50 protein-coding genes and 1 tRNA gene (2 of these 51 cut by a window edge) are annotated in these 56003 nt (G+C 71.8%); 23 read left to right on the top strand and 28 right to left on the bottom strand.

Annotated features, from left to right (window positions below; translation table 11 throughout):
- The 5 genes from N4G63_RS08385 to argC form a co-directional block, all read right to left on the bottom strand.
- Positions 1–263 carry the 5' end (the start) of an outer membrane lipoprotein-sorting protein gene (locus tag N4G63_RS08385; RefSeq protein ID WP_260787872.1) on the bottom strand. Its footprint begins 499 nt before the window's first position, so only the first 263 of its 762 coding nucleotides appear in the window; it begins with the start codon at positions 261–263; the stop codon falls past the left edge of the window.
- 12 nt (positions 264–275) lie between these two features.
- Positions 276–1484, bottom strand: a complete 1209-nt coding sequence (locus N4G63_RS08380) for an ABC transporter permease (RefSeq protein WP_260787871.1) — start codon at positions 1482–1484, stop codon at positions 276–278.
- The gene (locus tag N4G63_RS08375; RefSeq protein ID WP_260787870.1) at positions 1481–2242 is read right to left on the bottom strand and encodes an ABC transporter ATP-binding protein; all 762 of its coding nucleotides are present in this window, start codon (positions 2240–2242) and stop codon (positions 1481–1483) included. The genes N4G63_RS08380 and N4G63_RS08375 overlap by 4 nt, the downstream gene beginning before the upstream one ends.
- A 46-nt stretch (positions 2243–2288) precedes the next feature.
- A complete protein-coding gene (locus N4G63_RS08370; RefSeq protein ID WP_260787869.1) occupies positions 2289–3047 on the bottom strand; it encodes a hypothetical protein in 759 nt (252 codons plus the stop codon).
- Positions 3048–3256: 209 nt separating this feature from the next.
- The gene (argC, locus tag N4G63_RS08365) at positions 3257–4189 is read right to left on the bottom strand and encodes an N-acetyl-gamma-glutamyl-phosphate reductase (protein ID WP_260787868.1); all 933 of its coding nucleotides are present in this window, start codon (positions 4187–4189) and stop codon (positions 3257–3259) included.
- 107 nt (positions 4190–4296) lie between these two features.
- Between argC and N4G63_RS08360 the strand changes: the two genes are divergently transcribed.
- Both N4G63_RS08360 and N4G63_RS08355 read left to right on the top strand, forming a co-directional pair.
- Positions 4297–5220 (top strand): LysR family transcriptional regulator, encoded by a 924-nt coding sequence (locus N4G63_RS08360; protein WP_260787867.1) that lies wholly within the window; start codon positions 4297–4299, stop codon positions 5218–5220.
- A gap of 243 nt (positions 5221–5463) precedes the next feature.
- Entirely contained in the window at positions 5464–6450 is a 987-nt protein-coding gene (locus N4G63_RS08355) for a hypothetical protein (RefSeq protein WP_314599573.1), read from the top strand.
- Between the two features lie 39 nt (positions 6451–6489).
- Here N4G63_RS08355 and N4G63_RS08350 read toward each other — a convergent pair whose 3' ends face one another.
- Both N4G63_RS08350 and N4G63_RS08345 read right to left on the bottom strand, forming a co-directional pair.
- Entirely contained in the window at positions 6490–8157 is a 1668-nt protein-coding gene (locus N4G63_RS08350; RefSeq protein ID WP_314599572.1) for a helicase HerA-like domain-containing protein, read from the bottom strand.
- A gap of 52 nt (positions 8158–8209) precedes the next feature.
- Positions 8210–9181, bottom strand: a complete 972-nt coding sequence (locus tag N4G63_RS08345) for a hypothetical protein (protein ID WP_260787865.1) — start codon at positions 9179–9181, stop codon at positions 8210–8212.
- A gap of 218 nt (positions 9182–9399) precedes the next feature.
- On the opposite strand from N4G63_RS08345, the gene N4G63_RS08340 reads away from it, so the two are divergent.
- Both N4G63_RS08340 and N4G63_RS08335 read left to right on the top strand, forming a co-directional pair.
- Complete coding sequence (locus tag N4G63_RS08340) at positions 9400–10479, top strand: alpha/beta fold hydrolase (RefSeq protein WP_260787864.1); 1080 nt, start codon at positions 9400–9402, stop codon at positions 10477–10479.
- A gap of 9 nt (positions 10480–10488) precedes the next feature.
- Complete coding sequence (locus N4G63_RS08335) at positions 10489–11481, top strand: LysR family transcriptional regulator (RefSeq protein ID WP_260787863.1); 993 nt, start codon at positions 10489–10491, stop codon at positions 11479–11481.
- A 139-nt stretch (positions 11482–11620) separates the two neighbouring features.
- On the opposite strand, the gene N4G63_RS08330 is transcribed toward N4G63_RS08335, so the two are convergent.
- From N4G63_RS08330 to N4G63_RS08320, 3 genes are read right to left on the bottom strand one after another with little or no spacing between them, the layout of a single operon-like run.
- Complete coding sequence (locus tag N4G63_RS08330; protein WP_260787862.1) at positions 11621–13366, bottom strand: GMC family oxidoreductase; 1746 nt, start codon at positions 13364–13366, stop codon at positions 11621–11623.
- A 48-nt stretch (positions 13367–13414) separates the two neighbouring features.
- Positions 13415–14326: a glutathione S-transferase family protein gene (locus N4G63_RS08325; RefSeq protein ID WP_260787861.1), complete on the bottom strand. Its 912-nt coding sequence runs from the start codon at positions 14324–14326 to the stop codon at positions 13415–13417.
- A gap of 31 nt (positions 14327–14357) precedes the next feature.
- Positions 14358–16523: a hypothetical protein gene (locus N4G63_RS08320; RefSeq protein ID WP_260787860.1), complete on the bottom strand. Its 2166-nt coding sequence runs from the start codon at positions 16521–16523 to the stop codon at positions 14358–14360.
- 330 nt (positions 16524–16853) lie between these two features.
- Here N4G63_RS08320 and N4G63_RS08315 point away from each other — a divergent pair, with 330 nt between their 5' ends.
- The 8 genes from N4G63_RS08315 to rng are packed head-to-tail and all read left to right on the top strand — an operon-like array spanning position 16854 to position 23855.
- Positions 16854–17579 (top strand): YebC/PmpR family DNA-binding transcriptional regulator, encoded by a 726-nt coding sequence (locus N4G63_RS08315; protein ID WP_260787859.1) that lies wholly within the window; start codon positions 16854–16856, stop codon positions 17577–17579.
- 7 nt (positions 17580–17586) lie between these two features.
- On the top strand, positions 17587–18870 hold the full coding sequence (gene purD / locus N4G63_RS08310; protein WP_260787858.1) for a phosphoribosylamine--glycine ligase: 1284 nt from the start codon (positions 17587–17589) through the stop codon (positions 18868–18870).
- Between the two features lie 13 nt (positions 18871–18883).
- Positions 18884–19834: an oxygen-dependent coproporphyrinogen oxidase gene (gene hemF / locus N4G63_RS08305; protein WP_260788674.1), complete on the top strand. Its 951-nt coding sequence runs from the start codon at positions 18884–18886 to the stop codon at positions 19832–19834.
- Positions 19831–20457, top strand: a complete 627-nt coding sequence (gene nadD / locus N4G63_RS08300) for a nicotinate (nicotinamide) nucleotide adenylyltransferase (protein WP_260787857.1) — start codon at positions 19831–19833, stop codon at positions 20455–20457. Before hemF ends, nadD begins: the two co-directional genes overlap by 4 nt.
- 40 nt (positions 20458–20497) lie before the next feature.
- The gene (gene rsfS, locus N4G63_RS08295) at positions 20498–21178 is read left to right on the top strand and encodes a ribosome silencing factor (protein WP_260787856.1); all 681 of its coding nucleotides are present in this window, start codon (positions 20498–20500) and stop codon (positions 21176–21178) included.
- Positions 21179–21214: 36 nt separating this feature from the next.
- Positions 21215–21685 carry a 23S rRNA (pseudouridine(1915)-N(3))-methyltransferase RlmH gene (gene rlmH / locus N4G63_RS08290; protein WP_260787855.1) on the top strand — a complete coding sequence of 157 codons (471 nt, stop codon included), beginning with the start codon at positions 21215–21217 and terminating at the stop codon, positions 21683–21685.
- Positions 21686–21693: 8 nt separating this feature from the next.
- Complete coding sequence (locus N4G63_RS08285; RefSeq protein WP_260787854.1) at positions 21694–22311, top strand: Maf family protein; 618 nt, start codon at positions 21694–21696, stop codon at positions 22309–22311.
- 59 nt (positions 22312–22370) lie between these two features.
- Positions 22371–23855, top strand: coding sequence for a ribonuclease G (gene rng, locus N4G63_RS08280; protein WP_314599571.1), 1485 nt, complete (start codon positions 22371–22373; stop codon positions 23853–23855).
- A gap of 108 nt (positions 23856–23963) precedes the next feature.
- Here rng and N4G63_RS08275 read toward each other — a convergent pair.
- The 11 genes from N4G63_RS08275 to N4G63_RS08225 all read right to left on the bottom strand — a co-directional run bounded on the left by N4G63_RS08275 (position 23964) and on the right by N4G63_RS08225 (position 35311).
- A tRNA-Asn gene (locus tag N4G63_RS08275) sits at positions 23964–24039 on the bottom strand.
- A gap of 38 nt (positions 24040–24077) precedes the next feature.
- Positions 24078–26270, bottom strand: a complete 2193-nt coding sequence (locus N4G63_RS08270; RefSeq protein WP_260787853.1) for a TonB-dependent siderophore receptor — start codon at positions 26268–26270, stop codon at positions 24078–24080.
- 291 nt (positions 26271–26561) lie between these two features.
- Complete coding sequence (locus N4G63_RS08265; protein ID WP_260787852.1) at positions 26562–27626, bottom strand: NAD(P)/FAD-dependent oxidoreductase; 1065 nt, start codon at positions 27624–27626, stop codon at positions 26562–26564.
- Positions 27627–27675: 49 nt separating this feature from the next.
- The gene (gene fdxA / locus N4G63_RS08260; RefSeq protein WP_260787851.1) at positions 27676–27999 is read right to left on the bottom strand and encodes a ferredoxin FdxA; all 324 of its coding nucleotides are present in this window, start codon (positions 27997–27999) and stop codon (positions 27676–27678) included.
- A gap of 98 nt (positions 28000–28097) precedes the next feature.
- Positions 28098–28880 carry a uroporphyrinogen-III C-methyltransferase gene (gene cobA, locus N4G63_RS08255; RefSeq protein ID WP_260787850.1) on the bottom strand — a complete coding sequence of 261 codons (783 nt, stop codon included), beginning with the start codon at positions 28878–28880 and terminating at the stop codon, positions 28098–28100.
- Between the two features lie 35 nt (positions 28881–28915).
- Positions 28916–30259 (bottom strand): sulfate adenylyltransferase subunit 1, encoded by a 1344-nt coding sequence (locus tag N4G63_RS08250; protein WP_260787849.1) that lies wholly within the window; start codon positions 30257–30259, stop codon positions 28916–28918.
- A gap of 2 nt (positions 30260–30261) precedes the next feature.
- Entirely contained in the window at positions 30262–31233 is a 972-nt protein-coding gene (gene cysD, locus N4G63_RS08245; RefSeq protein ID WP_260787848.1) for a sulfate adenylyltransferase subunit CysD, read from the bottom strand.
- The gene (locus tag N4G63_RS08240; protein ID WP_260787847.1) at positions 31230–31988 is read right to left on the bottom strand and encodes a phosphoadenylyl-sulfate reductase; all 759 of its coding nucleotides are present in this window, start codon (positions 31986–31988) and stop codon (positions 31230–31232) included. Before N4G63_RS08240 ends, cysD begins: the two co-directional genes overlap by 4 nt.
- Positions 31989–32003: 15 nt before the next feature.
- The gene (locus N4G63_RS08235; RefSeq protein WP_260787846.1) at positions 32004–32549 is read right to left on the bottom strand and encodes a DUF934 domain-containing protein; all 546 of its coding nucleotides are present in this window, start codon (positions 32547–32549) and stop codon (positions 32004–32006) included.
- Positions 32550–32580: 31 nt separating this feature from the next.
- Positions 32581–34272, bottom strand: coding sequence for a nitrite/sulfite reductase (locus N4G63_RS08230; protein ID WP_260787845.1), 1692 nt, complete (start codon positions 34270–34272; stop codon positions 32581–32583).
- A gap of 61 nt (positions 34273–34333) precedes the next feature.
- Positions 34334–35311, bottom strand: a complete 978-nt coding sequence (locus N4G63_RS08225) for a sulfite exporter TauE/SafE family protein (protein ID WP_260787844.1) — start codon at positions 35309–35311, stop codon at positions 34334–34336.
- Between the two features lie 173 nt (positions 35312–35484).
- On the opposite strand from N4G63_RS08225, the gene N4G63_RS08220 reads away from it, so the two are divergent.
- Positions 35485–36393 carry a patatin-like phospholipase family protein gene (locus N4G63_RS08220; RefSeq protein ID WP_260787843.1) on the top strand — a complete coding sequence of 303 codons (909 nt, stop codon included), beginning with the start codon at positions 35485–35487 and terminating at the stop codon, positions 36391–36393.
- A 26-nt stretch (positions 36394–36419) separates the two neighbouring features.
- Positions 36420–37937 (top strand): FAD-binding oxidoreductase, encoded by a 1518-nt coding sequence (locus tag N4G63_RS08215; protein WP_260787842.1) that lies wholly within the window; start codon positions 36420–36422, stop codon positions 37935–37937.
- Between the two features lie 202 nt (positions 37938–38139).
- On the opposite strand, the gene phaP is transcribed toward N4G63_RS08215, so the two are convergent.
- The gene (phaP, locus tag N4G63_RS08210) at positions 38140–38700 is read right to left on the bottom strand and encodes a TIGR01841 family phasin (protein ID WP_260787841.1); all 561 of its coding nucleotides are present in this window, start codon (positions 38698–38700) and stop codon (positions 38140–38142) included.
- A gap of 154 nt (positions 38701–38854) precedes the next feature.
- On the opposite strand from phaP, the gene N4G63_RS08205 reads away from it, so the two are divergent.
- The 4 genes from N4G63_RS08205 (at position 38855) to N4G63_RS08190 (ending at position 42815) form a co-directional block, all read left to right on the top strand.
- The gene (locus N4G63_RS08205; RefSeq protein WP_260788673.1) at positions 38855–39853 is read left to right on the top strand and encodes a histone deacetylase family protein; all 999 of its coding nucleotides are present in this window, start codon (positions 38855–38857) and stop codon (positions 39851–39853) included.
- Between the two features lie 86 nt (positions 39854–39939).
- A complete protein-coding gene (locus tag N4G63_RS08200; RefSeq protein WP_260787840.1) occupies positions 39940–40386 on the top strand; it encodes an acyl-CoA thioesterase in 447 nt (148 codons plus the stop codon).
- Entirely contained in the window at positions 40383–41801 is a 1419-nt protein-coding gene (locus tag N4G63_RS08195) for a sodium:proton antiporter (RefSeq protein WP_260787839.1), read from the top strand. Before N4G63_RS08200 ends, N4G63_RS08195 begins: the two co-directional genes overlap by 4 nt.
- Before the next feature lie 6 nt (positions 41802–41807).
- The gene (locus N4G63_RS08190; protein ID WP_260787838.1) at positions 41808–42815 is read left to right on the top strand and encodes a 2-hydroxyacid dehydrogenase; all 1008 of its coding nucleotides are present in this window, start codon (positions 41808–41810) and stop codon (positions 42813–42815) included.
- A gap of 158 nt (positions 42816–42973) precedes the next feature.
- Here N4G63_RS08190 and N4G63_RS08185 read toward each other — a convergent pair whose 3' ends face one another.
- Positions 42974–43594 carry a carboxymuconolactone decarboxylase family protein gene (locus N4G63_RS08185; protein ID WP_260787837.1) on the bottom strand — a complete coding sequence of 207 codons (621 nt, stop codon included), beginning with the start codon at positions 43592–43594 and terminating at the stop codon, positions 42974–42976.
- On the bottom strand, positions 43575–45005 hold the full coding sequence (locus N4G63_RS08180; protein WP_260787836.1) for a YbfB/YjiJ family MFS transporter: 1431 nt from the start codon (positions 45003–45005) through the stop codon (positions 43575–43577). The genes N4G63_RS08185 and N4G63_RS08180 overlap by 20 nt, the downstream gene beginning before the upstream one ends.
- A gap of 80 nt (positions 45006–45085) precedes the next feature.
- Between N4G63_RS08180 and N4G63_RS08175 the strand changes: the two genes are divergently transcribed.
- From N4G63_RS08175 to N4G63_RS08155, 5 genes are all read left to right on the top strand, one after another.
- The gene (locus tag N4G63_RS08175) at positions 45086–46006 is read left to right on the top strand and encodes a LysR family transcriptional regulator (protein ID WP_260787835.1); all 921 of its coding nucleotides are present in this window, start codon (positions 45086–45088) and stop codon (positions 46004–46006) included.
- A gap of 125 nt (positions 46007–46131) precedes the next feature.
- Complete coding sequence (locus N4G63_RS08170) at positions 46132–46602, top strand: (2Fe-2S)-binding protein (protein ID WP_260787834.1); 471 nt, start codon at positions 46132–46134, stop codon at positions 46600–46602.
- A gap of 27 nt (positions 46603–46629) precedes the next feature.
- Positions 46630–48789, top strand: coding sequence for a xanthine dehydrogenase family protein molybdopterin-binding subunit (locus N4G63_RS08165; protein ID WP_260787833.1), 2160 nt, complete (start codon positions 46630–46632; stop codon positions 48787–48789).
- Between the two features lie 143 nt (positions 48790–48932).
- Positions 48933–50423 (top strand): DNA recombination protein RmuC, encoded by a 1491-nt coding sequence (locus N4G63_RS08160; RefSeq protein ID WP_314599570.1) that lies wholly within the window; start codon positions 48933–48935, stop codon positions 50421–50423.
- Entirely contained in the window at positions 50420–51787 is a 1368-nt protein-coding gene (locus N4G63_RS08155; RefSeq protein ID WP_260787831.1) for an MFS transporter, read from the top strand. Before N4G63_RS08160 ends, N4G63_RS08155 begins: the two co-directional genes overlap by 4 nt.
- On the opposite strand, the gene N4G63_RS08150 is transcribed toward N4G63_RS08155, so the two are convergent.
- The 4 genes from N4G63_RS08150 to N4G63_RS08135 all read right to left on the bottom strand — a co-directional run.
- A complete protein-coding gene (locus tag N4G63_RS08150; protein WP_260787830.1) occupies positions 51784–52419 on the bottom strand; it encodes a glutaredoxin family protein in 636 nt (211 codons plus the stop codon). The genes N4G63_RS08155 and N4G63_RS08150 overlap by 4 nt on opposite strands.
- A gap of 14 nt (positions 52420–52433) precedes the next feature.
- Positions 52434–54542 carry a M3 family metallopeptidase gene (locus tag N4G63_RS08145; protein WP_260787829.1) on the bottom strand — a complete coding sequence of 703 codons (2109 nt, stop codon included), beginning with the start codon at positions 54540–54542 and terminating at the stop codon, positions 52434–52436.
- A gap of 167 nt (positions 54543–54709) precedes the next feature.
- Complete coding sequence (folD, locus tag N4G63_RS08140) at positions 54710–55573, bottom strand: bifunctional methylenetetrahydrofolate dehydrogenase/methenyltetrahydrofolate cyclohydrolase FolD (protein WP_260787828.1); 864 nt, start codon at positions 55571–55573, stop codon at positions 54710–54712.
- A 236-nt stretch (positions 55574–55809) separates the two neighbouring features.
- On the bottom strand, positions 55810–56003 hold the 3' end of the coding sequence (locus tag N4G63_RS08135) for a response regulator transcription factor (RefSeq protein WP_260787827.1). The gene runs 442 nt beyond the window's last position; the window shows 194 of its 636 coding nt (coding positions 443–636); the start codon falls outside the window, past its right edge — the gene reads right to left on this strand; the stop codon is at positions 55810–55812.

The raw sequence follows: 56003 nt of genomic DNA, 5'->3' as shown, positions 1-56003 counted from the left end.
AGCATCAGCACCTTCTGGCCGGCCTCGGCCGGCGAGCGCATCAGCACCAGGCTTTTGCGGCCGGGCTGCACGAACACGGTGTAGCGCCGTTCCTTGTCGGCCGTGCCGTCGCGCTGGAAGGTGTTGACCTGGGTCTCGACCTGCAGCGCGTCGCCGCCGCCGCGGTAGCGGTCGGCAGCCTTCAGCAGCGTGGCCACGTCGGGGCTGGCCAGGGCCGGGGCCATGGCCAGGGCGGCCAGGCTGAGTGAGAGGGTTTGCTTCATGGTGGGGCCCGATCAGGTGTGTGCCAGGGCGTCGACGATGGGCCTGGCCACGGTGCGGCGTGCCACCAGTGCCGAGGCCAGGGTGGCCAGCAGCAGCATGGCGGCCAGCGTCAGGGCGTAGAGCGGGCCGTCGAAGGCGATCTGCAGCGGGTAGCCGCTGCTGCGGCCGGGCGGTGGCGGCATCTGCACCGGAAACACCAGCAGCGCCACGGTGATGCCCAGCGAGACCAGCACGCCGGCCAGGGCGCCCATGCCGCCCAGCAGCAGGCCTTCCAGCGCAAAGCTGCGCACCAGCTGGCCGGGCAGGGTGCCCAGCGCCCGCAGGGTGCCGATCTCGCGCGTGCGCTCGATCACCGCCATGGCCATGGCATTGGTGACCACGAAGACCACGATCACGCCGATGATCAGACCCAGCGCACCGAAGATGCGGTTGTAGAGGTCTTTCACGCTGCGGTAGAAGGTGGCCTGGTCGACCCAGGTCTGCACCGCCAGCTGCGGCAGCCGGGCACGCAGCCGGGCCTGGGTGGCATCGGTGGCGTCCATCCGGTTGAGAAACACGCCCAGGCTCGACACGCGCTGGGTCACCAGCAGCTTCTGGGCGGTGGCCACATCGGTGTAGACCAGGCGCTTGTCCATCTCGGGGATGCCGGTGGACACCACGCCGGTGACGGTGACATCCAGCGCATTGAGCGCCCCCTCGGTGGTGCTGGCCAGCAGCGTGAGGCTGCTGCCCGGCGTGGCCTTGAGGCTGCGTGCCAGCGCCTCGCCCAGCATCACGTGCAGGCGCTGGTCGGAGCTGAGCACCTTGCCGGCCTTGACCTGGAGGAACGGCCCCTTAATCGCGAACTCGGCATCGGGGTCGATGCCGGTGGCCATCATCACCGTGCTCTTGTCGCCATTGCTGATCAGGCCCGAGAACTCGACGCGCGGCAAGACCTGGCGCACCGCGTCGTCGACCAGCAGCTGCTGCTTGAGCGCCTCGGCGCCGTCCAGGCCGTGCTGCAGCGGCGTGTCTTCATCGCGGCTGAACTGCTCGGCGCGGGCCACGATCAGGTGGCCGGTGGCGCGCGCCGACATCTCGGCCAGGCCGCGGTAGGTGAACAGCGCAAAGCCGCCGGCCAGCAAGATGGCCGCCGTGCCGAGTGCCGCGATGCTGACCGTCACGGCCGATCGCCGCGGGTTGCGCAGCGTGTTGTGCCACGCGAACTTCAACCATTTCATGCGGCTTCCCCTTCCAGGATGCGGCCATCCAGCAGGCGGATGCGGCGGTCGCAGCGCGCCAGCAGGCGCTCGTCGTGGGTGGCGATCAGAAACGCGGCCCGGTGGCGGTGGCCCTGCTCGCGCATCAGGTCGAGCACCTGGTCGGCAGTGCGTGAATCGAGGTTGGCGGTGGGCTCGTCGGCAATCACCAGCGCCGGGCGCTTGACCAGGGCACGGGCAATCGCCACCCGCTGGCGCTGGCCGCCCGAGAGCGCATCGGGCCGGTGGTGCCCATGCGCGTGCAGGCCCACGGCCTCGAGCATCTCGGCCACGCGCTGGCGGCGCTCGGGCGCCGGCAGGCCGGCGATGAACAGCGGGTAGTCGACGTTCTCGGCCACGGTCATCACCGGCACCAGGTTGAAGCTCTGGAAGACGAAGCCGATGGCGTCGCGGCGCAGCAGCGTGGCGGCGGTCTCGTCCAGCGATCCGGCGTCCACCGCACCCTGCGGGCCATGCAGGGTCACCGTGCCGGCATCGGCGCGGTCCACCAGCCCGGCCAGGTTCAGGATGGTGCTCTTGCCGCTGCCCGAGGGGCCGGTGAGCGCCAGCATCTCGCCCGGCGCCACGTCCAGATCCACGCCCTGCAGCGCCGGCACCACATGGGCGCCCAGGCGGTAGGTCTTGTGCACGCCGCGCAGGCACAGCACGGTGCCTGCCGGGCGAGCCTGCGCGCTTTGCGCTGCGGGATTGGCGCCTGGGGGTGGCGCGGCGCGGCTCATGCCTGCTCCCGGTGGCACGGGCGCGCGGCGTGTGGGGCCCGGCGCATCACAGCGCCTGCAGCCGGCTGCGTGCCACGGCGGCCTGCGGCGTGCTGCTGGCGGCGGCCTTCTCGTACCACTGGCGGGCCAGGGCGGGCTGCTGGTCGGTGGCGGCCTGCTGGCCGGCACGCAGCCACACGGTGGCCTTGAACGGCGCCGGCGAGGGTTCGAACAGCGGGCTCTTGAGCACATCGTCCAGCAGCTTGTGGCCGCGCTCGCCGCGGTTGAACATGCCCGGCATCGCCAGAAAGGTGTTGGCCGCGGTGAACTTGACCAGCAGCACCGCCGGCACGCCCAGGTGGCTGGGCGCATCGTGCGCCGGGCCGAGCTGGGCCAGCGCCTTGTCGACCAGCGCCAGGCCGTCCTCGGCATGGCCCATCTTCTTCCACGGCAGCAAGGTGGTGGTGGCGCGCATCGAGGTGCTGGCGCCGGCATAGGCGCGCAGCACCGGGTCGGTGGGGGCGGCCGCCAGCAGCTTGTTGAACTGCGCGGTGGCGGCCTCGATCGCCGCCTCGTCACCGGGCTTGGCGGCGCTGAAGCGGGCAAAGGCCGCGGCAAAGCCGCCGTCGCTGTCTGCGGGTGTGGGTGTGGTGGCCGCGGCGGTGGTCGCGCCTGTGGTGCCGGCCGTCTGCTGCGCCTGGACGCAGACCGTGGCGCTGATCAGTACCGCGCCCGAGGCCAGCGCCACCAGCGAGGTGGCGGCAAGGCTCAGCAAGGCGCGGCGCGGGCTTGAATCGGTGTTGCTGCTGCTGCGGTTGGTCGGCATGTTCGGCTCCCTGGGGTTGGATGACATGCCGGCATGGTGTCGGCCCCGGCAGGCCGGCGCAGCCGGGCTGCGACGAAAAGCCGCTGCGCGTCGCGAAGCGTTGCCGGGGGGCGGGGAGCGGTGCGGGGCGGGGCGGGGCAATCCGAGCCGAGGCGGCCGGGTGAGGCCGGATGCGGCCGGGTGCGGCCGGCCAGGCACCGGCGCGCGCCTCAGGCGCCGTGCAGCAGCAGATCGAGGTTCTGCACCGCCGCGCCGGCCGCGCCCTTGCCCAGGTTGTCGAACACCGCCGCCAGCAGCACCTGGCCGTGGGCCGGGTTGGCCAGCACGGCCAGGCGCAGGTCGTCGCTGCCGTTCAGCGCCGTGGGGTCGAGATGCGCCAGCGCCGCGGCTTCGGCCGGCGGCAGCACCTGCACCCGCGGCGTGGCCGCGTAGCGGGCCTGCAAGGCCGCGTGCAGCGCGGCCACCGTGGTGCCGGCGGGCAGCAGGCGCAGGTGCAGCGGCACGGTCAGCACGATGCCCTGGCGAAAGGCGCCATAGGCCGGCACGAAAAACGGCCGCTCGCGCAGGCCGGCATGCTGCTGGATCTCGGCCACATGCTTGTGCGCCAAGGCCAGGCCGTACAGCTGGAACGGCGGCGGCGCGGGCTCACCGGCCGCCGGCGCCTCATGCGCCTCGATGCCCGCCCGGCCGCGGCCCGAGTAGCCCGACACGGCATGGATGCTCACCGGGTGGTCGGCCGGCAGCAGCCCGGCATCCACCAGCGGCCGCAGCAGGGCCAGCGCGCCGGTGGGGTAGCAGCCGGGGTTGCTGATGCGCGGCGAGGCGGCAATGCGCGCGGCCTGGCCGGGGCACAGCTCGGGCAGGCCGTAGGTCCAGCCGGGGTCGGTGCGGTGCGCCGAGCTGGCGTCGATCAGGCGCACACCGGGCCGGCGCACCCAGGCGGCGGCCTCGCGCGCGGCGTCGTCGGGCAGGCACAGGATGGCGATGTCGCAGTCGTTCAGGGCCTGGGCGCGCCGTTCGGGCTGCTTGCGCTCGGCCTCGGGCAGGCTCAGCAGGCGCAGGTCACGCCTGCCGGCCAGGCGGGCGCGGATCTGCAGACCGGTGGTGCCCTGGTCACCGTCGATGAACACAAGAGGCGGCATGGGGTGGAGTGGCTTGAATGGCAGAAGCCGCCATGCTCGCGAGCCCGCTTGCATCAGACAAGTTGAATCTTGCAAACTCGAGATTCAGACTTCATGAATCAACAGCCATGCGCGAATTCAACCTCGACCGCCTGCGCACCCTGGTGACGGTGGCCGAACTGGGCAGCTTTGCCGCCGCCGCCCAGGCCCTGCACCTGGCGCCACCCACCGTCACGCTGCATGTGGCCGAGCTGGAGGGCCGCCTGGGCGCGCCGCTGCTGCGCCGCGGCCGGCCGTCGGTAACGCCCACCGGCGCCGGCGCGCTGCTGATCGAGCATGCCCGCCGCCTGCTGGACAGCGCCGATGCCGCGCTGGATGCCGTGCGCCGCCACATTGCCGGCCACGCCGGCCGCGTGCGCCTGGGCGCCAGCACCGGCGCCATCGCCCAGCTGCTGCCGCAGGCGCTGCAGGCCCTGGCCGCCACGCACCCGGGCATCGACGTGCAGGTGCAGGTGCTGACCTCGGCCGAAACCCTGGCACGCCTGGCCAGCGGCGGGCTGGACCTGGGCATCGTGGCGCTGCCGCAGCCGCCCGGCGCCGGCCTGCAGATCGAGCCCTGGCGGCAAGACCCGGTGCTGGCCGTGTTGCCCGCCGCCTGGGATGCGCCCGATCCGGTCACGCCCGGCTGGCTGGCCGCGCAGCCGCTGGTGCTCAATGACGGCAGCACCCACCTCTCGCGCCTGTGCACCGAATGGTTTGCGCAAGCCGGCCAGCGGCCGCAGCCGCGCATTGCGCTGAACTACAACGACGCCATCCGCAGCCTGGTGGCGGCGGGCTATGGCGCTTCGCTGCTGCCGGCCGATGGCGGCGCGCCGCCGGGCAATGCGCCGGCTGATCCGCGCCTGCAACTGCGTGCCCTGCAGCCAGCGCTGTGGCGCCCGCTGGGCCTGGCCTGGCGGGCCGACGACGATGGCGACGGCCTGGTGGCGCAGGTGCTCAGTGCGCTGCGTCAGTTGCCGACGGCGGCGGGGCTGCCTGACGCTGCGGCTTGACGGCGCAGCGGGATGGGTAGACGGGCTGGCGGACGGGCGGACGGGCGTTGCCTGGGGCCATGCAGCGCGTTCAACCGCCCCAGGTGCACGCACGCTGGCGTTTCCTCAGAGTCGACGATGCCAGGCAGGCAGCCGCTGCTTCATGCTGGCGCCTCCCGCGATGAAGCAGACAGGAGACGGCACATGCACAAGTTCGGGCGTTGTTCGATGGCATGGGGCCTGGCCGGCCTGGCGGCCACGGCCGTGGCGCAGACCGAACTCGAGGCCTGCAAGCGCGTGGTCGACGCTCAGGAGCGGCTGGGCTGCTACGACCGCGCCCTGGGCTTCGAGGCCGGCACGGTGGCGCAGCCCTTGCGCGATGCCGACATCCAGGCCGAGTTCCACAAACGCCGCAAGAGCGGCAGTGCGGCGGCTGAGCAGGTCCTGTTCGTCCGCTCAAGCACCACCATCTCGGCCGACAACGGCGATCCGGCCGAGGTCGCCCTGGGGCGTAGCGCAGGCCGCACCACCGGCACGGCCAAGGCGGCCATTCTCTGGGTGCCCTACGGCAAGCTGGGCGTGCTCGACACCGAAGAGGTCAAGGGCATGAAGCCCTACCTGGCGCTGGGCTTCGAGAGCGACTCCACCCAGATGGCGCGGGTCGACCAGGTGGCCACCCAGACGTTCCGGCTGGGTGGCCGATCGGTGCTCAAGGCAAGGCAGAAGCTGCAGACCGGCGGTGCCCTGGCCTATGAACTGGCCTTGCGGCTGCAGAACAACGATGTCACGGACACGCGCACCGCGTCCATCGAGGTGCCGGTCGACATGAACTACCACTGGCTTGTGGCCAACGAAGCCCTGCGCATCCGCCTGCGCGACCGGTGGGTGTTTGGCAGCCTCGCGCCCTATGTCGATCACAGCTCACGGCGGGCGCCCGGCCAGCCGGCGTCGGTGCACGGGCTGGATGTGCGTCTGGGCCTGGCGGCCTTGGTGCCCGAGCTGCCGGAATCGATGCAGGTGCTGAACCGCTTGCGCCCGCACCTGTTGCAGTGGCAGTCCGAGCATGTGAGGCAATTCAACGGTGCGCAGCCGCGCAGCACGAAGCACAGCCTGTCGACCTCATGGGTCATCCACCGCAGCCATAACGGGCAGCAGGGCATCAAGCTTGAGCGGGTGGTGGGCCGCAACTTCCGTGACGGCGAGGAAGCCGATGTGGCCAGAACCGCGGTCAAGCTGACCGCCAAATACTGACCCGGCGCGCGCGGGTGCCGCTGGCCGTCGAGTGCCGCCTCAGCGCCGCCGCCCGCCGCCCAGCAGCGAGCCCAGCACGCCGCGCACGATCTCGCGGCCCACGGCCGAGCCGATGCTGCGCATGGCCGAGCCGGCGGCGGCCTCGGCCAGGCCGGGGCGGCGGCCGCCGCGCGGGCCGGTGCTGCCAAAGAGCACATCCTTCAGCCCGTCCATCAGCCCGCCACCGGCGGCGCCGGCCGCCTCCTGCGCCGCGCCGCGGGCGGCGTCGGCCGCACCGCCGCGCATCGCGGCTGCGGCCTCATCGGCCATGCTGCGCCCGCCGGTGGCGGCAGCGGCGGTATCCGCGCTGCTCACTGCGCGGCCCTTGAGCTTCTCGTAGGCCGATTCGCGGTCCACCAGCTTCTCGTACACGCCGGCCACCAGCGAGCCCTGCAGCAGCGCCTGGCGCTGCGCTGGCGTGATCGGGCCGATCTGGCTGCCCGGCGGCAGCACATACACGCGCTCGGTCACGCTGGGCCGGCCCTTGGCGTCGAGCAGGCTCACCAGGGCCTCGCCCACGCCCAGCTCGGTGATCGCGGTGGCGATGTCCAGGCCAGGGTTGGCGCGCATGGTTTCGGCGGCGCTCTTCACCGCCTTCTGGTCGCGCGGGGTGAAGGCGCGCAGCGCATGCTGCACGCGGTTGCCCAGCTGGCCCAGCACGGTGTCGGGGATGTCCAGCGGGTTCTGGGTGACGAAGTACACCCCCACGCCCTTGCTGCGCACCAGGCGCACCACCAGCTCGATGCGTTCCACCAGCGCGGCCGGCGCGTCCTTGAACAGCAGGTGCGCTTCATCAAAGAAGAACACCAGCTTGGGCTTCTCGAGGTCGCCCACCTCGGGCAGGGTTTCGAACAGCTCGCTCAGCAGCCACAGCAAGAAGGTGGCGTACAGCCGCGGCGCGTTCATCAGCTTGTCGGCCGAGAGGATGTTGATGACGCCCTGGCCGGAGGTCGGTGCCGCCGGGCCGCCCCAAGGCGCCGACGCGCCCCCTTGGGGGGCAGGAGCCGCAGGCGACGTGGGGGCCGGTGTCACCGTTTGCATGAAGTCGGCGATGTCGAGCATGGGTTCGCCGAAGAACTTGTCGCCGCCCTGCTGCTCGATCTGCAGCAGGCCGCGCTGGATGGCGCCGATGCTGGCCGCCGAGACATTGCCGTACTCGGTGGTGAACTGGCTGGCGTTGTCGCCCACATGCTGCAGCATGGCGCGCAGATCCTTCAGGTCCAGCAGCAGCAGGCCCTGGTCGTCGGCGATCTTGAACACCATGTTCAACACGCCGGCCTGGGTGTCGTTGAGGTTGAGCATGCGCGCCAGCAGCAGCGGCCCGAAGTCGCTGATGGTGGCGCGCACCGGGTGGCCCTGCTCGCCGAACACGTCCCACAGCGTGGTGGGGCAGGCCAGCGGGGTGGGCGTGGCCAGGCCGCGCTCGGCGAGGATCTGCGCCAGTTTGGGGCTCACGCTGCCGGCCTGGCTGATGCCGGTGAGATCGCCCTTCACATCGGCCATGAACACCGGCACGCCGATCTTGCTGAAGTTCTCGGCCAGGGTTTGCAGCGTGATGGTCTTGCCGGTGCCGGTGGCGCCGGTGATCAGGCCGTGGCGGTTGGCCAGCGCGGGCAGCAGGTGGCACTCGGCAACGCCGTGCTGGGCGACGAGGATCGGCTCTGACATGGATGGCACTCCGGGCGAAAACAGGGGGGGTCGCCTGGCAGTTTAGGGGCATTCAATGCCAGCTCTGGCCCAGGGCACGGCCCGCCAGCACGGCGGTGAGCGCGAAGGCCGAACACCAGGCCAGCGCCGCGCCCGGGCCATGAAATGCCGGCAGGTGCAGCAGCGAGACCGCCGGCACCAGCAGGCCCAGCAGCAGCAGGCCCTGCAGGCCGTGGCGACGGGTGCGGCGGCGGCGCTCGTGCGCCAGCAGCGCCGCCGCGGCGCCCCAAGGCGCCAGCAGCACCGCATAGGGCAGGGCGGTGGTGGCGGGCAGCTTCCACGGCCAGCCGGCGGCCGCCAGGCCGGGTGCCGCGCCAAGCAGCAGCACCAGCGCCAGCGCCAGCGCGGCCAGCGCCAGCAGGCCGCGGTGTGGCCGCTCGGCCGGCGCCTGCAGCATGCGGTCGCGCCACAGCAGTGCGCCGGCATGGGCCACGATCAGCAGGCCGGCCGCCGGCAGCAGCCAGAGCCTGCCCGGCCCGGCCGCACTGGCTTTGGCCAGGCCGGCTGCGGCTGCGGTTGCGGCTGTGGCTGCGGTTGCGGTTGCGGCTGCGGTTGCGGTTGCGGGTGCGGGTGCGGGTGCGGGTGCGGGTGCGGGTGCCGCTGACGTTGCGGCCGACGTTGCGGCTGCGGCATCACCCGTTGCGGCCAGCGGCAGGGCCGCCAGCTGCGCGCACCAGACCGGCCAGCCGCCCAGCAGCACCAGCGCGGCGGCCGCCGACATCAGCAAGGGGATGCGCAGCGCCGCGCGGTCGTGCTCGGTGGCGGCGCGCAGCCAGGTGTAGGCCAGCGCCAGCTGCATGGCGCCCAGGCAGCGCGCGTGCAGCGGCGGCAGTGGCCAGGGCAGGGCCTGGGCCGCCAGCGCCGGCCAGCCCAGGGCCAGCAGGCCGCCGGCCAGCAGCAAGGCGCCCAGCAGCGCAAAGTGCAGGCGGTGGGGCCAGCCGGGGTCGGTGTCCAGGCGTCCGCCAGGCGGGGGCATCGGGTGCATGGCGCCACTGTGCCGGGCAGGGTGGCGGCCGTCGCGTGACGCGGGCCCCGGCCGGCAGGCCCGGGGGTGCCGCACCGGGTGGGCGCGCGGGACGCCGGTCCCGTCCGCCACAGCATCTTTGCACTGGATGCAAGACTGTATTGCTGGGATTTGTACGCGTGCTTTGGCTGTCAGAATTTGGGCCAACGCCGCTGCCACGGCACCCCAGGCGCGAACCGATGTCCGCTCTCAGCCAGAAGATCCGCTTCCTGCGCAGCCACGACGGCACGCGGCTGGCGTATGCCAGCAGCGGTCAGGGCCCCACGGTGATCAAGGCCGCCACCTGGCTGTCGCACCTCGAGCACGACTGGGACAGCCCGGTGTGGCGCCATGTGCTGCATGCACTGTCCGAGCGTTACCGCCTGCTGCGTTATGACGAGCGCGGCTGCGGCCTGTCGGACTGGCAGGTGGCCGATCTGGGCTTCGAGCACTGGGTCAGCGATCTGGAGGCGGTGGCCGACCAGTCGGGCGCCGAGCGTTTTGCGCTGCTGGGCATCTCGCAGGGGGCGTCGATCGCCATCGCCTACGCGGTGCGCCATCCCGAGCGGGTGACCCACCTGATCCTGCAGGGCGGCTACGCGCGCGGCCGGCTGGTGCGCAGCCACACGCGTGAGCAGGCTGAAGAGGCCGAGATGATGTGCCGCCTGGCCGAGCTGGGCTGGGGCCGTGCCGATCCGTCGTTCCGCCAGTTCTTCACCACCCAGTTCATCCCCGACGGCCTGCCCGAGCAGCATGCCTGGTTCAACGAGCTTGAGCGCCTGTCCACCTCGCCGGCCAATGCGGCGCGCTTCATGCGGGCCTTCAACACCATCGATGTCACGGCCCTGCTGCCGCGGGTGCGCTGCCCCACGCTGGTGCTGCACAGCCGCCACGACCTGCGCGTGCCCTTTGATGAAGGCCGGCTGCTGGCCACGCAGATTCCGGGCGCCTCGCTGCTCACCATCGACAGCCGCAACCACCTGCTGCTGGCCGACGAGCCGGGCTGGGCCCGCGCGCTGGAGGAGATCGACGCCTTCCTGCCCGGCCTGGGCCGCGCGCCGGTGGACGGCCCGATCGGCGCGCTCACGCCGCGCCTGCGCGAGCTGCTGGAGCTGCTGGCCCAGGGCCGCGACAACGCGCAGATCGCCGCCTCGCTGGGCCTGTCGGAGAAGACGGTTCGCAACCAGGTGTCGGTGCTGTTCGACCGGCTGCAGGTGGAGAATCGGGCGATGGCCATCGTCACCGCCCGCAACCACGGCTTCGGCCTGGCGCGCGCCTGAGGGCGCGCGATGCCCGGCCGCAGCAACCGGCGCCTGCCCGAGGCCGCCGCACCGCCGCGGCAGCGCGCGCCCGCCCTGCGCGCCGACGGCGCCACCGGCCGCACCCGGCCCGATCTGGCGACGCTGCAAACCCTGGTGGCGGTGATCGACAGCGGCGGCTTCACCGAGGCCGCGCGGCGTCTGGGCATCTCGGCCTCGATGGCCAGCCGGCGCGTGGCGGCGCTGGAGGCCGGGTTGCAGGTCACGCTGATGCACCGCAGCACCCGCGGCATGTCGCTGACCCTGGCTGGCGAGCGTTTTGTGCAGCGCTGCCGCGAGCTGCTGCAGGGCCTGGAGCTGGCCTGCGACGAGCTGCGCGGCCCCGATGACGAGGTCAGCGGCCAGGTGCGCATCACCGCGCCACAGTCGCTCGGCGCGGCCATCCTGGCGCCGGTGCTGGCCCGGCTGATGCGCGAGCACCCGGGGCTGGACGTGGACGTGCTGCTCGACGACCGCCGCATCGATCTGGTGGGCGGCGCGGTGGACCTGGCCTTGCGCGCCGGGCCGCTGCCCGAATCCCAGCACATCGCGCGCCGGCTCACCGTGGTGCGTGGCAGCCTGGTGGCCAGCCCGGCCTATCTGGCGCAGCACGGCACACCGCACCAGGTGGCCGATCTGGCCCGCCATGTGGCGCTCACCCACAGCGAGCTGGGCCCGCGCGGCCTGTGGGATCTGGGCCAGGACGTGGCACCGCGCCAGCGCGTGCGCGCCAACAGCTTTGACATGCTGTATGCGCTGGCCCTGGCGGGCAGCGGCATCGCGCCGCTGCCGCCGTTCCAGGGCCGCCAGGCGCTGGCCGATGGCCGGCTGGTGGCGGTGCTGCCGCAGATCACGCTGCCGGGCATCACGCTGTGGGCCGTGGCGCCGCCGGCCACGCGCTTGTCGGGCCGGGTGAAGTGCGTGATGGACGCGCTGGCCGACTATGCCGAGCGGCCGGCCGCGTGCTGGGGCGAGCCGGCTTGAAGCCGGGCATGAACCCGCTGTGCGGGCACATGGCGGCCCTGCGCAACTCGCCGTACGGGTGTACGGCTGCGTTGCTCGCACCGCCCTGAGCCCGCTCGCGACGGTTCAAGCATGGCGTGTGCGCTTTGGCTCGCACGGCTCAAGGCTGCGCCAGTTCGCCAAGCCGGTCCCGGCGGGTTGCGGCGGGCGCCTCGGCGTCGGGGAGGGCGGCGGCGGGCAAGGGCCGGCGGCCACGGATCAGGTCAGCCGCGCGCTCGGCCAGCATCACCGTGGGCGCGTTGGTGTTGCCGCCGGGAATGGCCGGCATCACCGAGGCATCCACCACCCGCAGGCCGTGCAGGCCGTGCACGCGCAGCGCGGCATCCACCACCGCCATCGGCTCTTGCGCCAGCGGGCCCATCGCGCAGCTGCCCACCGGGTGGTAGACGGTGTCGCTGCGTGCGCGCAGCAGTGCGCGGATGGCGGGGTCGCCCTCGGCCAGGGTGCTGGGCAGCGCGCGTGTCACCTCGCTGGCCAGCGCCGGCTGGGCCATCAGGCGCCGGGTGAGCTGCCAGCCGAGCACCATGTCGTCCAGGTCGCGCGGGTCGGTGTAGAAGCCCGCGTCGATCAGCGGCGCGTCCAGCGCGCTGGGCGATTGCAGCGCCACGCGGCCGCGGCTGCGCGGGCGCAGCAGCGACACATGGCACGAGAAGCCGTGGTGCAGGTTGAGCTTGCGCGCGTGGTCCTCGACGATGGCGGTGACGAACAGCAGCTGGAAATCCGGCGCCACCGATTGCGGGTGCTTGCGGATGAAGCCCGCGCCCTCGGCAAAGTTGCTGGTCAGCATGCCGCGGCGCTCGCGCCGGTAGCGGCCGATCTCGCGCAGCAGCCGGGCGCCGCCGGCGGGCGAGACGCCGGCCAGATCGGTGGTGGGCGCGCGGTAGCCGAAGATGTAGTCAACATGGTCCTGCAGGTTGCGGCCCACGCCCGGCAGCGCGTGCTGCAGCGTCACCCCCCAGGGCGCCAGCGCCTCGGGTGCGCCAATGCCCGAGCACAGCAGCAGCTGCGGCGACTGCAGCGCGCCGGCGCTGACGATGACCTCGGCCGTCGCCCGGCAGGCCAGCGCGCGGCCGCCGCGGCGCGGCCCCTGCTGCAGCAGCGCGCCGATGCAGCGCCGTCCGTCCAGCAGCAGCCGCGTGGCCTGCGTGCCGGTGAGCACCTGCAGGTTGGGGCGCTTCATCACCGGCTCGAGGTAGGCGCGGAAGCTGCTGCAGCGCTGGCCGTTGCGCTGCGTCACCTGCACCGTGCCGAAGCCTTCCTGCTCGGCGCCGTTGAAGTCGTGGTTCAGGCGATAACCCGCCTGGCGGGCGGCCAGCAGCCAGCGCGCCAGAAAGGGGTTGTCGGTGCGCAGGTCCGACACGCTGAGCGGCCCGTCCTGGCCATGCCAGGGCGCACCGTGGCGGGCATTGCCCTCGGCGCGCCGAAAGTAGGGCAGCACCTCGGCCCAGCCCCAGCCGGGGTTGCCGCGGGCGGCCCAGCCGTCGTAGTCGCTCGGGTGGCCGCGCATGTAGACCATGGCATTGATGGCCGAGCTGCCGCCCAGCGCGCGCCCGCGCGGCTGGTAGCCGCGGCGGCCGTCCAGCCCGGCCTGCGGCACGGTCTCGAAGCCCCAGTTGTTGATCTGCGTGGGCAGCATGGCCACCAGCGCGGCGGGGGTGTCGATCAGCAGACCGCGGCCGTCGCCGCCGGCCTCGACCAGCAGCACGCGGCACGATGGGTCTTCGCTCAGGCGCGCGGCCAGCACGCAGCCGGCCGAGCCGCCGCCCAGGATCACGTAGTCGGCCTCCAGCACGGTGTCGGGGCTGGTATCGGCCAGCGGGGCCTTGGGTTGGGTCAGGTGGGTCATGTCGGGATCACCTCGTGAGGTACAGGGCCGTGGTGGCGGCGGGGGGGCTCAGCGCGGCGTGGCGCTGGCGTCGCGGCCCACGGCGCGCAGGCGCTTGACGAAGGCCATCAGCGGCGGCCGCTCGCGCACCAGCGGGCCGCTGGTCACCGCGCGCAGCAGAAAGCTGAGCTGGCCGAACAGCGCAAAGTCGGCCAGGCGCGGCTGCTCGTCGATCAGCCAGGGGCCGGGCTGCAGCAGCGCGGCGGCATGGTCGAGCTGGCGCTGCAGTTCGCCCAGCAGGCGCTCAGGCGGCTTGCGGCCGGTGCCCTGGCCCCGCACCTGGGCGGCAATGCGCCGGCGGTAGATCTGGTAGCCCAGCCGGCCCAGCGGGCCGCGGCCGAACAGCTGCGGCACCAGGCCGGCGGTGGCCGGATCGAGCCACAGGAAGTGCAGGCCCAGAAAGTACAGCGCCTCGTCGGCCCACTCTTCCAGCGCATGGTTCAGCGCCGCCAGGCGCGCATCGGCGGGCACCAGCGCGGGCTCGGGGTACAGCGCCTCCAGGGCCAGCGCGATGTCGGTGGAATCGGTGACGAAGCGGGCATCGATCTGCAGCGCCGGCACCTTGCCCAGGCCGCGGCGCTGCAGCGTCCACCAGTGCGCCGGCGCCAGCGGATCGACCGCCTCGAACACCAGGCCCTTGTGGCGCAGCATGGCGCGCACCTTGACGCAGAAGGGCGAGCTGGGAAAGTCCCAGAAGCTCAGGCGCTCGCGCTGCTGTGCGGCGCGCCAGGCCACCGCCGGCGGGCTGTCGGCACGCAGGCCGAAGGCCAGCGGCGCCAGCTGCCGGCGCGCCGGGTCGCGGATGAAGCCGAACTCGGCGTCGATGGTCGAGCTGTGCTCGGCGGCGGCGGCGACGGCGGCGGGCCCGGCCGAGCTGGCCGAGCTGGACGGGCTGGACGGGTGCAGGGTCTGGGCGTTCACGGGCTTGTCTCCAGGGGATGGGTTGAGGGTGTCAGCCGCGGCGGCGCGAGGGCGCGCGCAGCAGGGCCAGCCAGGCCAGGCCGCCGCTCATCAGCAGCCAGTGCGCGGGCTCGGGCACCGCGCTGACCGACAGCACGCCCTGGCTGAATACCTCGCTGCGGTCCCAGCGCAGGCCGGCGGCCAATACCGGCAGGTGGTTCAGGTCCAGCGTGCCCTGCACCGCGCCGCCCCAGTCGAACAGGTCAAAGCGGTCGCCGGCCTGCACCTGCAGGCCCTCGGCCATGGCCAGCACCAGGCGCGTGCCGCCGCTGAAGCGCACCTCGCCGTCGAAGGCCAGCTGGTCGTGGCCCTGCGTGCTGAGCTTCAGCGTCAGCTCGCCGCCGGCAAAGCGGGCGTTGGCCAGGCGCGTGTGCAGCACCTGCTCGCCCAGGCCGAAGCCATTGCCGAACAGCAGCTGGCCCGGCCGGCTGCCCTGCACGATGCTGCCGCTGCCGTCGACCCGCGCGTTGAACTGCAGCGTCGAGTTGCCGTCGACGAAGAAGCCGCCGTCGTTGCGCACCGGGCCGTCGAACACCGCCAGGCCACCGTCGGTGACGTTCACCTGGCCGCCGGCCGCGTTGACGAAGCTGCCCTGCACCTGCAGCACCGACGCGCTGATGTCCACCTGGCCGGCATTGCGCTGCTGGTGGCCTTCCAGCAGCAGCTGCGCGCCCGGCCGGGTGCTGAGCTGGCCGCTGGCTTCGTTGTGCAGGCTGGCGGCCAGGCGCGACTGCGCCTGCACCGCCACCACCAGGCCGCGGTTGACCAGCGGGCCGCCCTGCACCTCGAGATCGCTCACCAGGAGGCTGCCGCCCGGCGTGCTGCCTGCGGTGCCGAACACCGTCACCGCGCCCACCAGGGTGCCGGTGCCGCTGATGCGGCCGCCATCGCGCACGCTGATGCCGTCCAGCGCCTGCAGGCGCACGCGGTGCGGCTCCAGCCCGCCGCTCGAGCGCAGGTCCAGCGTGGCCGAGCCGTCGCGGCTGGCGGTGTTGGCAAACATGCCCACGCGCAGCGACTTCACCACGCCGTCGCTGCCGACCTTGGCGCGCGTGGAGGCCGGCACGCCCGGGCCGGCGGTGACGATCACCGTGTCGAGCAGGCGGCTGGGCGCCAGGTCCAGCTCGCTGTCGTCGCGGGTGCCGGGGGCGTTGTCGATCCAGCCGCGCGGGTTGAAGAAGCCCTCGTCGGCGTTGACGAAATACAGCGTGCCCTTGGGCGTGAGCAGCGAGGCGCCGGTGGCGCGGTTGACCAGCACCTGGCCGTCGCGGTTGATGGCCACCGCGCGGCCTTCGCCCAGGCTGCGCATGCGGCCGCGCTCGCTCCAGACGAAGGCCCCATCGACGGGCTGGCCGGCCGGCGCGGCCAGCGGCCTGAAGCTGCCCACGGCCAGGCCGATGTCGTTCACCCCCAGCGCCTGCGCGCTCTGCAGGCCGAAACCGGCGCCGTCGCTCAGGTCGAGCAGGGCGCCGTCCTGGCGCCACATCACGGCCCGGCCCTGGCTGCTGCCGACGATGTCGCCGCGCTGGTTGATGGCCTGGGCGATGGACGGCTGCGCCGCGCCGCCCAGCCGCGGCAGGATGCGCAGGCCCTGGGCGTCGAACACGAAGGCATCGCCCTTGCCGGGCACCGCGCCCAGCTGGCCCACCACCTGGCGCGAGAAATTGGCATCGGCGACGGTGAAAAACTGATTGCCGCTGGCGGTGGCCAGCACCGTGCTGGCACCGCCTTCGGCCAGGCGCCGCAGCTGCTTGTCCTGCACGCCGGCGCCCACCGCGGCGCCATCGGCGCCCATGGCCACCGAGCTCACCTTCGCCGGGCCCAGCGCCACCGGCGCCGCGGCCTGGCCGTTGGCGCCGATCTGCCAGCGCACGGCCTGCTGGTTGGGCGAGATCGACGGCGAATTGCCGGTGCGGCCGAACACGTGGCCGAAGTCGTCGATGTCGACGGCCGTCATGGTGGCGCCGTTCAGCCGCGGCAGCACACGCAGCGTGCCGTCGATGAAGCTGAAGGCCTCACCCGAGGCCAGGCGGCCCACGACATCGCCGCGGGCATTGATGGCAGTGCCGATGGCCGGGCCCAGCGCATCCAGGCGCTGCTCGGTGAAGCTGATCTGGGCGCGGGCCGGCGTGGCGGCGGCGCCCAGGGCCAGGGCCATGACCAGGGCGGGACCTGCGGCCTGGCAGATGCCGCGCAGCCTGGGGCTGGGGCGGGAATGAACGCTGGAACGGGCGCTGCTCAGGCGCAGCGCTGGCGGGTGGCGGAGCGGTTTCATCGCGGAACACCGGGTGCTGTGGAGATGCGCTCAGTGTTCCGGCGCCGGGCGCCCGGGTGAGAGGGACATCGGTCCTGCCGCCCGGCGGCCGGGCGTGGCCGCACCCGCCTGCGGGGGACGGCCGTCCCGGGCTTTGGCCTGCCGACGACGCCCACCGCCTAAAATGCGCTGTTTTCTTCCGCGGCGCCGGCCGCAAACAGGAGCGAGTACCCCATGGCAGGCCATTCCAAATGGGCCAACATCCAGCACCGCAAAGGCCGCCAGGACGAAAAGCGCGGCAAGGTCTGGACCCGCATCATTCGCGAAATCACCGTGGCAGCCCGCCAGGGCGGCGCTGACGTGACCGCCAATCCGCGCCTGCGCCTGGCCATCGACAAGGCCAAGGCCGCCAACATGCCGGCCGATCGCATCAAGTACAACGTCGACAAGGCCTCGGGCAACCTCGAAGGCGTGAACTACGAAGAAATCCGCTACGAGGGCTACGGCATCGGCGGCGCGGCGATCATCGTCGACACCATGACCGACAACCGCGTGCGCACCGTGGCCGAGGTGCGCCATGCCTTCAGCAAGTACGGCGGCAACCTGGGCACCGAGGGCTCGGTGGCCTTCCAGTTCAAGCACTGCGGCCAGCTGGTGTTTGCGCCCGGCACCTCGGAAGACAAGGTGATGGAGGTGGCGCTCGAATCGGGCGCCGAGGATGTGGTCAGCGACGACGACGGTGCCATCGAGGTGATCACCTCGCCCACCGATTTCGAGGCGGTGAAAAACGCGCTCGAGGCCGCCGGCCTGGTGGCCGACATGGCCGAGGTGACCATGCGCGCCGAGAACACCATCGCCATCGCGGGTGAAGACGCGCTGCGCATGCAGAAGCTGCTGGACGTGATTGAAGACCTGGACGACGTGCAAAACGTCTACCACAACGCCGAACTGGCAGAGTGAGCGCGAGATGAAGGTGTTGGTGATCGGCGGCGGTGGCCGTGAACATGCGCTGGCCTGGAAGCTGGCGCAAAGCCCGCGGGTGCAGCAGGTGTACGTGGCGCCCGGCAATGGCGGCACGGCGCGCGACGCGCAGCTCAAGAACGTGGCCATCACCGACCCGCAGGCGCTGGCCGACTTTGCCGCGGCCGAGAAGATCGGCCTCACCGTGGTGGGCCCCGAGGCGCCCTTGTCGCAGGGCGTGGTCGACATCTTCCGCGCCCGCGGCCTGCGCATCTTCGGCCCCAGCAAGGCCGCGGCGCAGCTGGAGTCGAGCAAGGCCTTCGCCAAGGACTTCATGGCGCGGCACAAGATCCCCACCGCCCACTACGCCACCTTCACCGATGTGGCCGCGGCCCATGCCCATGTCGACCAGGTGGGCGCGCCCATCGTGGTCAAGGCCGACGGTCTGGCCGCCGGCAAGGGCGTGGTGGTGGCCATGACGCTGCAGGAGGCGCACGAGGCCATCGACTTCATGCTGCTGGACAACAGCCTGGGCGTGCAGCACAACGACGGTGGCGCACGCGTGGTGATCGAGGAGTTCCTCGAGGGCGAGGAAGCCAGCTTCATCGTGCTGGTGGACGGCAAGCATGTGCTGGCCCTGGCCAGCAGCCAGGACCACAAGCGCCTGGGCGACGGCGACACCGGCCCCAACACCGGCGGCATGGGCGCCTACAGCCCGGCACCGGTGGTCACGCCCAATGTGCACGCCAAGGCCATGCACGAGATCATCGGCCCCACGGTGGCCGGCATGGCGCGCGACGGCATCCCGTTCACCGGCTTCCTGTATGCCGGGCTGATGATCGACGCCAAGGGCAATCCCAAGACGCTGGAGTTCAACACCCGCATGGGCGACCCCGAGACCCAGCCGATCCTGATGCGCCTGAAGAGCGATCTGGTCGAGGTGCTGCTGCACGCCACCGACGGCACGCTCGACAAGGTGTCGCTCGAATGGGACCGCCGCATCGCGCTGGGTGTGGTGATGGCCGCCGCCGGCTACCCGCTGCAGCCGCGCAAGGGCGACGCCATCACCGGCCTGGGCGCCGACACGCCCGATGCGGTGGTGTTCCACGCCGGCACCGCACTCGACGACGACGGCACGGTGCGCGTCACCGGCGGCCGCGTGCTGTGCGTCACCGCGCTGGGCGAATCGGCCAAGCTGGCACAGCAGGCGGCCTATGACGCGATGGCCGGCATTGCCTTTGACGGCATGCAGTACCGCCGCGACATCGGCCACCGCGCCGTCAAGCGCTGACGCCGCCGTGAGCATGGACACCGCGGCCGTTCGCGCCTACCTGCTCGGCCTGCAGCAGCGCATCGTCAGCACGATGGCCGCGCTGGATGGCAAGGCCTTCATCACCGACGCCTGGACGCGCGAGCCCGGCGGCCGCCTGCAGGGCGACGGCAAGACCCAGCTGGTGGAAGAGGGCGGCCTGCTCGAGCGCGGCGGCTGCAACTTCAGTCATGTGCGGGGCGGCCAGCTGCCGCCATCGGCCACCGCGCACCGGCCCGAACTGGCCGGCGCGCCGTTCGAGGCCATGGGCGTGAGCCTGGTGTTCCATCCACGCAACCCGCATGTGCCCACGGTGCACATGAACGTGCGCATGTTTGCGGCCCTGCCCGAAGGCCGCGAGCCGGTGGTGTGGTTCGGCGGCGGCATGGACCTCACCCCCTACTACGGGCACGAGGACGACGCGGCGCACTTCCACCGCAGCTGCCGCGACGCGCTGGCGCCCTTTGGCGCCGAGCTGTACCCGCGCTTCAAGACCTGGTGCGACGAGTATTTCTTTCTGAAGCACCGCAACGAGCCGCGAGGCATCGGCGGCATCTTCTTCGACGATTTCAGCTTCACGGTGGAGCAGGGCGGTTTCGAGCGCAGCTTCGAGATGCTGCGCGCCGTGGGCGATGCCTTCCTGGGCGCCTATGTGCCCATCGTCGAACGCCGCCGCGACACGCCTTACAGCGAGGCGCAGCGCGACTTCCAGGCCTGGCGGCGCGGCCGCTATGTCGAGTTCAACCTGGTGTTCGACCGCGGCACGCTGTTCGGCCTGCAGTCGGGCGGCCGCACCGAGAGCATCCTGATGTCGATGCCGCCCGTGGTGCGCTGGCGCTACGACTGGCAGCCCGTGCCGGGCACGCCGGAGGCGCGGCTGTTCAGCGATTTCCTGCGCCCGCGCGACTGGGCCGGCCATGGCGCCAACGGGGTGCCCGCGGCTTGAGCCAGCCCCGCCGCATCGGCTTGCTGGGAGGCAGTTTCGACCCACCGCATCTGGCCCACCGCGCGCTGGGCCGGGCCGCGCGCGATCAGCTGGCGCTTGACGAGCTGCGCTGGCTGCCCGCCGGAGCGCCCTGGCAGAAGGCCGGCCAGGTGCTGGCCGCACCGGCCCACCGCGCTGCCATGCTGGCCGCGCTGCTGGCCGAAGACGGCGCCGATGACGGTTTCAACCGCATCGATGCGCGCGAGCTGCAGCGCGACGGCCCCACTTACACCATTGACACCGTGCGCGCCCTGCAGGCCGAAACCCCCGGCGCCGAGTGGTTCCTGATCCTGGGGCAAGACCAGTACGCCCGTTTCGACACCTGGCGCGACTGGCCCGAACTGCTGCAGCGCCTGACCCTGGCTGTGGCCGCCCGCAACGGCCAGGCCCCCCAGGCACCGGCCGCACTGGCCGCCGTGCCGCACCGCTGCACCCGCCTCGATCTGCCACCGCTGGCCATTTCGGCCAGCGTGGTGCGGGCCCGCCTGGCCGCCGGCTTGGCCGTGGCCGATCTGGTGGGCGCAAGCGTGGCAGGCTATATTGACCAACAACGGCCCTATCCTGGGCCGACAAACCAGGGCTGAAGCCGCTGACGCGGCCACAACAAGCCCAGACAGGCACTGAATGGACATTCGCAAGCTGCAACGCGCCATCTTCGACGGACTCGAAGACGTCAAGGCGCAGGACATCGTGGTGTTCAACACCGAACACCTGTCGCCCTTGTTCGAGCGCGTGATCATCGCCTCGGGCACCAGCAACCGGCAGACCAAGGCCCTGGCGGCCAGCGTGCGCGACGCGGTCAAGACCGGCGGCATGCCCATCGTCGCCACCGAGGGCGAGGACAACGGCGAGTGGATCATCGTTGACTGCGGTGCCGCCGTGGTGCACGTGATGCAGCCGGCCATTCGCGAGTACTACCGCCTCGAGGAGATCTGGGGCGGCAAGCCGGTGAAGATGAAGACCGGCGGCCCGGCCAAGGGCCTGGTGAAGGCCTCCGAGCCCGACGACGAGCCCGAGGAGGCGCCCGCCACCAAGCGCGCACCCGCCAAGAAATCCGCGGCCAAGAAGGCGGTTGCCGCCCGGCCGGCCGCTGCCCCGGCCAAGAAGGCGCCGGCCCGCAAGACCGCGGCCGGCAGCGCCACGCCGGCCAGCAAGAAGGCCGCCGCCCAGCGCGCCATCAACCGCACGCCGGCCGAGCAGACCGTGGTGGTCAAGCGCCCCGGCGCCAAGAAGGTGGCCGCCAAGACCACGGCCAGCCGCCCCGCCGCGCCGCCGGCACGCAAGGCTGCCAAGCCGCGCGGCTGATAGCGCCCCGGGGCCCCCGCAGAACGCCGCGCCGCCATGCGCCTGGTGCTGGCCGCCGTGGGCCACAAGCCCCCGGCCTGGGCCGAGACGGCCTACGAGGACTACGCCAAGCGCTTTCCGCCCGAGCTGCGGCTGGAGCTCAAGGCGGTGAAGGCCGAGCCGCGCACCAGCGGCAAGACCGCGCCGCAGATGATGGCCGCCGAAGCCCTGCGCCTGGAGGCGGCGATTCCCAAGGGCGCGCGCCGCGTCATCCTCGATGAACGCGGCGCACGCCTGACCACCGTTCAACTGGCCGAGCGCCTGCGCGCCTGGCTGGGCGAGGGGCGCGATGTGGCCCTGCTGGTGGGCGGGCCCGACGGGCTCGACCCGGCCCTCAAGGCCAGCGCCGACGAGACGCTGCGCATCTCCGATCTCACCCTGCCGCATGCCATGGTGCGCGTGCTGCTGGCCGAGGCGCTGTACCGCGCCTGGAGCGTCACCGCCGGCCACCCCTATCACCGCGAGTGAGCGCCACGATGCCCGCCCCCGATTTCATCTACCTGGCATCGCAAAGCCCGCGCCGCCGCCAGCTGCTTGATCAACTGGGCGTGCGGCACGAGCTGCTGCTGGCCGATGCCGACGAAGACGCCGAGGCGCTGGAAGCCGTGTCGCCCGGCGAGGCGCCGGCGGCCTATGTGCAGCGCGTCACCGCCTTGAAGCTGAAGGCGGCGCAGGCCCGCGCCCGGCGCCGCGGCCTGCCGCCGGCGCCCATCCTGTGCGCCGACACCACGGTGGCGCTGGGCCGCCGCATCCTGGGCAAGCCGGCCGATGCGGCCGAAGCCAGCGCCATGCTCACCGCGCTGTCGGGCCGGACGCACAAGGTGCACACCGCCGTGGCCGTGGCGCCGGCGCCCGGCGCGCGGCGGGTGCTGGCCGCGCTGTCATCCAGCAGCGTGCGTTTCGCACCCTTGCCGGCGGCCGCCATCGCGGCCTATGTGGCCAGCGGCGAGCCCTTCGGCAAGGCTGGCGCCTATGCCATCCAGAGCGCCTGGGCCGGGCGCATCGAGGCCATCGGCGGCAGCTACACCGGTATCATGGGTTTGCCGCTGTACGAGACGGCCGAGTTGCTGAGACAACTGCGCATCGCGTGCTGAGGGCCGGCTCGACCGGGACGCGCGCTGGTGCCTGACCCAGAACCAGAACACCGAGCGCCATGCACGACATCCTGATCAACTGGGCTCCGCAAGAGACCCGCGTCGCCGTCGTCGAGAACGGCGCAGTGCAAGAGCTGCACATCGAGCGCACGCTGGAGCGTGGCCTGGTCGGCAACATCTACCTTGGCAAGGTGGCGCGGGTGCTGCCCGGCATGCAGAGCGCCTTCATCGAAGTGGGGCTCGAGCGCGCGGCCTTTCTGCACGTGGCCGATCTGCACGGCGGCGGCCACCAGCATGGCCACCCGGCGCGCAGCGACGTGGCCGTGCCGGTGCCCATCGAGCGCCAGGTGTTCGAGGGCCAGACCCTGATGGTGCAGGTGATCAAGGACCCGATCGGCACCAAGGGAGCGCGCCTGTCCACGCAGATCAGCATTGCCGGGCGCATGCTGGTGTTTCTGCCGCAGGACACGCACATCGGCATCAGCCAGAAGATCGGCTCGCACGAGACGCGCGAGCAGCTGCGCACCCGCATGCAGCGCCTCACCGCCACCACCGATGGCACGGGCACCGGCGGTTTCATCCTGCGCACCAACGCCGAAGACGCCTCGGACGCCGAACTGGCCGACGACATCGCCTACCTGCGCAAGACCTGGAACGCGATCCGCGCGCTGGGCGTGTCCAAGCCCACCGGCACGCTGCTGCACGAAGACCTGAACCTGGCCGAACGCGTGCTGCGCGACCTGACCAACGAGGCCACGCAATCGGTGCGCATCGACAGCAAGCTGCAGTTTGATGCGCTCAAGGCCTTTGGCGAAACCTTCACGCCCGGCAGCACCGCCAAGCTGGATCTCTACAAGGGCGAGCGCCCGATCTTCGACCTGTTCGGCATCGAGGAGGAGATCGCCCGCGCGCTGGCCCGCCGCGTGGATCTCAAGAGTGGCGGCTACCTGATCATCGACCAGACCGAGGCCCTGACCACGGTGGACGTGAACACCGGCGGCTTTGTCGGCGCGCGCAACTTCGACGACACCATCTTCAAGACCAACCTCGAGGCGGCCGGTGCCATCGCGCGCCAGCTGCGGCTGCGCAACCTGGGCGGCATCATCATTGTCGACTTCATCGACATGGTGCGCGACGAGCACCAGCAGGCCGTGCTGGCCGAGTTTCGCAAGCAGCTGGGCAAGGACCGCACCAAGACCACGGTGAGTGGCTTCACCCAGCTGGGCCTGGTGGAGATGACGCGCAAGCGCACCCGCGAAAGCCTGGCCCACATGCTGTGCCAGCCCTGCCCAACCTGCGAAGGACGCGGCCAGGTCAAGACCGCGCGCAGCGTGTGCTACGACATCCTGCGCGAGATCTTGCGCGAGGCGCGGCAGTTCAACCCGAAGGAGTTTCGGGTGGTGGCCAGCGCGGCCGTGGTGGAGATGCTGCTCGACGAAGAAAGCCAGCACCTGGCCGGCCTGAGCGACTTCATCGGCAAGCCGGTGTCGCTGAGCACCGAACCCAGCTTCAGCCCGGAGCAGTACGACATCGTGTTGATGTAGGCCGGGCCTGCGGCGGCGGCGGCAGTGACGATGCCCCGCGGCGGCAAGGAACCAAGAAAAAAGGCTTGCAGTGTTGCCACTGCAAGCCTTTGATCGTCTTCGGTTTTTTGGCTCCCCGACCTGGGCTCGAACCAGGGACCTACGGATTAACAGTCCGGCGCTCTACCGACTGAGCTATCGGGGAACTGAGCCTCGCAGTATAGCCAGTTTTTTCAGGCTGTGTCAAAAATTCAGGTGGGCACTGGCATGAAAAGTTCGCGGGGCCAGGGGGTAGAGGTAGGCGTGGCCGTACTGGAAGGGGGCTTCCTTCCAGGCGCGTCGGTTGGCCAGGTTGTCGACGCCGGCGCGCCAGACCAGGCTGGTGCCCGCGCCCAGGCGCTGGCTGTAGCGGGCGCCGAGGTCGATGCGGGTCCAGCCCGGTGTGGCGATCTGCTCCTTGGGCAGCACCTGGCGCCGGCCTTCATGGGTGATGAAGCCGAGCAGGGCCAGGGCGGGCAGTGCGGGTACCTGCCAGGCGGCCTGGGCCTTCAGGCTGAGGGCCGGCACATTGGTCGGCTGCTTGCCGTTGGCCTGGCTGTCGGCCGAGCCTTCGCGCCGGGCGTGCAAGGCCATGGCGCTGCCACGCAGGGCCCAGGGGCCGCTGCGCCACTCGGCCTCGGCTTCCAGGCCCTGGTGGCGTGCCGCACCGTCGGCGGCGCGTCGGCAGGGCGCGCTGCTGCTGCAGCCGTCAACAGGCACGCCGGTGGCGGCCAGCAGGTCGCTCCACACCGGGCGGCGGATGTCGAAGGCCGCCACGCGCCAGTCGAGCGAGCGGCTGCTTGATTTGTAGCCGGCCTCGAGCTGCCGGCTCTTCAGTGCGGGCAGGGCCTGTCCGGCATTGGCGTAGCGGGCGCGGTTGGGCACCACCTCGCTTTCCATGCCCTGGCCCCAGCTGAGGTAGGCACTGCTGCCCGTGCCCAGCTGCCGGCTGAGGCCCAGCCAGGGCGTGCTGAGGCTTTGCGCGTAGGCGGTGGGCCGCGGGTCGTCGGGGTGGGTGTAGCGGCTTTCGCGGTGCAGGCGGCTGTGGCGCAGGCCGGCCCAGGCGGTCAGCGTATCGCTGAGGGTCAGGCTGTCCTGCAGGTGCAGTTCCACCGTGCGCTCGCGGCGGTTGGTGCTGTCGTCGGTCAGGCTGGGGTCGGGGTCCAGAGCCTCGTCTTGGTAGATGCTGCCCACGCCCACCCAGTTGTAGGCCTGGCGTCCCAGGCGGGTGGCGTAGCGTGTGAACAGCAGGCCCAGGTTGAACTGGTGCTGCAGGCTGCCGGTGGCGGCACGGCCCTGCAGCGAGAGGTCGAAGGCGTCGCTGGTGCGGCGTTCGTTCTCGCTGCGAAAGTCGTAGAGATCGAAGCTGCCGTCGGCGCAGTAGCGGCTGTAGTCTTCGGCCGCGCTGCAGCCAAAGGGGAACGCGATGCGGTCGTCGCTGTCCAGGCGCTGGCGCATGCCGTGGGCCACCAGCTGCACATCGGCGCTCAGCGGCTGGCTGATGCGGACCGAGCCGATGCGGCCGTCCATCACCACCGGCAGGCTCCAGGGCTGGCGGTTGAGGTTCAGGCGCGGGTCGATGCTGTCGGCGCTGGGCAGGCGGTCGCCCAGCAGGCTGAAGCCGGGCGTGCTGGGCTGGCTCTGGCGGCTGAGCTCGAGCTCGGCCTCGATCAGCGTGCCGCCGCTCAGGCGCAGATCACCTGCGGCGGCCCACAGCCAGCGGTGGCCCTGGGCGTTGTGGGTGCTGGGGTCGAGCCGGGAGGCACTGGCGTTGATGCGCCAGCCCAGCTCGCCCTGGGCGCCGGCCCGGTCGCCGATGTCGATGGCGGCGCCCAGCGTGCCGTCTTGCTGCCAGCCCAGCATGGCGCTGCGCTGTGCGACCTTGGGGCGTTTGACCGTCAGGTTGAGCAGGCCGCCCGGCGCGCTGGTGCCGGCCTGCAGGCCGCTGGCGCCCTTGAGCAGCTCCAGCGCCTGCTTGTTGTCCAGGCCGATCACCGTTTCGGCGTTGATCGGCAGGCCGTCGCGGCGGTAGTTGAAGCGGTTGTCCAGCGTGAAGCCGCGCACGGCCAGCTGGTTCCAGTAGCCGGGTGCGTTGTAGGCGTCGGTGGCGCCGGCGTCCAGCCGGGTGAGGTCACCCAGGCCGGTGATGGCGGCGTCGGCCAGCTGATCGGTGCGGATCACCGTGGCCGAGATCGGCAGGCGCCACAGCGGCACGTCGCCAAAGCCCGAGACGCCCACCGCCTGGGCAGCGCTCGCGCGGCCGCTGATGGTGATGCGGGCGGGTTCCTCCTGCGCATGGCCAGCGCCGCTGGCCAGCGCGCACAGCGTGGCGGCGGCCAGTGCAAGAGGATGAAGAGCACCACGTTTGCGGTGGTGCGGAGACTGGATGGATGCCATCGTGATGCCTTTGCAGCAATCACGGGACCACGAACACTGGCTGGCGCGCCCGACGCGAGAGACGACAGGAAGCAGGGCGCGCTGCGGCAGGTCGCTTCCCGTACGCGAGGATTACCTCGATCAGGTTCAAAGGGACTCTCTCAGTCGCCCTGTCCGTCCGGTGAAGAACGGGCAGGGCAACACCCCTAGCGAATGCGCTGGCGGCCGCGCGGGCCGGTCAGCGCCGTGGATTATGTCGCGGCCGTGAAGCGCGGCGCCGCTGACGGCCGGGTGCCGCCTGCGGCGTGGCCATCAGCGTGGCGGCGACGCCACGCCCAGCAGCTGGTGCAGGCGCGGGCTGGTGGTGGTGTACTGCAGGTGCACCGGCTGGCCCGGGCGCACATGGGCCGCCGCGGCAAAGGCCGCCAGCGTGGCCTCGTGAAAGCCGCACAGCAGCAGCTTGCGTTTGCCGGGGTAGGTGATGATGTCGCCCACCGCAAAGATGCCTGGCGCCTGGGTCTGGAAGCCGGCGGTTTCTACCACCAGCTGCTTGCGCTCGAGCTGCAGGCCCCAGTGGCTGATCGGGCCCAGGCGTGGGCTCAGGCCCATGCGGATCAGCAGGGCATCGAGCGGCAGCCGAACGCTGCCGCCCTCGGGCGTGGCCAGGTCCAGCGCCAGCAGGCGGCCTGCCGCGTCTTCCAGCAGCGCGCTGGGCTGGCCGGCCACGAAATGCAGCGCGCCCTGCGCGCGCAAGGCCTGAAAGCGGGCCACGGTGGCTTCATCGGCGCGAAAGGCATCGCGCCGGTGCACCAGGGTGACGCGGGCCGGGCCCTGGCTGGCCGCCTCGGCCAGCGCAATGGCCTGCTCGAGTGCGGCATCTTCGTCGCCCAGGATCACCACCTGGCGGCCGGCCACGCTGGCTGCGTCGTCCAGCTGATAGGCGGCCTGGCTGCCGAGGTGCCGGTCGAGCCCGTCGAGCGTGATGCTGCGCGGCACGAAGGCCCCGGCGCCCGCGGCGATGAACACCACGCGGGCCAGGAAGCTGGTGCCGTGGTCGGTGGTGGCACGCCAGCGGCCATCGGCCTCGCGCTGCAGCGTGGCCAGCAGCTGGCCCAGGTGCAGCCCGGGCGCAAACGGCGCGGCCTGACGCATCAGCTGATCCACCAGGGCGCGCCCGGTGGTCACCGGGATGCCCGGCACGTCGTAGATCGGCTTGTCGGCGTAAAGCTCGGTGCACTGGCCGCCCACCTGGGGCAGGGTGTCGACCAGCTGGGCGCGCAGCTCGAGCAGACCCAGCTCGAACACCGCGAACAGGCCCACCGGGCCGGCGCCGATGACCAGGGCATCGGTCTCGATCGGGGCGGTGGGCTGGGTCATGTCAACGCGCTCTTGAAGCCTGGGGCCGGCGCCCGGGGCGCCGCGGGGCTTACTTGATCAGCTCGCCCAGCTTGTTCTTGCGGTCTTTCCATTCATCGGCGTCGGGCAGCGAGGCCTTGCGCTTGGTGATGCTGGGCCAACCCTTGGCCAGATCGGCGTTCAGCGCGATGTACTGCTGCTGGTCGCCCGGCACGTCCTCTTCGGGCAGGATAGCGTTGACCGGGCACTCGGGAATGCACACGGCGCAGTCAATGCACTCGTCCGGGTCGATGACGAGGAAGTTCGGGCCTTCGCGGAAGCAGTCCACCGGGCAGACATCGACGCAGTCGGTGTACTTGCAACGGATGCATGCTTCGGTGACGACGTGGGTCATGGTGTGGAGTGCTCTGAAGGCTGAGGGGTGATGCTGGATGAGCCGGCGGTTGCGCGGCGGCCATCGCTGGCTGCCCGCCCGGAGGCGAAACGCGGATTTTAGGGGGCTGGGTCGGCTGCCGTGTCTTGAGGGGGCGCAAGGCCTGGCAAGTCGGCCGCTGGCGCTGCGGCCTCGGCCAGCACCGGTGCGGCGCCGGCGCCCACGGTCACCACCGCCGGACGCCCGGCGTGGGTGGCTGCGGCCTCGGCCAGCGTGGCCACGGTGTGCTGGGTGAGCAGGGCGTCGGGCCAGCCGGCGCGCGACATCACGCTGACCGGCTCGGCATCGGCCCAGCCGGCTTCGCGCAGCCGGGCCGACAGTTCGGCCAGCTGGCGCCCGGCCATGTAGAAAACCTCGGTGTCGGCGGTGCGTGTGGCCTGCAGCCGGCCCAGGTGGGTCATGGCGGTGGTGAGGCTCACGCTGCGGCCGCTGCCGCGGCGGGTGAGGGGCCGGCCGGCCTGCGCCGCCGCGGCCAGCGCCGAGGTCACGCCGGGCACCACCTCGCAGGCATGGCCGGCGGCCTGCAGCGCCTGCAGCTCTTCTTCAAGCCGGCCGAAGATGCTGGGGTCTCCGCCCTTGAGCCGCACCACGCCGCCGCCGGGCGCATGGCGCAGCAGCAGGGCATTGATGTTGGCCTGCAGCTCGGCGTAATCGAAGCCGCGCTTGCCCACGGCTATCCACTCGGCCGCGGGCGCCAGGTCGCGCAGCGCCGGGTCGGTCAGGGCATCGAACAGCACCACGCGCGCGGCGGCCAGGCGCTGCGCGCCGCGCACGGTGATCAGGTCGGCCGCGCCCGGGCCGGCACCGATGAACACCACGGCCGGAAGGGTGGAGGGGGTCATGCCAGGCAGTCCATGGGGCGGGTGCTGCCGCGGCCTCAGGCGTGCACCGCCGCCTTCACCAGCAGGGCACCGCTGGTGCGGTTGCTGGTGGGGTCGACGACGATCAGCGCGCCGCCCACGCGGTTGCTGGCGTAGCTTTCCACCGGCAGCGGCTGCTGCAGCTCGATGGTGACCTCGCCGATGTCGTTGACGTTGAGCTCGTGCGCGTCGGTGGGCGTCAGGCTGTGGATGTCGAAACGGTGGTCGATGTGGGCGATGCGTGCCTGGCACCAGCGGTTGCCGTGGCGCACCCAGTACTTGCGGCCGGGCACGGCGGGTTCGGTGTCCAGCCAGCACAGCGTGGCGCTGAAGCGCTGCGTGGCCTGGAAGCCGGCCGGGCTGCCGATCCAGTCGCCGCGCGAGATGTCGAGCTGGCGGTCCAGCACGATGCCGGCCGATTCGCCGGCCTGCGCGCTGGCCACCGAGCTGCCGGCGCGGCGCACTTCGGCCACCACGGCGCCCTGGCCGCTGGGAAACACCTGCACCGCATCACCGGCCTTGACGCTGCCATGGGCGATGCGGCCCCAGAACACGCGGCTCTGGTGGCCGGTGCCCTTGGCGGCATCGGCCTCTTCGGCGTCGTCGCGCGCCACGTACTGCACCGGCTGCAGCAGCGCGCCCTGCGGCGTCTCCTGCGTGGTGGGCAGGCTTTCCAGCAGCTGCAGCAGGCTGGGGCCGGCGTACCAGGGCGCGTCCAGCGGCAGCGTGACGTTGTCGCCGCGCAGCGCGCTCACCGGAATGATGCCGGCCACCGTGATGCCGGCCTCGGCCGCAAAGGCCTCGAGCGAGCCCTTCACCGCGGCAAAGGCCTCGGCGGCGTCGTCGCCCACGGCGTCGAGCTTGTTCACCGCGAACACGATGCTGGGCACGCGCAGCAGGTTGGCCAGCAGGGTGTGGCGACGGGTTTGCGGCAGCAGCGGCACCGGCGACGCACGCCAGTCGATCTTGGTGATGTCCACCAGCACCACGGCGGCATCGCTGCCGGCGGCGGCGGTGACCATGTTGCGGGTGTACTGCTCATGGCCGGGCGCGTCGGCAATGATGAACTTGCGCGTCTTGGTGGCGAAGTAGCGGTAGGCCACATCGATGGTGATGCCCTGCTCGCGCTCGGCCTCCAGGCCGTCGGTGAGCAGGCTCAGGTCGATGGGCTCGCCGGCGGCGCGCTTGGCCAGGGTGTCGAGCTGGTCGGCCAGGATGGCCTGGCTCTCGAACAGCAGGCGGCCGATCAGCGTGCTCTTGCCGTCATCCACGCTGCCGGCGGTGAGGAAGCGCAGGGCGCGGTGATCCGCGCCCTTCAGGGTCTCGCGGTGGTCGGTGTTATTCACAGCGGTGTCGCTCATGATCAGAAATAGCCCTCTTTCTTGCGGCGTTCCATGCTGGCATCGCTGGTGCGGTCGTCCATGCGCGTGGCGCCGCGCTCGCTCACCGTCACGGTGAGGGTTTCGGCCACGATGTCGGCGGCGGTTTGCGCGCCGCTTTCCACCGGGCAGGTGCAGGTCATGTCGCCCACGGTGCGAAAGCGCACGGTGGCGGTTTCCACCGTCTCGCCGGCCTCGGGCGGGGTCACGTCGGTCAGCGGCACCAGCAGGCCCTTGCGGCGGATCACCTGGCGCTGGTGGGCGTAGTACAGCTCGGGCAGCGGGATGTTCTCGCGGGCGATGTACAGCCACACGTCCAGCTCGGTCCAGTTGCTGATCGGGAAGCTGCGGAAGTGCTCGCCGGGGCGGTGGCGGGTGTTGAACAGCGTCCACAGCTCGGGCCGCTGCTCCTTGGGCTGCCATTGGCCGAAGCTGTCGCGGTGGCTGAAGATGCGCTCTTTCGCGCGTGCCTTTTCTTCATCGCGCCGGGCCCCGCCGATCATGCAGTCGAAGCGGTTCTCTTCGATGGTTTCGAGCAGGGTCACGGTCTGGTGGCCGTTGCGCGATTCCAGCGGATGCGCCAGGCGGATGGTGCCCTTCTTGATGCTGTCTTCGAGGTGGCCCACCACCAGGCGGTCACCCAGCTCGGCCACGCGGGCGTCGCGGAAGGCCGTGACTTCGGGGAAGTTGTGGCCGGTGTCCACATGCACCAGCGGAAAGGGCAGTTTGCCGGCAAAGCGCGGCCGCTCGCCCGGTGCGCTGATCTTGCGCTTGAAGGCCTTCTCGGCCAGGTGCAGCACCACGCAGCTGTCCTTGCCGCTGGAAAACAGCAGGCCCGGGCGCTCGAACGAGGCGGCCACCTCGCGCAGGATGAAGATCGCCTCTTCCTCCAGCCAATCGAGGTGGCGGTGGTCGAGTTCGGGCAGCAGGGTGTCGAGGTTCACGGCGGCATTCATGGGCGCGCTCCGATCAGGCTGGATACCGCGGGTGCGGCGTCATCGTGTTTCACATGCAGGCCGCATTCTTTGGCGCCGTCCTGCTCCCACCACCAGCGGCCGGAGCGGAAGTCTTCACCCACCGCGATGGCGCGGGTGCAGGGCGCACAGCCGATGCTGGGCATGAACTGGTCGTGCAGCGGGTTGTAGGGCACCTGGTGCAGCTTCACGTAGTGCCACACATCGGCCCAGGTCCAGTCGGCCAGCGGGTTGAGCTTGGTGCGGCCGGCATCGTCCGGCTCGCTGAAGGGCACCTCGCCCCGGGCGTTGCTCTGCTCGCGGCGCAGGCCGGTGATCCAGGCCGTGCGGCCGGCCAGCATGCGGCCCAGCGGCTCCATCTTGCGCACGCCGCAGCAGGCCTTGCGCAGATCCAGGCTCTGGTACATGGCGTCGGTGCCATGGTTCTTGACGAACTGGATCACCGCCTCGGCCTGCGGCGCAAACACCTGCACCGGCAGGCCGTAGTGGGTAGTGATGCGCCCGATCAGCGCCACGGTCTCGGCGTGCAGCGCGCCGGTTTCCAGCGTGGCCAGCGCAATGGGCAGCTGGTGGCGGGCGATCAGGTCGGTGACGACCATGTCCTCCACACCCAGGCTGGTGGACTGCACGATGCCGGCGCCATGCGTGGCGGCGGCCTCGGTCAGCACCTGCAGCGCGTGGGCGACGCGCTCGTCAAAACCCGCCGTGGCGCGGGCGTACAGGGCGATGGCACTCATGGTGGGGCCCTTTCCTCAGATGCCCTGGCCGGCACATTGCGCGGCCTGGTCGGCCTGGCGTTGCGCCAGTTCGGCCGCCACATCGCGTCCAAAGGCGGGTGCGGGCTGCTGCACATCGCCCTGGTAGTGGCCGGCAAAGAAGCCCAGCGCGCGTTCGGCCGCGTCGCGCGACTGGTCGGCGCGCATCTGCACCGCGTCAAACCCGGTGCGGGCCAGCAGCGGCAGCATGTCGACCAGCACGTCGCCGGTGGCGCGCACCTCGCCGGCAAAGCGGTAGCGGCTGCGCAGCAGGCGGGCCTGGGTGTAGGCACGGCCATCGACCCACTTCGGAAAGTGCAGCGCCACCAGGGCCAGGCGCGGCAGGTCGGGCACCAGGGTCTCGATGTCGACGGTGTTGACCAGGCTCACGCCGGTGGGCAGGCCGGCCGGCCAGGTGTCGCGCACGGCATGCCACTGCTCCAGTGTGAGCAGGCGGTGGGCGGCCGGGGCGGGGTGGGGCTGCGGGCCGTCTTCGCCGAGTGCGGCATGCCAGGCGTCGGTGGCGGGGGTGATGAACTTCATGGCGGGTTCTCCGGGGGCGCGCGGCCTGGGGTCAGGCCTGGACCGCGGTGGCCTGGCGCTGGGCGTCGGCCGCGGTCTTGAACGGGGGCAGGCCGATGCGGCGCACCGTCTCGACAAAGCGCTCGGCGCCCTGGCGCTGGGCCAGGTAGGTCTCGATCACGGCCTCGATCACATCGGGCACCTCGTCGGCCGCAAAGCTGGGGCCGATCACCTTGCCGGGCACGGATGTGCCGCTGATCGTGCTGCCGTCCGAGCCGCCCAGCGAGACCTGGTACCACTCCTTGCCGTCCTTGTCGACGCCGAGGATGCCGATGTGGCCGCTGTGGTGGTGGCCGCAGCTGTTGATGCAGCCGCTGATGTGCAGATCGATGTCGCCGATGTCGAACACGCGGTCGAGGTCGTCGAAGCGCTCGGTGATGGCCGCGGCCACCGGGATGCTGCGCGCATTGGCCAGCGCGCAGAAGTCACCGCCCGGGCAGTTGATCATGTCGGTCAGCAGGCCGATGTTGGGCGTGGCAAAGCCCAGCGCCTTGGCCTGCAGGTACAGCGCGGCCAGATCGGATTGCTTGACCCAGGGCAGCAGCAGGTTCTGGTCGTGCGTGACGCGCAGCTCGCCCAGGCTGAAGGCCTCGGCCAGCGCGGCGGCGGCGTCCATCTGGTCGGAGGTGGCATCGCCCGGCGGCAGACCGGCGCGCTTGAGCGACAGCGTCACCGCGCTCCAGCCCGGCACCTGGTGGGCGTGCACATTGCGCTGGTGCCAGCGCTGCACGGCCAGCGGCGCATCGGCGGCCAGCGCCACCGCGGGCAGCGGCTGCACGGCGGCGGGGCGTGCAAAGCCGGCCGCCACGCGCTCGAACTCGGCCTGCGGAATCAGGTGCAGGCTGCCGCCCACGTCTTCGGCCAGGATGCGCTCGAACTCGGCGTCCACCTGATCGAAGTACTTCTGGCCCTCGGCCTTGACCAGGATCTTGATGCGCGCCTTGTAGGCGTTGTCGCGGCGGCCGTAGCGGTTGTAGACGCGCACCACGGCCTCGAGGTAGCACAGGATCTGGTTCCAGGGCAGGAACTCGCGGATCACCGTGCCGGTGATCGGCGTGCGGCCCATGCCGCCGCCCACCAGCACCTGGAAGCCCACCTCGCCGGCGGCGTTTTTCTTCAGCTGCAGGCCCACGTCGTGCCACGCGATGGCCGCGCGGTCTTCGGCGGCGCCCGACACCGCGATCTTGAACTTGCGCGGCAGGAACGCGAACTCGGGGTGCAGCGTGCTCCACTGGCGCATCAGCTCGCAGTAGGGGCGCGGGTCAACCAGTTCGTCGGCGGCCACGCCGGCCAGCGCGTCGCTGGTGATGTTGCGGATGCAGTTGCCGCTGGTCTGGATGCCGTGCATGTCCACCGCGGCCAGCAGGTCCATCGCGTCGGCAGCCTGGGTCAGCGGAATCCAGTTGAACTGCAGGTTCTGGCGCGTGGTGAAGTGGCCGAAGCCGCGGTCGAGCTCGCGGCCGATCTTCGCCAGCTGGCGCAGCTGGGCGGCGCTCAGCTCGCCATAGGGCACGGCCACGCGCAGCATCGGCGCATGGCGCTGCACATACCAGCCGTTCTGCAGACGCAGGGCCTTGAAGTCGTCGTCGGGCAACTGGCCGGCCAGATGGCGGCTGAGCTGGTCGCGAAACTGCGCGGCGCGGGCGCGCACGAACTGGCGGTCGAATTCGGTGTACTGGTACATGGCGCGGTGGCGAATGGGGCTGGGGCGGGGCTGCGAAGGGGGCGCGCGGCGTGACGGAACTTTAGGCGAGAGCGCGGGCCAGGTTGTACAGGCTGATGCACGAAATCACCGTGCCCACCAGCAACAGCAGGGTACGGGTGTTCAGGCGCCGGGTGAGCAGGGCGGCCAGCGGCGCGGCAAACAGGCCACCCACCACCAGGCCGGCCACGGTGGGCCACGGCGCCTCGTCCACCAGCATGGCAAACACGCCGGCCGACACGAAGGTGAGAAAAAACTCGGCCAGGTTGACCGAACCGATGGTGGTGCGCGGATCGTGGCCGGTGCCCACCAGCGTGGTGGTGACCACCGGGCCCCAGCCGCCGCCGCCCACGGCATCGACAAAACCGCCCAGCAGGCCCAGCTTGGCCACGTGGCGCGGCGCCTCGTGGGTCTGGCGGATGCGCTTGAACACCTTGCTGATCACGTACAGGCCCATCAGCAGCAGGTAGGCCGAGACAAAGGGCTTGATCACCCGCGCATCCACGCTGGAGACCACCCAGGCGCCGCTGATGGCGCCCACCATGCCCGGCACCAGCAGGCGCAGAAACAGCTGGCGGTTCACATTGCCCAGCCGGATGTGCGAGACACCCGACACCCCGGTGGTGAACACCTCGGCAATGTGCACGCTGGCGCTGGCCACCGCCGGCGAGGCGCCAGTGGCCAGCAGAAAGCTGGTGCTGGTGATGCCGTAGGCCATGCCCAGCGCGCCATCGACCGTCTGCGCCAGCAGGCCCACGCCCACCGCCCACCAGAAGCTCGGGCTGTCCAGCGTCTGCATCACCATCTGCAGGCCGGTCTGGCCATTGGCATGCGGGCCGAACAGCTGCGTGGCCAGCGCCGCGATGCAGCCCATCAGCAGGAACACCACCGACCACATCGCCATGCGCAGCACCGGGTGCCGGGCCGATTCGGCCAGTTCGTGCTCCACCGGTGGCAGGCCCAGCGCCCGGTGCTCGGCGTTGACCTGGTTGTCGGTGTAGTCGATGTCGCGAATCTTCATGGGGCGGCGGCCACCGGGCCGCGGATGCTGCAGTGCGTCAAATCAGGTCTGGCGAAGGACGCGACTGTAGTCAGGCTTCATATATATCCAAACGACATTCTTGTTAGCTCCACATTCCGCATGAGCATATGCAGCCAGCAAGCAGGGCCGGCCGCTGCCTAGAATCAGCGCCCATGCACCGCCGACTTTTCATGCGCGCGGGCCTGGGCGTGGCCACGGCCGCCGGGCTTGCGGCCTGCCAGACCCCCGCCCCCATGCCGCCCAACGGCCCGTCCGGACCCGCCGCGTCGGCGCCGCGCGTGCCGCAGCCGCCCCGCATCGGCCTGGCGCTGGGCGGCGGCGCGGCGCGCGGCTTTGCCCACATCGGCGTGATCCAGGTGCTGGAGGAGGCGGGCATCAAGCCCGACCTGGTCACCGGCACCTCGGCCGGCAGCCTGGTGGCGGCGATGTACGCCTCGGGCAAGAGCGGCGCCGAACTGGCGCGACTGGCGCTGGCGATGGACGAATCGGCCATCACCGACTGGAGCTTTCCGGGCCGCGGCCTGATTCGCGGCGAGGCGCTGGCGCGCTATGTGCGCGAGCAATGCGGCAACCGGCTGATCGAGCAGCTGCCGCTGCCGCTGGGCATCGTGGCCACCGACCTCGACTCGGGCGACGCAGTGCTGTTTCGCCGCGGCGACACCGGCGCCGCGGTGCGCGCCTCGAGCGCGGTGCCGGCGGTGTTCCAGCCGGTGAAGATCGGCACGCGCGAGTACGTGGACGGCGGCCTGGTGTCGCCGGTGCCGGTGCGTTTTGCGCGCGAGATGGGCGCGCAGCTGGTGCTGGCGGTCGACATCTCCACCCCGCCCGACGGCGCCGCCACCGGCGACGCGTTCAAGCTGCTGCTGCAGACCTTTGCGATCATGGGCCGCAGCATCAACCAGTACGAGCTGCGCGAGGCCGACCTGGTGCTCAAGCCCGCGCTGGCCGGCGTGTCGAGCGCCGATTTCAGCGCCCGCAAGCGCGCCATCGACGCCGGCCGCACGGCCGCCCAGGCCCTGCTGCCAGCGCTGCGGCTGAAGATCGTGGCGCTGACCCGCTGACCGGCAGACTGGATCTGGCCACGCGCATGCCGGCGAACACTCCGCACCGCCGGGTGTCGGCCGTCAGCGCCGGCCCGGCCACGGCTGCCGCCGCTGCGCCGGCTGCAACGGCCGCGGCCAGGCCGCTGAACCGCCGCACGCTGCTGGCCCTGGCACTGGCCGAGGCTGGTGGCCTCACGCTGCTGCCGCCCACCTGCCTGGCGGCCGAGGCCCTGGTGCCGGTGGGCAATGTCACCGGCCTGTTCAGCGTGATGGTGGCCCGGGTGCAGGTGCCGCGCTCGGCCCACCAGGTGGCCCGGGCGCTGGCCGACTGGCCTGGTACCGTGGCCGTGGGCGGCGGCCGCTACAGCATGGGCGGGCAGGTGGCCGCGGCCGGCGGGCTGCACCTGGACATGCGGGCCATGAACGCCCTGGTGTGGCTGCGGCCTGACCAGCGCAGCGTGCGGGTGCAGGCCGGCATGCGCTGGCGCGAGCTGCAAGACCACCTCGACCCACTGGGCCTGGCGGTCAAGACCATGCAGAGCTTCAGCAACTTCACCGTGGGCGGCTCGGTGTCGGTCAATGTGCATGGCCGCTATGTGGGCCACGGGCCGATCGGCCACTCGGTGCGCGCGCTGCAGCTGGTGCTGGCCGATGGCCAGGTGGTCGAGGCCTCGCCGGGCGAGCGCGCCGAGCTGTTCCGTGCCGCCATCGGTGGCTACGGCGCGGTGGGCGTGATCACCGAGGTCGAGCTTGACCTGGCCGAGAACCGGCGCATCACGCGCGAGGTGCGCACGCTGGCGCTGGCCGACTACGCCGGGTTTTTTGCCCGCGAGGTGCTGGCCGATCCGGACGCCGTGCTGCACAACGCCGACCTGCTGCCGCCCGATTTCGAGCAACCGGTGGCCATCACGTGGCGGCGTGCGCCGGCCGACATGCCGCTGACCGAAGCCGCGCGCCTGGTGCCGGTGGGCCAGGCCTACGGGCTGGAGCGGCAGGTGGTCCGCGCCGTGACCGAGTGGCCGGGCGGCGCGACGCTGCACCGCCAGGTGCTGCACCCGCTGCTGACCCGTGGGCCTGCCGTGAAGTGGCTCAACCACGAGGCCAGCCGCGACGTGGCCCAGCTCGAGCCGGCCTCGCGCGAGCACAGCACCTATGTGCTGCAGGAGTACTTCGTGCCGCCGGCGCAGTGGCTGCCCTTTGTGCGGGCCATGGCCGGCGTGCTGCGCCGGCACCGCGTGCGGGCGCTCAACATCTCGATCCGCCATTCGCCGGCCGACCGGGTGTCGCTGCTGCCCTGGGCGCCGCAGGCGGTGTTCTCGCTGGTGCTGTACTACAAGCAGCGCACCGATGCCGCGGCCATCGAGGCCGTGGCGCGCTGGACCCGCGAGCTGGTGGACCAGGTGCTGGCCCACGGCGGGCGCTGGTATCTGCCCTACCAGTTGCACGCCACGCGCGCACAGTTCGAGCGGGCTTATCCCGAGGTGGCGGCGTTGCGGCGGGTCAAGCGCAGCGTCGACCCGGCCGGGCGCCTGGGCAACGAGCTGTGGCGCCGCTATCTGTGACCACGGGCCGGGCGTGCAGCCTGCAGCGCCCAGAAAAAAGCCCGATGGCGAACCATCGGGCTTGAAGGTACCCAGAAAACGGGTTTCGAAAGGTACCGAGGAGACAACCTTCCACGGATGCCCTGGCTTCGCAGCCCAGGCACCGGTGTGAGCCAGGACGCGGCAGGAAAGTTCCGCGCGTCCTGGCGCGATCTGCTGGCGATCAGGCGGCGCGCTTGGCGGTCTTGGCGGCGGCTTGCGAAGCCTTCACCGCGGTGCTGGTCACGGCGTTGAAGTTGGCTTCCACGATGTCGGCGGCCTGCTTGGCGGCCTTCTGGGCGCTTTCGTAGGCGTTGTTGGCGGCGGTCATGGCCGACTTCACCAGCGTGGCGGCGTTCTCGGTGCCGGCGGGGGCGTTCTTGATCGCGGCATCCACGGCGCCGGCAAAGCTCTTCTGCAGCTCGGCAAACTGGGCTTCGGCGGTCTTGCTCACTTCGGCGCTGGTGGCGGCGGCGATGTCGTACAGGTGGCGGCTGTAGGCGGCGGCCTTTTCGGCGCTGGGCTGCAGCAGGCTGGCTTGCAGGGCCAGCAGCTCTTGCGCGTCCTTGGCGCTCAGCGCGGCCTTGGCGGTTTCTTGCGTTTCGGCCAGCGTCGCCTTGGCCACTTGCAGATTCAGTTCAACCAGCTTTTCCACGCCTTCGAAGGCCTTGCTGGTCAGACCGAACAGGGTCTCGAGGTTGGCCTTGCTGGCGGCGGCAACTTGCTCGGGGGTCAGATAGGACATGGTGTGCTCCGGGGGTGGTTGAAGGAATCTGCAGGTTTGCTGCACTGCAACATGGACTGAAGTATATGCACCGCATCGGGGATTTCAAGGGGTTCATGTTGCGCTGCAGCAAAAAACCTAGGGGTTGATGCCTAGCGGCAGAATGCGCTCGACCATGCAGGTGTTCAGCAACCACCGTTTCGCGATCGGCCTGCCGCCGGGGCACCGCTTTCCGATGCCCAAGTACGAGCTGCTGCGCAACGCGGTGCAGGCGGTCTGCCCGGATCTGGCCATCACCGAGGCCGGGCCGGCCAGCGACGGCGAGCTGGCCCTGGTGCACACGCCGGCCTACATCGAGGCCGTCGTGCGGGGCACGCTGCCGGCCGCGGCGCAGCGCGAGATCGGCTTTCCGTGGAGCGAGCGCATGGTCGAGCGCAGCCGGCGCTCGGTGGGCGCCACGGTGGCCGCGGCACGTGCCGCGCTGGCCCAGCCTGGTGGTGGCGTGGCCTGCCATCTGGCCGGTGGCACCCACCATGCCTATGCCGACAAGGGCAGCGGCTACTGCGTGTTCAATGATGTGGCGGTGGCCGCGCGGCTGATGCAGGCCGAGGTCTTTCGCCGCAGCCGCCACCGCGACCGCACGCTGCGGGTGTGGGTGATCGACCTCGATGTGCACCAGGGCAATGGCACGGCGGCGATCTTTCGCGACGACCCCAGCGTGTTCACGCTGTCGCTGCATGGCGCCAGGAACTTTCCGTTCCGCAAGGAGCCGGGCGACCTGGATGTGGATCTGCCCGATGGCTGCGCCGACGCCGAGTACCTGGCCGCGCTGGACACCGCACTCGACCAGGCCTGGGCGCGGCTGGCCGCCGCCGGCACGCCCGGCCTGGCCTTCTACCTGGCCGGTGCCGACCCCCACGAGGGCGACCGCCTGGGCCGCCTCAAGCTCAGCGATGCCGGCCTGGCCGAGCGCGACCGCCGGGTGTTCGACTTTCTGCGCGCGCGCCGCGTGCCGGTGGCCGTGACCATGGCCGGCGGCTACGGCCGCGACATCGCCACCACGGTGGCGGTGCAGCTGCGCACCGTGCAGCTGGCGCAGGCGGCGTGGCAGGCCTGGCAGGCGTTGCAGCCATCGCAATCGGCGCCGTCCTTGCAAGGCGGGTCGCCGGGGTGAAAGCCCGGCGCGCGCGGGCACGCGACAATGCGGGCCGCTGCAATCGTCATACCAACTCACCCCCTGTGGATTCCAAGGCCCCGCCGATGAGCGCCAAACCCCAACCCGGCCTGCGCGAGCACTACCCGCACCTGTCGGCCATCACCACCCGGTGGATGGACAACGATGTGTACGGCCATGTCAACAACGTGCAGTACTACAGCTTCTTCGACACGGTGGTGAACCGCTACCTGATCGAGGCTGGCGCGCTGGACATCCACGCGGGCAGCACCATCGGCCTGGTGGTCGAGACCCATTGCAACTACTTCGCGCCGCTGGCCTTTCCGCAGGACGTGCAGGCCGGGCTGCGGGTGGCGCATGTCGGTTCGTCGAGCGTGCGCTACGAGGTGGGCCTGTTTGCGCCCGGCGAGCCGCTGGCCGCCGCGCAAGGGCATTTCGTGCATGTGTATGTCGACCGCGCAACGCGCCGGCCGGTCAAGCTGCCGCCGGCCCTGCTGCAGGCGCTGGCGCCGCTGCAGTGGAGCGCGGCTTGAAGCGCGCCGCACGATGCGCCGCGCTGGCGCTGGCGGCGCTGGCGCCCTGGGCCCAGGCCGCCGAGCTGGATGGTCGTGCGCTCAGCAGCGCCGGCGGCGCCTGGTGGGCGCTGCCGTTCGCCGGCATGCTGCTGTCGATTGCGCTGCTGCCGCTGCTGGCGCCGCACTTCTGGCACCGCCACTTCGGCAAGGTGGCGCTGGGCTGGGCGCTGGCCTTCGCGCTGCCCAGCGTGCTGGCCCACGGCGCGGCCGCCACCGGCGGCGTGCTGCTGCACATGCTGTGGGCCGAGTACATCCCGTTCATCGTGCTGCTGACCGCGCTGTTCACGGTGTCGGGCGGCATCTATGTGCGCGGCAACCTGCATGGCAGCCCGGCGCTCAACACCGGCCTGCTGGCGCTCGGCGCGGTGCTGGCCAGCATCATGGGCACCACCGGTGCGTCGATGCTGCTGATCCGCCCGCTGATCCGCGCCAACGACAACCGCCGGCACACGGTGCACATCTGGGTGTTCTTCATCTTCATCGTCAGCAACATCGGCGGCTCGCTCACGCCGCTGGGTGATCCGCCGCTGTTCCTGGGCTTTCTGCAGGGCGTGAGCTTCTTCTGGACGCTCAAGACCCTGCTGCCCGAGACCCTGTTCTGCGTGGCCGTGCTGCTGGCGCTGTTCTGGCTGATCGACCGCCACTGGTACGGCAAGGAAGGCGTGCTGCCGCGCGACCCCACGCCCGACGACCACCGCTTCGGCCTGGATGGCGGCATCAACCTGCTGCTGCTGGCCGGCGTGGTGGGCCTGGTGCTGCTGAGCGGCACCTGGAAGCCCGGCATCGTGCTGCAGCTGCCCGGCGCCGATGTGGCGTTGCAGAACCTGCTACGCGATGCGGCCCTGGTGGGCGTGACCCTGGCCTCGATCGCCCTCACGCCACGTGCCGCGCGCGAGGCCAACCAGTTCGGCTGGGGCCCGATGCAGGAGGTGGCCAAGCTGTTCATCGGCATCTTCGTCACCATGCTGCCGGTGCTGGCCATGCTGCGCGCCGGCCACGACGGCGCTTTTGCCGCGGTGCTGCGCGCGGTCACCGGGCCCGATGGCCAGCCGCTGCCCTGGGCCTACTTCTGGGCCTCGGGCCTGCTGTCGTCCTTTCTGGACAACGCGCCCACCTACCTGGTGTTCTTCAACCTGGCCGGCGGCGATGTGCAGCAGCTGATGGGGCCGCTGGCGGCCACGCTGGCGGCCATCTCGGCCGGCTCGGTGTTCATGGGTGCCAACAGCTACATCGGCAACGCGCCCAACTTCATGGTCAAGGCCATCGTCGAGGACCGCGGGCTGCGCATGCCCAGCTTCTTCGGCTACATGGGCTGGAGCTTCGGCATCCTGGTGCCGCTGTTCGTCGTGGTCACCTTCATCTGGATGCGCTGAAACTTCATGAGCCCCACCGCCAAGCCGCGACTGCTGGTTGCCATTCCGATGTTTGCCGAGGTGCTGGCCGCGCTGGCCGAGCACTTCGAGATCGATGCCGCCGGCGAGCACCCGATCGAAGACCCGGCCGAGCTGGCCCGCCGCGCCCATGGCTGCCAGGCGCTGCTGGTGGCCGGCATGCCGCGCATCGACGCCGCGCTGCTCGACGCCTGTCCGGGCCTGCGCGCCGTGTGCAGCATGGCCGTGGGCTACAACAACATCGACCTGCCGGCCTGCACCGCGCGCGGCGTGCTGGTGAGCAATGCGCCCGACGTGCTCACCGAGACCACCGCCGACTTCGGCTTTGCGCTGATGATGGCCACCGCGCGCCGCATCGCCGAGAGCGAGCACTACCTGCGTGCCGGGCAGTGGACGCAGTGGCGCTACGACCTGTTTGCCGGCAGCGATGTGCATGGCGCCACGCTGGGCATCCTGGGCATGGGTCGCATCGGCCAGGCCATCGCGCGGCGCGGCGCGCTGGGCTTTGGCATGCCGGTGATCTATCACAACCGCAGCCGGCTGGCCCCCGAGGCCGAGGCGCCGCTGGGCGCGCGCTGGGTCAGCAAGGACGACCTGCTGCGCCAGGCCGACCACCTGGTGCTGGTGCTGCCGTACAGCGCCATCAGCCACCACGCCATCGGCGCGGCCGAGCTGGCGCTGATGAGGCCCGGCGCCACCCTGACCAACATCGCCCGCGGCGGTGTGGTGGACGACGCCGCGCTGGCCCAGGCCCTGCGCGAGCGCCGCATCGCCGCGGCCGGGCTCGATGTGTTCGAGGGCGAGCCGGCGGTGCACCCCGATCTGCTGGGCGTGCCCAACGTGGTGCTCACCCCGCACATCGCCAGCGCCAGCCTGCCCACCCGCCGCGCGATGGCCGATCTGGCCCTGCGCAACCTGCGCGCGGTGTTCGGCATCGGCCACGAGGCCGGCCGGCCGCCCACCGCACTGAACCCCGAGCTGCTGGCGCAGCGCTGAGCGGGCGCACTGGTGGCGCAGCGCTGACCGGCGCGCTGGTGGCGCAGCGCTGAGCGGGCGCGCTGGTGGCGCAGCGCTGAGCGGGCGCGCTGGTGGCGCAGCGCTGAGCAGGCGCGCTGCTGGCGCAGCGCTGAGCAGGCGCGCTGGTGTCGGCCTGATCAGCCGGGCAGGCCCGGCAGCGCCGGCTCGTCCGACGGCCGTGCCGGCGTGCGTGCCAGGTTCATCACCCAGCAGGCCAGCGTGAAGTAGCCCACCAGCGTGGCCAGCTCCACCGTGCCGGCGCTGCCGAACTGCGCCACGGCACGGGCATAGGTGGCGTCGCTGGCGCCATGCTGGCGCATCAGCTCGTGGGCCAGGTCGAGGGCCGCGGCTTCGTCGGCGGCCAGGCCATCGCGGGCGGCATCGGGGCGGGCGCCATCGCGCAGCGCGTCGATCACGGCGGCGGCCACGCCGGCGCGGCGGGCCAGCGCGGCATGCAGCTGCCACTCGAACTGGTTGTGCGTGTGGCGGGCCACGGCGCAGATCAGCAGCTCGCGCACCCGGTCGGGCAGGCTGCCGCGAAAGCGCAGTACCTCGCCCAGCGCGCCCACCGGCTCGGCCAGCGCCGGCGCATGCAGCAATGGCACGAAGGGGCCGAACACGCCAGCGCGCGGGCCGTCGATCAGCGCCTGGGCGATGCGGCGTTGCTCGTCGCTCCAGGCGGCGGGCTCGGGCAGCGGCAGGCGCTCGGTGGCCTGCGGGCCGAAGCCCTGGGTCAAGTCAGCGGGCAGATGGGGCATGGCGGGTCTCGGTGGCGGAAGGTTCGGGCAGGCCGCGCCACAGCCAGCCGGCCGTGGCGGCCAGCAGCAGGGCGGCGGTGGCGCTGGTGATCTCGAGCGGGCCCCAGCCTTGCCACTGCACGCCGTCCAGCAGGCGCACCTGCACCGGGCCGAGGATCTGGCCCAGCGCAAAGGCCGAGGTCATGCGGCCCAGCAGCGGCGTGGGGTTGGCAGGCAGCCATTGGCGCGCCAGCTGCATGGCCGCCATGGTGGCCACCATGAAGCTGCCGCCCACCAGCAGCGCCGCCGCGGCAATGGCCGCGCCCGAGCGGCTGGCCAGCGGCAGCGCCACGCCCACGGCCATGGCCAGCTGGCACAGCGCCCACAGGCCCTGGCGCGGCCAGTGGCTGGCCAGGCGGGCCGAGGCCACGATCGACAGCGCAGCGGCCAGGCCGAACACCGGCCAGGCCAGGCCGAACCAGAACGGGTCGTCGACCAGTGCACGCGCCATCGCCGGCAAGAACGTGGCCGGCACGATGTAGCCGAAGCCGAAACTGCCGTAGCAGAACACCAGCGGGCCCCAGCCGCTGGGGCGTGGGGTGGGCGCCGCGGGTGGTGCGGACACGGCGGAGGCTGTGGACGTTGTGGACGTTGTGGACGCCGCGGACGCCGCGGACGCCGCGGACGCCGCGGGCGCCACGCCTGATGCAGGCGCTGTGGCCGGCTCGGCGGCCGCCGATGGCCCGGGCGGGGCGGCCGGCGCGCACGGCCGGCGCCGCAGCAGCCAGGCCATCACCGCCACCAGCAGCGCCGCCATGCCGGCCAGCACCAGCCACAGCGGCGCGGCCGGCCAGCGGCCCAGCGCCCAGATCAGCAGGCCGCTGGCGCTGATGCCGCCGCCCACGCCGGCAAACACCCAGCCGCCCATTGGCGCAGCGCCGCGCGCCGCCAGCGCGGTGAGCGCCCAGCCGGTGGTGGCCACCAGGGTCCAGGCGCTGGTGATGCCGGCCGCCAGGCGCAGCAGGTGCCACAGGCCGGCCGGCACCTGGGGCAGGGCCATCGCGGCACTGAGCAGCACCACGCCCAGCAGGCTCAGCAGCACCAGCGGCGGGGGCTGGCCACCGGCCGGCGCGGGTGCGGCCCAGCGCGGCTGGCGGGCCAGCCAGGCCTGCAGCGGCGCCGCGCTGAGCGCGCCCAGCAGGTAGCCCAGGTAGTTGGCCGCGGCCAGTTCGGCGGCCAGCGCGGCATCGGCCAGGCCATCGCGCATCATCAGCGGCAGCATCGGCGTGAAGGCGAAGCGGCCGATGCCCATGGCCACCGCCAGGGCCAGCAGGCCGACCCAGGCAATGGCCCGTGGCGACGGGGCGGGCGATGGGGCGGCCCAGGGCGTGGCCGGGCGGGGTGCCGGGGCCGGGGGGCGCGTGGGGCTCATGCACTGCTGTCCATGGGCCTGGATTCAACCGCAGACCGCCTTGTTGCACAAATGAATAATCAAGAACTACCATTCTCTCCATGAGAATTCTGGATCTGGAGACGCTGGAGATCTTTCGCAGCGTGGTGCGGCAGGGGGGTGTGGTGCGCGCGGCCCAGGCGCTCAACCGTGTGCCGTCCAACGTGACCACCCGGCTCAAGCAGCTGGAAGAGCGGCTGGGCGTGGCGCTGTTTCGCCGCCAGGGCCGCGGCCTGGTGCTCACCGCCGATGGCGAGCGCCTGCGCGGCCATGCCGAGCGCCTGCTGCAGCTGGCCGACGAGGCCGAGCAGGCCATGCGCGACGGCGCGGCGCAAGGCCCGCTGCGCCTGGGCTCGCTGGAGAGCGCGGCCGGCAGCCGCCTGCCGGCGCTGCTGTCGGCCTACCACCGCGCCCAGCCGCAGGTGCGGGTCGATCTGCAGACCGGCACCACCGGCGCGCTGCTGCAGCGCCTGGCGGCCTGGGAGGTCGAGGCGGCCTTCGTCTCCGAACCCTTCAGCGCCGCGGGCTGCCAGGCGCGGCCGTTTTTTGACGAGGAGCTGGTGCTGATCACCGCGCTGGGCCATGCGCCGGTGGCGCGGCCGGCCGATCTGGGCGACTTCACGCTGATCGCCTTTGCCCATGGCTGCTCGTACCGCCAGCGCCTGCAGGAATGGCTGGGCGCCGGCCAGGTGCTGCCGGCGCGCACGCTGGACATGAGCAGCTACCCGGCCATCATCGCCTGCGTGGCCGCGGGCACCGGCTGCGCGGTGGTGCCGGTGTCGGTGCTGCAGTCGCAGCGCGCCGGCGAGCTGGTGCAGCAGCATGCGCTGCCGGCGCGTTATCGCCGCAACCGCACGCACCTGGTCTGGCAGGGCACGCCGTCGCCGGCGCTGGCGGCGCTGATCGCGCTGCTGGATGACGCCAAGGTGACGCCCGCCCTCCGGCCCAACCCGCGCTTGACGGGGCCGGGTGTGCCGCGCTGAAACGTTGCCCGGCGGCTGCAGCGGGTATGTCCCGAATCGGTGGGCGGCGGCTGCGGGTGACCATCGATGCGAGCCCGGGCCTGCCACAGGCCTGGCGATCGACAGCACCCTGGAGGAGACCCCGCATGAGCACGCGTCTGAAGATCAATGGCCGGGCCGTCGAGGTGCAGGCCGAGTCCGACACCCCGCTGCTGTGGGTGATCCGCGACGAGATCGGCCTCACCGGCACCAAGTTCGGCTGCGGCGCCAAGCTGTGCGGCGCCTGCACCGTGCTCCTCGATGGCGAGCCGATCCGCTCGTGCTCGACGCCGCTGTCGCGCTGCGCCGACCGCTCGGTGGCCACGGTGGAGGGCCTGTCGCGCAACAACAGCCATCCGCTGCAGAAGGCCTGGATCCGCCACGACGTGCCGCAGTGCGGCTACTGCCAGAGCGGCCAGCTGATGAGCGCCGCGGCCCTGCTGGCGCGCAACAAGAACCCCAGCGATGGCGAGATCGACGAGGCCATGAAGGGCAACGTCTGCCGTTGCGGCACCTATGTGCGCGTGCGAGCGGCCATCAAGACCGCCGCGGCCGACATGCGCGGCCGCAAGGCCTGATCGCCACCTGCCACTCTGGAGCACAAGATGAGCGTACCAACCAAGGGTTTGGCCAAGGTCTCGCGCCGCGGCTTCGTGCAGGGCTCGGCGGCCATGAGCGGCGGCATGCTGGTGGGCTTCACACTGCCCGGCGCCATGCTGGGCGGCGCGGCGCAGGCCGCGGCCATGGTGCACACGCCCAATGCCTGGGTGCACATCGCCGATGACAACACCATCACGCTGATGTCGGCGCGCGCCGAGATGGGGCAGGGCGTCTACACCTCGATGCCGATGCTGATCGCCGAGGAGCTGAACGTCGATGTGCACCAGGTCAAGGTGGCCTTTGCGCCGCCCGGCAAGGTGTACGGCAATGCGCTGATCTTCGGCCTGCAGCTCACCGGCGGCAGCACCTCGGTGCGCGAAGGCTGGCAGAAGCTGCGCCTGGCCGGCGCCCAGGTGCGCGAGATGCTGGTGGCCGCCGCGGCGCAGAAGTGGGGCGTTGACGCGGCCACGCTGAAGGCCGAGAACGCCATGGTGCTCGGGCCCAAGGGCCGCAAGGCCAGCTACGGCCAGCTGGCCGAGGCGGCGTCGCGCCTGCCGGTGCCCGAGAACGTGGCCATCAAGGACGCCAGCCAGTTCCGCGTGGTCGGCAAAGCCCTCACCCGGCTCGACACGCCGGCCAAGGTCAGTGGCAGCGCCCGCTTCGGCATCGACGTCAAGCTGCCCGGCATGGTGTACGCCACGCTGGCCCAGTGCCCCGTGCAGGGCGGCAAGCTCAAGAGCTTTGATGCCAGCCAGGCCAGGCGCCTGCCCGGCGTGATCGACGTGGTGCAGATCCCTGATGGCGTGGCCGTGGTGGCCGACAGCTACTGGCGCGCCGTGAAGGCCCGCGAGACGCTGCAGCTGAGCTGGGACGACGGCCCGAACGCCCAGCTCGACACCGCGGCGATGGTGGCCGGCACCCGCGCCGCGCTGGACAGCGGCACACCGATCCCGCTGAAGAAGGTGGGCGACGCGGCCGGTGTGATCGCCGCGGCCGCCAAGGTGGTGCGCGCCGAGTACCTGACGCACAACGTTGCGCATGCGCCGATGGAGCCGATGAACTTCACCGCGCACTTCCAGGGCGACCGCATCCGCCTGATCGGGCCCACGCAATGGCCCGACAACGCCCAGGGCACGGTGGCCAAGGTGCTGGGCATCAAGCCCGAGAACGTGGCGGTGGAGAACACCTTCCTGGGCGGCGCCTTCGGCCGGCGCATCGACATCGACTACATCCTGCAGGCCGCGCTGATCAGCAAGGCGGTGAACCGGCCGGTCAAGCTGGTGTGGAGCCGTGAGGACGACATGCAGCACGACTACTACCGCCCGCTGGCCGTGCACCGCCTGGCGGCCGCGGTGGGCGCCGATGGCAAGCCCACCGCGCAGACCTGGCGCGTGGCCTCGCAGTCGATCACCGGCCGCGTGTTCGGCCTGCCCCCTGAGGCCCCGGACGCCCTGATGACTGAGGCCGCGGTGGCGCTGTACGAGGTGCCGGCGGTGCAGCACGATGTGGTCAAGCACGATGCCGGCCTGCGCGTGGGCTACTGGCGCGCGGTCAGCCACAACATGAACGCCTTCGCCAACGAGAGCTTCATCGACGAGCTGGCCGCCGCCGCCGGCCAGGACCCGGTGGCCTACCGGCTGGCCCTGCTCGAGGCCCATCCGCGCGCGGTGGCCGTGCTCAAGGCCGCGGCCGCCAAGGGCGGCTGGGGCCAGCCGGCGCCGGCCGGCCGTGCCCGTGGCGTGGCGGTGATGGAGGGCTACGACAGCCATGTGGCGCAGGTCGTCGAGATCTCGATGAAAGACGGCGCGCCGTGGGTGCACAAGGTCAGCGTGGTGGCCGACGTGGGCCAGATGGTCAACCCCGACACGGTGCTGGCGCAGATCCAGTCGAGCGTGGTGTTCGGCCTGTCGGCCGTGCTGTGGGGCGAGATCACGGTCGACAAGGGCCGCGTGCAGCAGTTCAACTTCGACAGCTTCCGCGTGATGCGCAACCACGAGGCGCCGCAGATCGACGTCACCCTGCTCAGCAGCCCGGCCAAGCCCGGCGGCATTGGCGAGCCGGTCACCGCGCTGCAGGCGCCATCGGTGGCCAATGCCATCGCGGCGCTCACCGGCAAGCGGGTGCGGCGCACGCCGTTTCTGCCGCAGTACCTGGCGCAGGCCTGAGAGGGTGTCCCCGAAATGAGAGGCTGAGGCCGACCGCGCAGCCGGCGGCAGGGGCGGGCGCTCGGCCGGGCCGCGTGCTTCAGCCTTGACCGGCGCCCCGCGGGGCGCCTTCTTCATGGGCCCTGCGCTGCCACAATCGCCGCATGCCCGAATGGACCGTGCCGGCGCTGCTGGCGCTCAACCTGCTGCTGCTGGTGCTGTTGCTGCTGCGCCGCCAGCCCCCCGATGCCGGCCTGCAGGCGCAGTTGCAGCGGCTGGACAGCTGGCAGAACCAGCAGCCCGCGCAGCAGCAGGCCCTGCGCACCGAGCTGGCCGACCACAGCCGCCAGCTGCGCCAGGAACTGGGCACCACGCTGGCCTTGCAGCAGCAGACCCTGCTGGCCCAAAGCGGCGATGTGGCGCGCACCCAGAACGAGCAGATCGACGCCTTCCGCGGCCAGCTGGCGGCCTTTGGCGCCACGCTGGCTGAGCAGCTGCGCGCACTCGGCGAGGCCAACGAGCGCCGGCTGAGCGAGGTGCGCCAGACCGTCGGCCTCAACCTGGCCGAGGTGCGCGGCACGGTCGACCAGCGCCTGGCCGCGCTGCACGAGGGCAACGAGCGCAAGCTCGAGCAGATGCGCGCCACGGTCGACGAGAAGCTGCACGCCACCCTCGAGCTGCGCCTGGGCCAGAGCTTCCAGCAGGTGAGCCAGCGGCTCGAGCAGGTGCACCAGGGCCTGGGCGAGATGCGCACGCTGGCGCGCGATGTGGGCTCGCTCAACCGCGTGCTGGGCAATGTGAAGACCCGCGGCATCGTCGGCGAGGTGCAGCTGGCCGGCCTGCTGGAGCAGGTGTTCACGCCCGAGCAGTACGCGGCCAATGTCGAGACCGTGCCGGGCAGCGGCGCACGCGTGGAGTTCGCCATCCGCCTGCCGGGCCGCGGTGGCGCCGACGGGCAGGGCAGCGCGCCGCTGTGGCTGCCTATCGATGCCAAGTTTCCGCGCGAGGACCACGAGCGCCTGCTCGACGCCCAGGACCGCGCCGACGCGCCGGCGGTGGAGGCCGCGGCGCGCGCCATCGAGGCGCGGCTCAAGCTCGAGGCGCGCAGCATCCGCGAAAAGTACGTGGCCGCACCGCACACCACCGACTTCGCCATCCTCTTCGTGCCCACCGAGGGCCTGTACGCCGAGGCCCTGCGCCGGCCGGGCCTGGTGCAGGCGCTGCAGAGCGAGCACCGCATCACGCTGGCCGGGCCGACCACGCTGCTGGCCATGCTCAACAGCCTGCAGATGGGCTTTCGCACGCTGGCGCTCGAGCGTCGCAGCGCCGAGGTGTGGGCGGTGCTGGGCGCGGTGAAGACCGAGTTCGGCAAGTTCGGCGAGGTGCTGGCCAAGACCCGCAAGAAGCTCGACGAGGCCAGCCAGACCATCGACGCCGCCGCCGTGCGCACCCGGGCCATGGCACGCAAGCTCGAGCGCGTGGAGGCCCTGCCCGAGCACGACGCCCAGCGCCTGTTGGCGACCGAAGCGACCGAAGCGGCCGAAGCGGCAGCCTCCCCGGCGCCTGACGCGCCACCGGCGGACGACCGCGCGGCCGACAGCGCCCTGGCCCAGGCCGGCGCGGCCCGACCCGCCGCGCGCGGGGAGCCGGCTTGAGCACCACGCCGCGAACACCGCCCACGCCGCCCACGCCGGCCACACCGGCCACACCGGCCACACCGGCCACACCGCCCACGCCGGCCACACCGCCCACGCCGCGTGCAACGGGCCAGCGGCCGGGTGAGCGCATGCCCTCGTTCTGGGTGCTGATCGGGGCCCTGATCGGCCTGCACGCCAGCATGGCCGCCGGCCGGGTGGCGGCCAGCCTGTACCTGCTCCAGCACGGTCATCCCGAGTGGATGGTGGGCGTGTTGCTGAGCCTGTACGCGGTGGCACCGATCGGCCTGAGCCTGTGGGCCGGCCGCCTGGCCGACCGCCATGGCCTGCACCGGCCGATGGGCGTGGCCGTGCTGATGGCCCTGCTGGGCGCCGGCGTGATGCTGGCCAGCCAGCACCTGGCGGCGCTGGCGCTCGGCGCGCTGCTCACCGGCGGCGCCCTCAGCGTGGGCGCGGTCGGCATCCAGCGCGAGGCCGGCCAGCTGGCCGACGCGCCGGCCCAGCTCAAGCGCGTGTTCGCCTGGGTGGCGCTGGGGCCGGCCTTGAGCAATGCCTTGTCGCCGGTGCTGGCCGGGTTGCTGATCGACCACGTGGGCTACCGCGCTGCGTTTGGTTTTGCGCTGGCCATGCCGGCGCTGGCCTGGGCCCTCACGCTGCGCCTGCCGCGGCGCAGCGCGGCCCATGCCGAGGCGGCGCGGCAGGCCGCCCGCGACCGGCGGCCCGATGCCTGGGGCCTGCTGCGCCTGCCGGCGCTGCGCAGCCTGCTGCTGCTCAACGTGGTGCTGGCCGCCTGCTGGGACGCGCACATGTTTGCGGTGCCGGTGGTGGGCCACGCACGCGGGCTCAGCGCCAGCGGCATCGGCTTGGTGCTGGGCGCCTTTGCCGCGGCGGCCACGGTGGTGCGGCTGGCCATCTCGGCCTTTGGCGCGCGGCTGGAAGAGCGCGCGATGCTGCGCGCGGCCATGGTGCTGGCCACCGCGGTGCTGGCGGCCTACGCCTGGCTGCCGGGTGCAGCGGGCATGGCCACCGGCTCGGCCCTGCTGGGCCTGGCGCTGGGCGCGGTGCAGCCCACCATCCTGGCCCTGCTGCACCAGGTGACGCCGCGTGAGCGCCATGGCGAGGCGCTGGGCGTGCGCATGCTGTGCACCAACGCGGCCACGCTGAGCATGCCGGCCGGTTTTGGCCTGCTGGCCGGCGCCACCGCGGCGGCAGCGCCGATGTGGCTGATGGCCGCCTTGCTGCTGCTGAGCTTTCCAACGCTGCAGCGCCTGTCGGCGGGCCTGCCCGCCGAGCACGGCTTGACGGATGCCGGCCCCGACCCCGACCCCGGCGATGGCAGCCCAGGCGCTGCCGGCAAACCCTAGAAGCGGATGTTGGGCGTCGGGCCGGGGTTCTCGGCCGGCGGAGGTGGCGGTGGCGTTGGCGCGGCGGCCGGTGCTGCCGGCTCGGCCCCCCGCGGTGCCAGCGGGCTGGCGGCGGCCCAGCGCCAGCTGGGCGGCAGCGCCGAGCTGGCCGGGTAGCCGGCCAGGTCGAGCGTGGACAGCCAGTCGCTCTCGAGCCAGCCGCGCAGCACCTGGCTGCCGATGCGCACGCTGGGCACGGTGAGCGCGCCGCTGAGCTGCTGCAGTGCCTGCTGGTCGGCGTCACTGACCACGCTGCGCTCGCTGTAGGGCACGCCGCGCCGCTGCAGCATCTGGCGCGCGCTGTCGCAGGGCGCGCAGTCGGCGGCGGTGATCAGCGTGACCGGAAAACGCGCCACCGGCTGGCGCAGCGCCTGCGGCAGGCTGGCCAGATTGGCCGGCGCGCCATCGGTCGCGCTGACCGCGCCGCTTTGGCGGATGCTCAGCACCCGGTTGCCCGCGGCGGTGGGCGGCCGGTCGGTGTAGGTCACGCGGCCATCGGGGCCGATCACCTTGTACTGGGCCAGGGCTGGCCAGGCCGCCGTGGCGGCCAGGGCCACAAGCAGGGCGGCGCGCAGCGCTGGGCGGTGCATCATCGCCGGCCCCGGCGTCACGCCATGCCCTGGTGGCGCAGCAGGGCGTCGATGCTCGGCTCGCGGCCGCGGAAGGCCTTGAAGCTGGCCATCGCCGGGCGGGCGCCGCCGGCCTCGAGCACCTCGCGGCGGAAGCGCCGGCCGACCTCGGGGTTGAACACGCCGGCCTCCTCGAAGGCGGCATAGGCGTCGGCCGACAGCACCTCGGCCCACTTGTAGCTGTAGTAGCCGGCCGAGTAGCCCCCGGCAAAGATGTGGCTGAAGCTGTGCTGGAAGCGGTTGAAGGGCGGCGGCGGCAGCACCGCCACCTCGGCGCGCACCTCGTCCATGATGGCCTGCACGCGGCCCGGTGCGTCGGCCTCGGTGTGGATGCGCATGTCGAACAGCGAGAACTCGATCTGGCGCAGCGTCTGCAGCCCACTCTGGAAGTTCTTGGCCGCCAGCATCTTGTCGAACAGCGCGCGCGGCAGCGGCTCGCCGGTGTCGGCATGGGCGGTCAGGCGCGAGATCACCTCCCACTCCCAGCAGAAGTTCTCCATGAACTGGCTGGGCAGCTCGACCGCATCCCACTCGACGCCGGAGATGCCGGCCACCGACAGCTCGTCCACCTGGGTGAGCAGGTGGTGCAGGCCGTGGCCGAACTCGTGGAACAGCGTGATCACGTCGTCGTGGCTCAGCGTGGCCGGCTTGTCGGCCATCGGCGCACCGAAGTTGCACACCAGGTGAGCGACCGGCGTCTGCACCGCGCCCGCGGCGCCGGCCCCTGCACCGGCGGGTGCAACGGCGGGTGCACTGGCGGCTGCACTGGCGGCTGCATCCGGGCGGGCCCAGCGGCTGCGCTCGCCGTCCATCCAGGCACCGGGGCGCTTGCCGGTGCGCGCGTACGGGTCGAGGTAGAAGCGGCCCACCAGCTGCGGCGCGCTGTCACCGGCGGCTGGGTTGCGGCGCTCGATGCGGTAGAAGCGCACGCCCTCGTGCCACACCGGCGCCGGCTCGGGCTGGATATGGACCTCGAACAGCGTCTCGATGATGTGGAACAGGCCCTCCATCACCTTGGGCTCGGTGAAGTACTGCTTCACCGCCTGCTCGCTGAAGGCGTAGCGCGCTTCCTTGAGCTTCTCGCTCACATAGCTCAGGTCCCAGGGCTGCAGATCGGCCAGTCCCAGTTGCTCGGCGGCAAAGCCGCGCAGCTCGGCCAGGTCGCGCTCGGCATGCGGGCGCGCACGGCGGGCCAGGTCTTGCAGAAACTGGCGCACCTGGGCCGGCGACTCGGCCATCTTGGGCACCAGCGACAGCGAGGCGTAGTCGGGCTGGCCCAGCAGCGCCGCTTCTTCCGCGCGCAGGCGCAGCAGCTCGTCCATCACCGGCCCGTTGTCGCGCTCGGCGGGGCCGAACTCGCTGGCGCGGGTGACATAGGCGCGGTACAGCGTCTCGCGCAGCGCGCGGTCGTCGGCGTACTGCATCACCGGCAGATACACCGGCATGTGCAGCGTGAGCTTGTGCTGGCCGGCGCCGGCTTCGCCTGCGGCCTCAGCGGTTTGCTGCTGCACGTCGGCCGGCACGCCGGCCAGGCGGGCCGTGGGCACCAGCAGGCTGAAACCGTCGGTGGCATCGAGCACATGCTCGGAGAAGGCCTGGCCCAGCTCGGCCAGCCGCTCCTGGATGGCGGCGAAGCGCGCCTTGGCCTCGCCCTGCAGCTCGGCGCCCGAGAGCACGAAGTCGCGCAGCGCATGGGCCAGGGCCTGGCGGCGCGCCGGGCTCAGGCTTGCGGCGCCGGGGCCGTTGGCAATGGCCTTGTAGCGGGCGTACAGGCGTTCATCAGCGCCCAGCCGGGTGTGGAACTCGGTCACACGCCCCAGGTTGGCGTTGTAGGCCTCGCGCAGCTCGGGCGTGTTGGCCACCGCGTTGAGGTGGCCCACCAGGCCCCAGGCGCGCGACAGGCGCTCGAGCGGCACATCGAGCAAGGCCGACAGGCGGTCGTAGTCGGTGGGGCCGTCGGCGGCCACGGCGCGCTCGAGCGCGGCCTCGGCGTCGCGCAGCAGCTCGTCGAGCGCCGGGCTCACATGCTCGGGTCGAAACTCGGTGTAGGCGGGCAGGTCGGCGGGGCTGAGCAGCGGATTGGTCATGGCAGCAGGTTCAGTGCAACAGCAAGATGATGGGGCCGGTGGCGTGCGGGTCAAGGGCCGAACAGGCGCCAAACAGGTGCCAAACGCGGCTTGAACCCGTGCCGATCATGGGGCGGATCGGCCCACCGTGCAGCAAGTTCCGGGCGCAGCCGGTGCTGGCGGCGGTGTCAGGCCTGCGCCGCGGCCACGCGCTCGGCCGATTCGAGCGTGTTGACCAGCAGCATGGTGATGGTCATCGGGCCCACGCCGCCGGGCACCGGCGTGATCCAGCCGGCCACCGGGCTGACGCCGGCAAAGTCGACATCGCCGCAGAGCTTGCCTTCGTCGTTGCGGTTCATGCCCACGTCGATGACGATGGCGCCGGGCTTCACCATCTCGGCGGTGAGCGTGTTGCGCCGGCCCACCGCGGCCACCACCACATCGGCCTGGCGGGTGTGCACGGCCAGGTCGGGCGTGGCGCTGTGGCAGACGGTCACCGTGGCGTTGGCCTGCAGCAGCAGCAGGGCCATCGGCTTGCCCACCGTGTTGCTGCGGCCGATGACCACCGCATGCTTGCCGCGCAGATCGACGCCGGTGCTTTCGATCAGCTTCATGCAGCCGTAGGGCGTGCAGGCGCGAAAGCCCGGCAGGCCGCTGGCCAGGCTGCCGGCGGAGTGGATCGAGAAGCCGTCGACATCCTTCTCGTCGGCGATGGTCTCGATCACGCGCTGCGGGTTGATGTGCCGGGGCAGCGGCATCTGCACCAGGATGCCGTGGATGGCGGGGTCGGCGTTCAGCGCCTCGATGCGCGCCAGCAGCTCGGCTTCGGGCAGGCTGGCGTCGTACTTCTCGAGCACCGAGTGCAGGCCGCTCTCGGCGCAGGCCTTGACCTTGTTGCGCACGTACACGGCCGAGGCCGGGTCTTCACCCACCAGGATCACGGCCAGGCCGGGCTTCACGCCACGGGCAGTGAGGGCGGTGGCGCGGGCGGCCACTTCGGCGCGGATTTGTTGCGACAGCGCGGTGCCGCTGATCAGTTGGGCGGTGGTCATGACAGCCCCTCGTCCGACGAGTACGTCGGCCAGCCCTGCAGGCCGCGCCGGGCCTCGTGGCCCAGCCCTTCGCCCGGCGCAGCCCCCGTGGGGATGGCGGGCCGGCCTGGGAGCGGCCCGGCGCTCGGCCCGCTCGCGTCTAAGTGCAGTGGATTCATCGCGAGGTCTCCAAAAAGCACCAAGGCCGCTGGGAGCAGCGGCCTTGTCGAAAAAAGGTGAGAACGGGCGTGCCGGGCTCAGGCCTTGGCGGCGGCCGCCGAGTTGGCGCCGAGCGCGATCTTCAGCAGATCGGCCACGGTGTTGGCGTTGAGCTTTTCCATGATGTTGGCGCGGTGCGCCTCCACCGTCTTGATGCTGATGCCCAGGTCGTCGGCGATCTGCTTGTTCAGGCGGCCGGCCACGATGCGCTCGAGCACCTGGGCCTCGCGCG

Source organism: Aquabacterium sp. OR-4, assembly GCF_025290835.2.
Lineage (GTDB): Bacteria > Pseudomonadota > Gammaproteobacteria > Burkholderiales > Burkholderiaceae_C > Pseudaquabacterium.
This window is presented reverse-complemented; position numbering and strand designations above follow the sequence as displayed.

What these genes read in the sequence shown, in the direction of transcription:
- N4G63_RS08370 (WP_260787869.1), bottom strand. Translation starts at nt 3,047, where the DNA reads ATGCCGACCAACCGCAGCAGCAGCAACACCGATTCAAGCCCGCGCCGC.
- N4G63_RS08165 (WP_260787833.1), top strand. Translation starts at nt 46,630, where the DNA reads ATGAGCGTACCAACCAAGGGTTTGGCCAAGGTCTCGCGCCGCGGCTTC.
- N4G63_RS08380 (WP_260787871.1), bottom strand. Translation starts at nt 1,484, where the DNA reads ATGAAATGGTTGAAGTTCGCGTGGCACAACACGCTGCGCAACCCGCGG.
- N4G63_RS08345 (WP_260787865.1), bottom strand. Translation starts at nt 9,181, where the DNA reads ATGCACCCGATGCCCCCGCCTGGCGGACGCCTGGACACCGACCCCGGC.
- N4G63_RS08330 (WP_260787862.1), bottom strand. Translation starts at nt 13,366, where the DNA reads ATGACCCACCTGACCCAACCCAAGGCCCCGCTGGCCGATACCAGCCCC.
- N4G63_RS08320 (WP_260787860.1), bottom strand. Translation starts at nt 16,523, where the DNA reads ATGGCCCTGGCCCTGGGCGCCGCCGCCACGCCGGCCCGCGCCCAGATC.
- N4G63_RS08180 (WP_260787836.1), bottom strand. Translation starts at nt 45,005, where the DNA reads ATGAGCCCCACGCGCCCCCCGGCCCCGGCACCCCGCCCGGCCACGCCC.
- N4G63_RS08285 (WP_260787854.1), top strand. Translation starts at nt 21,694, where the DNA reads ATGCCCGCCCCCGATTTCATCTACCTGGCATCGCAAAGCCCGCGCCGC.
- rlmH (WP_260787855.1), top strand. Translation starts at nt 21,215, where the DNA reads ATGCGCCTGGTGCTGGCCGCCGTGGGCCACAAGCCCCCGGCCTGGGCC.
- cobA (WP_260787850.1), bottom strand. Translation starts at nt 28,880, where the DNA reads ATGACCCCCTCCACCCTTCCGGCCGTGGTGTTCATCGGTGCCGGCCCG.
- N4G63_RS08360 (WP_260787867.1), top strand. Translation starts at nt 4,297, where the DNA reads ATGCGCGAATTCAACCTCGACCGCCTGCGCACCCTGGTGACGGTGGCC.
- N4G63_RS08145 (WP_260787829.1), bottom strand. Translation starts at nt 54,542, where the DNA reads ATGACCAATCCGCTGCTCAGCCCCGCCGACCTGCCCGCCTACACCGAG.
- N4G63_RS08375 (WP_260787870.1), bottom strand. Translation starts at nt 2,242, where the DNA reads ATGAGCCGCGCCGCGCCACCCCCAGGCGCCAATCCCGCAGCGCAAAGC.
- N4G63_RS08185 (WP_260787837.1), bottom strand. Translation starts at nt 43,594, where the DNA reads ATGCCCCATCTGCCCGCTGACTTGACCCAGGGCTTCGGCCCGCAGGCC.
- N4G63_RS08160 (WP_314599570.1), top strand. Translation starts at nt 48,933, where the DNA reads ATGCCCGAATGGACCGTGCCGGCGCTGCTGGCGCTCAACCTGCTGCTG.
- N4G63_RS08220 (WP_260787843.1), top strand. Translation starts at nt 35,485, where the DNA reads ATGCACCGCCGACTTTTCATGCGCGCGGGCCTGGGCGTGGCCACGGCC.
- purD (WP_260787858.1), top strand. Translation starts at nt 17,587, where the DNA reads ATGAAGGTGTTGGTGATCGGCGGCGGTGGCCGTGAACATGCGCTGGCC.
- N4G63_RS08225 (WP_260787844.1), bottom strand. Translation starts at nt 35,311, where the DNA reads ATGAAGATTCGCGACATCGACTACACCGACAACCAGGTCAACGCCGAG.
- N4G63_RS08270 (WP_260787853.1), bottom strand. Translation starts at nt 26,270, where the DNA reads ATGGCATCCATCCAGTCTCCGCACCACCGCAAACGTGGTGCTCTTCAT.
- N4G63_RS08350 (WP_314599572.1), bottom strand. Translation starts at nt 8,157, where the DNA reads ATGTCAGAGCCGATCCTCGTCGCCCAGCACGGCGTTGCCGAGTGCCAC.
- N4G63_RS08250 (WP_260787849.1), bottom strand. Translation starts at nt 30,259, where the DNA reads ATGAGCGACACCGCTGTGAATAACACCGACCACCGCGAGACCCTGAAG.
- folD (WP_260787828.1), bottom strand. Translation starts at nt 55,573, where the DNA reads ATGACCACCGCCCAACTGATCAGCGGCACCGCGCTGTCGCAACAAATC.
- fdxA (WP_260787851.1), bottom strand. Translation starts at nt 27,999, where the DNA reads ATGACCCACGTCGTCACCGAAGCATGCATCCGTTGCAAGTACACCGAC.
- hemF (WP_260788674.1), top strand. Translation starts at nt 18,884, where the DNA reads ATGGACACCGCGGCCGTTCGCGCCTACCTGCTCGGCCTGCAGCAGCGC.
- argC (WP_260787868.1), bottom strand. Translation starts at nt 4,189, where the DNA reads ATGCCGCCTCTTGTGTTCATCGACGGTGACCAGGGCACCACCGGTCTG.
- N4G63_RS08175 (WP_260787835.1), top strand. Translation starts at nt 45,086, where the DNA reads ATGAGAATTCTGGATCTGGAGACGCTGGAGATCTTTCGCAGCGTGGTG.
- N4G63_RS08340 (WP_260787864.1), top strand. Translation starts at nt 9,400, where the DNA reads ATGTCCGCTCTCAGCCAGAAGATCCGCTTCCTGCGCAGCCACGACGGC.
- N4G63_RS08235 (WP_260787846.1), bottom strand. Translation starts at nt 32,549, where the DNA reads ATGAAGTTCATCACCCCCGCCACCGACGCCTGGCATGCCGCACTCGGC.
- N4G63_RS08205 (WP_260788673.1), top strand. Translation starts at nt 38,855, where the DNA reads ATGCAGGTGTTCAGCAACCACCGTTTCGCGATCGGCCTGCCGCCGGGG.
- N4G63_RS08150 (WP_260787830.1), bottom strand. Translation starts at nt 52,419, where the DNA reads ATGATGCACCGCCCAGCGCTGCGCGCCGCCCTGCTTGTGGCCCTGGCC.
- rng (WP_314599571.1), top strand. Translation starts at nt 22,371, where the DNA reads ATGCACGACATCCTGATCAACTGGGCTCCGCAAGAGACCCGCGTCGCC.
- N4G63_RS08265 (WP_260787852.1), bottom strand. Translation starts at nt 27,626, where the DNA reads ATGACCCAGCCCACCGCCCCGATCGAGACCGATGCCCTGGTCATCGGC.
- cysD (WP_260787848.1), bottom strand. Translation starts at nt 31,233, where the DNA reads ATGAATGCCGCCGTGAACCTCGACACCCTGCTGCCCGAACTCGACCAC.
- N4G63_RS08230 (WP_260787845.1), bottom strand. Translation starts at nt 34,272, where the DNA reads ATGTACCAGTACACCGAATTCGACCGCCAGTTCGTGCGCGCCCGCGCC.
- N4G63_RS08170 (WP_260787834.1), top strand. Translation starts at nt 46,132, where the DNA reads ATGAGCACGCGTCTGAAGATCAATGGCCGGGCCGTCGAGGTGCAGGCC.
- rsfS (WP_260787856.1), top strand. Translation starts at nt 20,498, where the DNA reads ATGGACATTCGCAAGCTGCAACGCGCCATCTTCGACGGACTCGAAGAC.
- N4G63_RS08215 (WP_260787842.1), top strand. Translation starts at nt 36,420, where the DNA reads ATGCCGGCGAACACTCCGCACCGCCGGGTGTCGGCCGTCAGCGCCGGC.
- N4G63_RS08335 (WP_260787863.1), top strand. Translation starts at nt 10,489, where the DNA reads ATGCCCGGCCGCAGCAACCGGCGCCTGCCCGAGGCCGCCGCACCGCCG.
- N4G63_RS08190 (WP_260787838.1), top strand. Translation starts at nt 41,808, where the DNA reads ATGAGCCCCACCGCCAAGCCGCGACTGCTGGTTGCCATTCCGATGTTT.
- N4G63_RS08240 (WP_260787847.1), bottom strand. Translation starts at nt 31,988, where the DNA reads ATGAGTGCCATCGCCCTGTACGCCCGCGCCACGGCGGGTTTTGACGAG.
- N4G63_RS08200 (WP_260787840.1), top strand. Translation starts at nt 39,940, where the DNA reads ATGAGCGCCAAACCCCAACCCGGCCTGCGCGAGCACTACCCGCACCTG.
- phaP (WP_260787841.1), bottom strand. Translation starts at nt 38,700, where the DNA reads ATGTCCTATCTGACCCCCGAGCAAGTTGCCGCCGCCAGCAAGGCCAAC.
- N4G63_RS08315 (WP_260787859.1), top strand. Translation starts at nt 16,854, where the DNA reads ATGGCAGGCCATTCCAAATGGGCCAACATCCAGCACCGCAAAGGCCGC.